This window comes from Pseudomonas sp. WS 5011 (assembly GCF_012985775.1).
Taxonomy (GTDB): Bacteria; Pseudomonadota; Gammaproteobacteria; order Pseudomonadales; family Pseudomonadaceae; genus Aquipseudomonas; species Aquipseudomonas peli.
In genome coordinates this window covers 55848-113518 of sequence record NZ_JAAQXA010000012.1, presented here as the reverse complement: position 1 = coordinate 113518, position 57671 = coordinate 55848, and the positions used below count along the sequence as shown (strand labels likewise).

Annotated in this window: 48 protein-coding genes, 1 tRNA gene, 1 other RNA gene and 1 pseudogene (2 of these 51 cut by a window edge); 23 read left to right on the top strand and 28 right to left on the bottom strand. The window is 60.1% G+C overall.

Translation table 11 applies throughout. The annotated features are described in order from the left end of the window. Both HBN63_RS14350 and HBN63_RS14345 read right to left on the bottom strand, forming a co-directional pair. Positions 1–577: the start of an HlyD family type I secretion periplasmic adaptor subunit gene (locus HBN63_RS14350; RefSeq protein WP_262498966.1), read on the bottom strand. The gene continues 752 nt to the left of window position 1, outside the view; only the first 577 of its 1329 coding nucleotides appear in the window; the start codon lies at positions 575–577; the stop codon falls past the left edge of the window. 17 nt (positions 578–594) lie between these two features. Continuing rightward, positions 595–2301: a type I secretion system permease/ATPase gene (locus HBN63_RS14345; RefSeq protein WP_170049898.1), complete on the bottom strand. Its 1707-nt coding sequence runs from the start codon at positions 2299–2301 to the stop codon at positions 595–597. Positions 2302–2342: 41 nt separating this feature from the next. Here HBN63_RS14345 and HBN63_RS14340 point away from each other — a divergent pair, with 41 nt between their 5' ends. Together HBN63_RS14340 and HBN63_RS14335 are read left to right on the top strand one after the other, a co-directional pair. After that, positions 2343–2909 carry a hypothetical protein gene (locus HBN63_RS14340; RefSeq protein WP_170049897.1) on the top strand — a complete coding sequence of 189 codons (567 nt, stop codon included), beginning with the start codon at positions 2343–2345 and terminating at the stop codon, positions 2907–2909. 73 nt (positions 2910–2982) lie between these two features. Beyond that, positions 2983–3129: pseudogene (locus HBN63_RS14335) on the top strand (Arc family DNA-binding protein); the annotation flags it as partial. Positions 3130–3396: 267 nt separating this feature from the next. Here HBN63_RS14335 and HBN63_RS14330 read toward each other — a convergent pair. The 5 genes from HBN63_RS14330 to HBN63_RS14310 form a co-directional block, all read right to left on the bottom strand. Beyond that, positions 3397–4191 carry a SapC family protein gene (locus tag HBN63_RS14330; protein ID WP_170049895.1) on the bottom strand — a complete coding sequence of 265 codons (795 nt, stop codon included), beginning with the start codon at positions 4189–4191 and terminating at the stop codon, positions 3397–3399. A gap of 173 nt (positions 4192–4364) precedes the next feature. Continuing rightward, entirely contained in the window at positions 4365–13139 is an 8775-nt protein-coding gene (locus HBN63_RS14325) for a VCBS domain-containing protein (protein WP_170049894.1), read from the bottom strand. A 94-nt stretch (positions 13140–13233) separates the two neighbouring features. Then, positions 13234–14208 (bottom strand): YadA-like family protein, encoded by a 975-nt coding sequence (locus tag HBN63_RS14320; RefSeq protein ID WP_170049893.1) that lies wholly within the window; start codon positions 14206–14208, stop codon positions 13234–13236. Positions 14209–14652: 444 nt separating this feature from the next. Beyond that, complete coding sequence (locus tag HBN63_RS14315) at positions 14653–14871, bottom strand: hypothetical protein (protein WP_170049892.1); 219 nt, start codon at positions 14869–14871, stop codon at positions 14653–14655. A 60-nt stretch (positions 14872–14931) separates the two neighbouring features. Further along, entirely contained in the window at positions 14932–16308 is a 1377-nt protein-coding gene (locus tag HBN63_RS14310; RefSeq protein ID WP_170049891.1) for a site-specific integrase, read from the bottom strand. Between the two features lie 188 nt (positions 16309–16496). Here HBN63_RS14310 and HBN63_RS14305 point away from each other — a divergent pair. The 5 genes from HBN63_RS14305 to rfbD all read left to right on the top strand — a co-directional run bounded on the left by HBN63_RS14305 (position 16497) and on the right by rfbD (position 20044). Beyond that, positions 16497–16570: transfer RNA gene (locus HBN63_RS14305), tRNA-Thr, on the top strand. Positions 16571–16702: 132 nt separating this feature from the next. Then, positions 16703–17755: a dTDP-glucose 4,6-dehydratase gene (gene rfbB / locus HBN63_RS14300; RefSeq protein WP_170049890.1), complete on the top strand. Its 1053-nt coding sequence runs from the start codon at positions 16703–16705 to the stop codon at positions 17753–17755. Positions 17756–17766: 11 nt separating this feature from the next. After that, positions 17767–18633 carry a glucose-1-phosphate thymidylyltransferase RfbA gene (rfbA, locus tag HBN63_RS14295; protein WP_170049889.1) on the top strand — a complete coding sequence of 289 codons (867 nt, stop codon included), beginning with the start codon at positions 17767–17769 and terminating at the stop codon, positions 18631–18633. A gap of 2 nt (positions 18634–18635) precedes the next feature. Next, the gene (gene rfbC / locus HBN63_RS14290; RefSeq protein WP_170049888.1) at positions 18636–19181 is read left to right on the top strand and encodes a dTDP-4-dehydrorhamnose 3,5-epimerase; all 546 of its coding nucleotides are present in this window, start codon (positions 18636–18638) and stop codon (positions 19179–19181) included. Continuing rightward, positions 19178–20044 carry a dTDP-4-dehydrorhamnose reductase gene (gene rfbD, locus HBN63_RS14285; protein WP_170049887.1) on the top strand — a complete coding sequence of 289 codons (867 nt, stop codon included), beginning with the start codon at positions 19178–19180 and terminating at the stop codon, positions 20042–20044. The genes rfbC and rfbD overlap by 4 nt, the downstream gene beginning before the upstream one ends. Here the strand turns inward: rfbD and HBN63_RS14280 are convergent. Then, entirely contained in the window at positions 20041–21666 is a 1626-nt protein-coding gene (locus HBN63_RS14280; RefSeq protein WP_167146417.1) for a methyl-accepting chemotaxis protein, read from the bottom strand. The two genes, rfbD and HBN63_RS14280, sit on opposite strands and share 4 nt — an antisense overlap. 167 nt (positions 21667–21833) lie before the next feature. On the opposite strand from HBN63_RS14280, the gene HBN63_RS14275 reads away from it, so the two are divergent. The 5 genes from HBN63_RS14275 to dctM all read left to right on the top strand — a co-directional run bounded on the left by HBN63_RS14275 (position 21834) and on the right by dctM (position 28361). Then, complete coding sequence (locus tag HBN63_RS14275; RefSeq protein WP_170049886.1) at positions 21834–23648, top strand: ATP-binding protein; 1815 nt, start codon at positions 21834–21836, stop codon at positions 23646–23648. Then, positions 23645–25039, top strand: a complete 1395-nt coding sequence (locus tag HBN63_RS14270; protein WP_170049885.1) for a sigma-54 dependent transcriptional regulator — start codon at positions 23645–23647, stop codon at positions 25037–25039. Before HBN63_RS14275 ends, HBN63_RS14270 begins: the two co-directional genes overlap by 4 nt. 293 nt (positions 25040–25332) lie before the next feature. Further along, positions 25333–26322, top strand: coding sequence for a C4-dicarboxylate TRAP substrate-binding protein DctP (gene dctP, locus HBN63_RS14265; RefSeq protein ID WP_170049884.1), 990 nt, complete (start codon positions 25333–25335; stop codon positions 26320–26322). 126 nt (positions 26323–26448) lie between these two features. After that, positions 26449–27081 (top strand): TRAP transporter small permease, encoded by a 633-nt coding sequence (locus HBN63_RS14260; RefSeq protein WP_090254709.1) that lies wholly within the window; start codon positions 26449–26451, stop codon positions 27079–27081. Further along, positions 27078–28361: a C4-dicarboxylate TRAP transporter large permease protein DctM gene (gene dctM, locus HBN63_RS14255; protein ID WP_170049883.1), complete on the top strand. Its 1284-nt coding sequence runs from the start codon at positions 27078–27080 to the stop codon at positions 28359–28361. The genes HBN63_RS14260 and dctM overlap by 4 nt, the downstream gene beginning before the upstream one ends. 167 nt (positions 28362–28528) lie before the next feature. On the opposite strand, the gene HBN63_RS14250 is transcribed toward dctM, so the two are convergent. The 5 genes from HBN63_RS14250 to HBN63_RS14230 are packed head-to-tail and all read right to left on the bottom strand — an operon-like array spanning position 28529 to position 33360. Then, entirely contained in the window at positions 28529–29746 is a 1218-nt protein-coding gene (locus tag HBN63_RS14250; protein WP_170049882.1) for a 2-octaprenyl-3-methyl-6-methoxy-1,4-benzoquinol hydroxylase, read from the bottom strand. Positions 29747–29760: 14 nt separating this feature from the next. Continuing rightward, the gene (locus HBN63_RS14245) at positions 29761–30243 is read right to left on the bottom strand and encodes a DUF4442 domain-containing protein (protein WP_160086742.1); all 483 of its coding nucleotides are present in this window, start codon (positions 30241–30243) and stop codon (positions 29761–29763) included. Positions 30244–30246: 3 nt separating this feature from the next. After that, a complete protein-coding gene (gene ubiH, locus HBN63_RS14240) occupies positions 30247–31434 on the bottom strand; it encodes a 2-octaprenyl-6-methoxyphenyl hydroxylase (protein WP_170049881.1) in 1188 nt (395 codons plus the stop codon). Positions 31435–31437: 3 nt separating this feature from the next. Next, positions 31438–32772, bottom strand: a complete 1335-nt coding sequence (gene pepP / locus HBN63_RS14235; protein WP_170049880.1) for a Xaa-Pro aminopeptidase — start codon at positions 32770–32772, stop codon at positions 31438–31440. A gap of 33 nt (positions 32773–32805) precedes the next feature. Next, positions 32806–33360 carry a YecA family protein gene (locus HBN63_RS14230; protein WP_170049879.1) on the bottom strand — a complete coding sequence of 185 codons (555 nt, stop codon included), beginning with the start codon at positions 33358–33360 and terminating at the stop codon, positions 32806–32808. A 280-nt stretch (positions 33361–33640) separates the two neighbouring features. On the opposite strand from HBN63_RS14230, the gene HBN63_RS14225 reads away from it, so the two are divergent. The 4 genes from HBN63_RS14225 to HBN63_RS14210 all read left to right on the top strand — a co-directional run bounded on the left by HBN63_RS14225 (position 33641) and on the right by HBN63_RS14210 (position 35019). Then, positions 33641–33847 (top strand): TIGR02449 family protein, encoded by a 207-nt coding sequence (locus tag HBN63_RS14225; RefSeq protein ID WP_090254694.1) that lies wholly within the window; start codon positions 33641–33643, stop codon positions 33845–33847. Beyond that, on the top strand, positions 33847–34161 hold the full coding sequence (locus HBN63_RS14220; protein ID WP_090254691.1) for a cell division protein ZapA: 315 nt from the start codon (positions 33847–33849) through the stop codon (positions 34159–34161). Before HBN63_RS14225 ends, HBN63_RS14220 begins: the two co-directional genes overlap by 1 nt. Before the next feature lie 33 nt (positions 34162–34194). After that, positions 34195–34373, top strand: a non-coding RNA gene (ssrS, locus tag HBN63_RS14215) — 6S RNA. 49 nt (positions 34374–34422) lie between these two features. Beyond that, entirely contained in the window at positions 34423–35019 is a 597-nt protein-coding gene (locus tag HBN63_RS14210) for a 5-formyltetrahydrofolate cyclo-ligase (protein ID WP_170049878.1), read from the top strand. Positions 35020–35061: 42 nt separating this feature from the next. Here the strand turns inward: HBN63_RS14210 and HBN63_RS21935 are convergent, their stop codons facing one another. Further along, a complete protein-coding gene (locus HBN63_RS21935) occupies positions 35062–35193 on the bottom strand; it encodes a hypothetical protein (protein ID WP_256665625.1) in 132 nt (43 codons plus the stop codon). A 171-nt stretch (positions 35194–35364) separates the two neighbouring features. Between HBN63_RS21935 and HBN63_RS14205 the strand changes: the two genes are divergently transcribed. Continuing rightward, a complete protein-coding gene (locus HBN63_RS14205) occupies positions 35365–35814 on the top strand; it encodes an EVE domain-containing protein (protein ID WP_170049877.1) in 450 nt (149 codons plus the stop codon). A 28-nt stretch (positions 35815–35842) separates the two neighbouring features. Here the strand turns inward: HBN63_RS14205 and HBN63_RS14200 are convergent, their stop codons facing one another. Continuing rightward, the gene (locus HBN63_RS14200; protein ID WP_170049876.1) at positions 35843–36259 is read right to left on the bottom strand and encodes a flagellar basal body-associated protein FliL; all 417 of its coding nucleotides are present in this window, start codon (positions 36257–36259) and stop codon (positions 35843–35845) included. A gap of 158 nt (positions 36260–36417) precedes the next feature. Between HBN63_RS14200 and HBN63_RS14195 the strand changes: the two genes are divergently transcribed. Continuing rightward, the gene (locus HBN63_RS14195) at positions 36418–37395 is read left to right on the top strand and encodes an NADPH:quinone oxidoreductase family protein (protein WP_170049875.1); all 978 of its coding nucleotides are present in this window, start codon (positions 36418–36420) and stop codon (positions 37393–37395) included. A 55-nt stretch (positions 37396–37450) separates the two neighbouring features. Here HBN63_RS14195 and HBN63_RS14190 read toward each other — a convergent pair whose 3' ends face one another. From HBN63_RS14190 to trxA, 4 genes are all read right to left on the bottom strand, one after another. Next, on the bottom strand, positions 37451–38419 hold the full coding sequence (locus HBN63_RS14190; protein ID WP_170049874.1) for a CDP-6-deoxy-delta-3,4-glucoseen reductase: 969 nt from the start codon (positions 38417–38419) through the stop codon (positions 37451–37453). Further along, positions 38419–39885 (bottom strand): 4-hydroxy-3-polyprenylbenzoate decarboxylase, encoded by a 1467-nt coding sequence (ubiD, locus tag HBN63_RS14185; RefSeq protein ID WP_170049873.1) that lies wholly within the window; start codon positions 39883–39885, stop codon positions 38419–38421. Before ubiD ends, HBN63_RS14190 begins: the two co-directional genes overlap by 1 nt. Positions 39886–40020: 135 nt before the next feature. Then, positions 40021–41280: a transcription termination factor Rho gene (gene rho, locus HBN63_RS14180; RefSeq protein ID WP_160014921.1), complete on the bottom strand. Its 1260-nt coding sequence runs from the start codon at positions 41278–41280 to the stop codon at positions 40021–40023. Positions 41281–41537: 257 nt separating this feature from the next. Next, positions 41538–41864, bottom strand: a complete 327-nt coding sequence (gene trxA, locus HBN63_RS14175; protein WP_090241426.1) for a thioredoxin TrxA — start codon at positions 41862–41864, stop codon at positions 41538–41540. Between the two features lie 279 nt (positions 41865–42143). Between trxA and ppx the strand changes: the two genes are divergently transcribed. Continuing rightward, positions 42144–43646, top strand: a complete 1503-nt coding sequence (gene ppx / locus HBN63_RS14170) for an exopolyphosphatase (RefSeq protein ID WP_170049872.1) — start codon at positions 42144–42146, stop codon at positions 43644–43646. Between the two features lie 58 nt (positions 43647–43704). Here the strand turns inward: ppx and ppk1 are convergent, their stop codons facing one another. The 3 genes from ppk1 to HBN63_RS14155 form a co-directional block, all read right to left on the bottom strand. Continuing rightward, on the bottom strand, positions 43705–45909 hold the full coding sequence (ppk1, locus tag HBN63_RS14165; RefSeq protein ID WP_170049871.1) for a polyphosphate kinase 1: 2205 nt from the start codon (positions 45907–45909) through the stop codon (positions 43705–43707). An 18-nt stretch (positions 45910–45927) separates the two neighbouring features. Further along, positions 45928–46941, bottom strand: a complete 1014-nt coding sequence (gene hemB / locus HBN63_RS14160) for a porphobilinogen synthase (protein ID WP_170049870.1) — start codon at positions 46939–46941, stop codon at positions 45928–45930. Between the two features lie 245 nt (positions 46942–47186). Then, positions 47187–48422 carry a sterol desaturase family protein gene (locus HBN63_RS14155; protein ID WP_170049869.1) on the bottom strand — a complete coding sequence of 412 codons (1236 nt, stop codon included), beginning with the start codon at positions 48420–48422 and terminating at the stop codon, positions 47187–47189. 190 nt (positions 48423–48612) lie between these two features. On the opposite strand from HBN63_RS14155, the gene elbB reads away from it, so the two are divergent. Both elbB and HBN63_RS14145 read left to right on the top strand, forming a co-directional pair. After that, a complete protein-coding gene (elbB, locus tag HBN63_RS14150) occupies positions 48613–49275 on the top strand; it encodes an isoprenoid biosynthesis glyoxalase ElbB (RefSeq protein WP_090254666.1) in 663 nt (220 codons plus the stop codon). Positions 49276–49411: 136 nt separating this feature from the next. Continuing rightward, positions 49412–49882 carry a thioesterase family protein gene (locus HBN63_RS14145; RefSeq protein ID WP_170049868.1) on the top strand — a complete coding sequence of 157 codons (471 nt, stop codon included), beginning with the start codon at positions 49412–49414 and terminating at the stop codon, positions 49880–49882. Between the two features lie 4 nt (positions 49883–49886). On the opposite strand, the gene HBN63_RS14140 is transcribed toward HBN63_RS14145, so the two are convergent. Continuing rightward, a complete protein-coding gene (locus tag HBN63_RS14140; protein WP_167146366.1) occupies positions 49887–50339 on the bottom strand; it encodes a YaiI/YqxD family protein in 453 nt (150 codons plus the stop codon). Positions 50340–50402: 63 nt separating this feature from the next. Then, entirely contained in the window at positions 50403–52295 is a 1893-nt protein-coding gene (locus HBN63_RS14135) for a cytochrome c/FTR1 family iron permease (RefSeq protein ID WP_170049867.1), read from the bottom strand. A 121-nt stretch (positions 52296–52416) separates the two neighbouring features. Here HBN63_RS14135 and HBN63_RS14130 point away from each other — a divergent pair, with 121 nt between their 5' ends. Next, the gene (locus HBN63_RS14130; RefSeq protein ID WP_170049866.1) at positions 52417–53190 is read left to right on the top strand and encodes an SDR family NAD(P)-dependent oxidoreductase; all 774 of its coding nucleotides are present in this window, start codon (positions 52417–52419) and stop codon (positions 53188–53190) included. Between the two features lie 15 nt (positions 53191–53205). Here HBN63_RS14130 and rhtB read toward each other — a convergent pair whose 3' ends face one another. From rhtB to HBN63_RS14110, 4 genes are all read right to left on the bottom strand, one after another. Further along, positions 53206–53835, bottom strand: coding sequence for a homoserine/homoserine lactone efflux protein (gene rhtB, locus HBN63_RS14125; RefSeq protein WP_170049865.1), 630 nt, complete (start codon positions 53833–53835; stop codon positions 53206–53208). Between the two features lie 84 nt (positions 53836–53919). After that, entirely contained in the window at positions 53920–54687 is a 768-nt protein-coding gene (locus HBN63_RS14120) for a TerC family protein (protein WP_090254653.1), read from the bottom strand. 5 nt (positions 54688–54692) lie between these two features. Next, positions 54693–55268, bottom strand: a complete 576-nt coding sequence (locus HBN63_RS14115; protein ID WP_160090094.1) for a mechanosensitive ion channel family protein — start codon at positions 55266–55268, stop codon at positions 54693–54695. Positions 55269–55276: 8 nt separating this feature from the next. Further along, complete coding sequence (locus HBN63_RS14110; protein WP_170049864.1) at positions 55277–57187, bottom strand: ATP-binding cassette domain-containing protein; 1911 nt, start codon at positions 57185–57187, stop codon at positions 55277–55279. Positions 57188–57237: 50 nt separating this feature from the next. Between HBN63_RS14110 and HBN63_RS14105 the strand changes: the two genes are divergently transcribed. After that, a protein-coding gene (locus HBN63_RS14105) for a TIGR02444 family protein (protein WP_170049863.1) crosses the window boundary here: on the top strand, positions 57238–57671 show its 5' portion. 31 nt of this gene lie beyond the right edge of the window; 434 of the gene's 465 nt are visible here — the first part of the coding sequence; the start codon lies at positions 57238–57240; its stop codon lies off the right edge, out of view.

Here is a 57671-nt window from a genome sequence, read left to right as displayed (position 1 = left end):
CCTTCTGCTTACCCGCGATCACTGCATTAATGCCGCGAATCTGCTCGTCGAGCTGCACCACACGCTTTTGCAGCACGCCGGTCTCACCCAACCGAGCGGAGCGACGGGCCTGAAACACCTGGGCCTCGTTCTGCTGCGCCTCAAGAACACGCTTATCGGTGCTGGCGGCATCCTGCTGGAAATCAACCGCATCCAGGCCATCGCGCTCCGCTACCAGCCGCGCGTCCAGCGCAACCGATGCAATCAGCTGGCTACGCACCATTTCCAGCTCAGCCAATGCCTGCGTGCCGTCCAGTTCGAGCAGTACATCGCCAGCGGCCACCTGGTCACCGTCGCGCACGTAAATAGCTTTAACAATGCCGCCTTCCAAGTGCTGCACCGTCTTGCGGTAGCTCTTGACCGTAACCACGCCAGACGCAAGAGCCGCGCTGTTCAACGGGGCAAAGGCTGCCCAGGAACCAAACAGGCCGAACGTCACAAACAACACCGCATAGCCGATACGCCGAATCGGTAGATCGTTTGTAGCTAACGGCAGCGATGGCGCAAGGCCCGCAGGGGAAGAATTACTCACGTCCATTTCCATCCTTTAAAGGGTTACGCACGCACTGCTGTTGCCGACTGCTGGGCCTTACTCAACTCGGCCAGCACCTTGTCGCGCGGACCGAACATCGCCAGCGCGCCATCACGCAGCACCATCAGCTTGTCCAGGGCATTGAGCACACTGGTGCGATGAGTAATCACAAACAGCGTACAGCCCGCCTGTTTGAGCTTGACGATGGCCTCGGAGAGTGCACGCTCACCCACATCATCCAGGTTTGAGTTGGGCTCATCCAAGACGATCAACTGCGGCCGCCGATACACCGCTCGCGCCAGGCCGATGCGCTGACGCTGGCCACCAGAAAGGCCACCGCCGGTTGCACCGATCACCGTGTCATAGCCCTGCGGCAATTTGAGAATCAGCTCATGCACACCGGCCAGGCGAGCGGCCTCAACCACGGCCACGGGGTCAACGTTGCCAAAGCGAGCAATGTTCTCGTTGATTGAGCCGTCAAACAACTCGACATCTTGCGGCAGGTAACCGACATGCTGACCAAGCTCTTCACGCTTCCAGGCAAACACATCGGCACCGTCCAGGCGCACGCTGCCCTGCGCTGCGGGCCAAATACCCAGCAGTGCACGGGCCAGGGTCGATTTACCCGACGCACTAGGACCGATAATGCCCACCGCGTCACCGGCTGCCACGTGAAAGTTCAGCCCGACCAGCACCGGCTTTTGCGCCCCAGGCGGCACCACTGCCAGGTTTTCTGCGCTTACCTCGCCACGCGGTGCAGGTAACGACATGCGCTCAGGCTCGGCGGCAACCTGCTCAAGCAGCTCATCGAGCCGCGCATACTGGCCACGCGCCGCAGAAAAGCCCTTCCAGGCACCAATCATTTGATCGATCGGCGCTAACGCCCGGCCCAGCAAAATCGAACCCGCAATCATCAAACCCGGCGTAATCTCCTGTTCGATCGCCAGGTAGGCACCCAAGCCCAGAATCAGCGACTGCACCAACAAACGAAAGGTCTTGGAAAACGCCGCAATACTGCCACCGCGATCACTTGCCGTGCCCTGCAGGGACAACACCTGATGGTTCATCGCCTGCCAGCGCTCACGCAACATACCCAGCATGCCCATGGACTCAACCACCTCGGCATTGCGCAGGTTCTTCTGGGTGAAGGCAGTGGCGGCCAAGTTTTGCTTGTTCGCCTCCAGCAGCGTCGCGTTGGTCAGCCGCTCGTTCAGGAAGGCAAGTGCCACCAACACCAACGCACAACCCACGGCAAACCAACCAAACCAAGGGTGGAACAAAAACATCACAGCCAGATAGATCGGCAGCCAGGGCGCATCGAAAAACGCAAAAAGCCCATTGCCGGTAATGAACTGACGCAAGCCTGTGAGGTCATTTAGTGGCTGGGCCGAGGCCTGCATACCACCTGAGGTGAGCGCCTGCTTGAAGCTGGCGTCATACAGGCGCGGCCCCAGAATCAGATCCAGCCGCGTACTGAGGCGCACCATAATGCGTGAACGTACCCACTCCAGCACGCCCATGGTAACCAGCAGCAGAGTGAGAATCAGGGTCAGCATCATCAACGTCGAATGGCTGCCTGTGGCGACCACCCGGTCATACACCTGCAACATGTAGAACGCGGGCACCAGCATCAGGAAGTTGACGAAAAGACTGAAAAAACCAACAGAGAAAAAGCCACCCTTGCACACAAGCAAGGCAGCTTTCAGGTCAGACAGGGATGGGGGCTTCATGCGCAGGACTCTAAAGACTCAGTAACAAAAAACAGCCCGGGATGATATCACGCAGGCGTCATTATGATGCCAACACCCCCGCCACCTCGCGTGCCTATGTCGTCACTTACAGCCGCCTTGGCAAAAAAATTTGGGGCCGGATTGCCTCTGGGATGCGCCGCAAAAACGCGATAGATACAGAGTTTTATATCGCCAATTTAACAGATACACCCCGTATACCACCCGGCATGACCACGCCGCGGCACACGTGGGCTACCGACGCTTTCGACAACAGCCCGAATAAACAGCGATCTTGGCAATTAGCTGACTTAACTCTATTTATCGCAGCAAATAGCCACAAAAAACCCCAACAAAGCGACACATACAAATTGCCAGCCCACCGCCAAAGCGGTCAACTCGCACCCTTTAAAGCAATGCGAGGTGTGAGCGTTTTCATTGCAACTAAACAACCGGCAGGCACCACCCGGCTGGCTTTATTAACGCGTGTAATCACAGCGATTTCCCTCGCCTGCGTTCGGGCTCTCCACGCCGGCAAGCACTATACTTTTTGTTTGCAGGCAGTAGAATCCGCCATTATTCCGACGTCAAATCTACCGAATGCCAAATAAGGAGCGAGTGCCAGCGCTGCAAAGGGATACCCGAAACGGTTACAAGCGCCCCTGAAAAATTGATGAGGCAAAAATGTTACATCCGCAGAGTTCCAGCCAACCGGCAGTGAAGTTAGTTATCCGCCTGCCAGCCCAGATGAGGGAACGCCTCGCTGAGGTGGCCCAAACCAACCACCGCAGCATGAACTCCGAAATTATCTCCATCCTTGAGCGCGCCCTTGGACCACAAACAAGCATTGCGTAACAAGACGGCGGGATAACGTCGCCATTAACCCACGCACTTTGCATTAAGCAGGGAGGCTTAAGCCGCGCTGCTTTCGGCACAAAGCTGCAGCCCATTGCTTTGGGTGGATCGGGCCGCGTAGGTTAGCCGCGCAGCTCCCTTGCCAACACCTTGATTGCCGCACGCAGCGCAACCTACGCACGGCCCTGCCTCGCAACGAGTGAATCGCAGGGCCGGTTTGTTGAATTGCCCGCACAACAATCCTCACAAACCGGCAAAGCTGATAGTTCCGCCTGTGCTGCCCAGGTTGTCGCCTAGCTCGGCGGCTACCGTTTGCAGGTGGGCGGAGACTTGCTCGTTACGCGACCAAGCCTGATGCATCCCGGCCAGACGCGGCAGGTGCAGCATGGACAAGAGCTGGCTGTAGGCCATCGGCAGTGCCTGGGCCTGGCGTAATCGCAGGAATGCCTGATCGTCCAACGCATTCAGGCGCGCCTCGTCAACCCGAAACAGACCGCGCATCTCGGGCATGCCCGTCGCATCATCTGCGGGGATAACCCAGGGCATGAGCAACCCATGCTGCTGCAGTGCCTTGCACGCCAACTCAGTCTGCTGCCGGGATTGTTCGCGGCGTTCCAGCAGCGGCAATAACTGGCTGACCGCTGCGGATGCCCCACCGTCGGCGCTGAACAATGGCAAGCCTTCGGTGTCTGGGCACAGGAAGCTGCTGTGTGCATCCACGCATATTATGTATTCGCCCGCCGCACTCGGCAGCAAGCTGAACGGGTGGCTACGCAATATGGCAGGCACATAGCCGCCCAGCCAACGGCCATCCGCGGCGACCAGCAGGCTGGCACCAGACCGTACACCGGCCAGCAACACCGGCACATAGGTATCACCGCTGGCGACAAATGCCGTGGGCATGTTTTGCGCCACCCGGGGCAACTCAGCCACCACCAGCGGCTGCAGGGCTTCGCCACGGGCGAAGCCATAATCGGTCGGTTTTTTCCAGTGCAAGCTGGCGTGTTTCACCCGTGAAATTGGCACGTAATTGGCCATCGCCTCTCTCCTTGTATCTGGTTGGCTGATTTGATCGGCCGCCTCCTGGCCGCCGTTTCTAACCACCACCCAAGCGCCAGGTCATACCTGTGCACCCGGTTTTGGCCAACCCGAAAATAGAAAAACCCGGCAGAGGGTATCTGCCGGGCTTGGTTGTTGCGTAACGCTAAGGGTTAGACAGGTTGCTGACCATTGAACAGAAAGTCACCTTCATCAACCAGACCCGCCATACCCACCAGCTTGATAGTGGCAAGCTCAGTACTCGCGTTCTGAGCTTGCACAACATCGGTGCTGTAGATTTTGACCACTGCGGTCGTGCCGACGCTAGTCGAGATAGCGACGTTAGCCCAGTCCGCGCCCGACCCGCGGAGGTCGATCTTGTCCTGGCCATTGGCGAAGCCGATGATCAGGTCAGTGCCCTGCAGCCCAGCCTCAAGGTCGTAAACGAACAGGTCAGCAGCGCCATCGCTTGCAGCGGTGTCACCCGCATAGAGGATGTCGTTACCGGCACCACCGAAGATGCTATCGCCACCTGTGCCGCCGTAGATGGTGTCGTTACCGCCACCGCCTTCCAGCTTGTCGTTACCGGCCATGCCGCGCAGCACGTCGCTGGAGTCACTGCCCTTGAGGTAGTCGCCCCCCTCAACCGCACTGCCGACCAGCGTCGCTTTGACGCTACTGGTTTTCAGCACCGAGCCATCGGCAAACAGGACCGAGTTGCCGTCGAGATCGCCGGTGAATCCCTCAAGAAGAAGGTGGGCGGTAATTGACTCATGTTGGATAGTGGTGCCCTCTACGTCAATGCTGTGCAGAACGCCGGAGGCCGAAACTCCCTCGATAGTGACGACTGTATCGGTGGTGTAGTTCGAGATTATCGTGATGTCCTCCACACCGAGATTGACGCTGGTATCGAGCGGCACCGGATCAAGCATGTCCTCATCCACAACCAAGAAATCAACGTACGCATCCTCCGTTGCACCGGCGCTATCGGTCACCTCGACAAACAAGGCAGCCCCCGCACCCAACTCGCTGTCCGGTGTGAACATCAGTGCTGCGATGGCCGCATTGATCTGGGCTACAGTACCGCTGAACTGCGAAGCGCCGCTCAGGCTGCCGTTGATGGCGGTCAGGTTGACAGTCAGCACGTCATTGGCATCAACGTCGTCGATGACAACCCTGCCTGCCAGGCTGAATGGCTCAACAGTGCCATCCGCTAGCGCTCCTAATACGATGCCACCAACGGAGATGGTTGGCGCATCGTTGGTGCCGGTCAGGGTGATGGTGACATCCTGAGTAACAGTACCACCGGTTTTGCTGTCATTGATGGTGACGCTGTACACCTGAGTCAGTGTTTCACCTGCGCCCAAGTCATCCAGAGCACTGGCTGCGACAGTGTAAGTCCAGGTCAGCGCATTAGTAACCTGGTCCACTGCGCCCAGGGTCAGAGTGCCGCGTGCAGGCACGGTAATCGCGGTGAAGCTGGCGCTGTGCACATCGCTCACATCAACGTCAGCAAAGGTGATCACGCCCGTATCGGTCAGGTTGCCGTCGTTCTCATCAATGGCACCGTCAGCCCTCTCGGTGACCGAACCCGCATCATCCGTTGAAACCCCAACAATGGTCGGTGCATCGTTTGTGCCGGTGATGGTGACGGTGATGTCCTGAGTCACAGTACCGAGGTTCGCATCGTCGATGGTCACGGTGTAAACCTGGGTCAGGGTCTCGCCTTGGGCCAGGTAGTCAATCGCACCTGCAGGCAGGGTGAAGGTCCAGTCAACGCTGTTGGTAGCCTGGTTAACAGCACCCAGGGTCAGCGCGCCTAAGCTACCAGGGGTTTTCGCCTCAACAGTTGCAGTATGGGTGTCGCTCAGGTCCACGTCTGCAAAGGTAATGGTGCCAGTATCGGTCAGATTGCCGTCGTTCTCACCGTTGATACCGTCCAGTCGTTCGGCTACCTCAGCGCTGGCGTCGGTGCTGCCCACCACAATGGTCGGCTGGTCATTAGTACCGATGACAGTAATGGTGATGGTCTGAACTGCGCTGGTGTTATTAGCGGCAGTCCCAGAATCATCAACCGCAGTGACGTTGAAGGTCAGTACCAGTTCTTCACTGGCAGCAAGGAACTGCACGGCCGAGTTGGCAATATCGATTTGCCATTTCAAGCCTTCGCCGTCGAAAGCCCCAGCACTGATAGCCGCATCAATGGCCGCGAGTGCGTCACCCGTTAGGGCAGCGCCTTCCACGGTAGCGCTTGCCAAGGCAAACTCAATGTCGTGGGTGTCAGTGAGGTCGACATCGGTAATGGCCAGGGCGCCAGTTGCACTCAGCAGCCCCACAATCGCAGTGTCTTCTGTGAACAACGCAGTATTGGAACCTACCACCAAGCTCGGCTTGTCATTGGTGCCGGTAATGGTGATGGTGACGGTTTCAGTGGCGTCATTGCTCAGCACCACATCGGAATCATCCGTTACGCTCAGCTCATAGGTCAGCGTCAGGGTCTCGCCAGCAGCGAGGAACTGCACAGCCGAGTTGGCGATAGCGAAGTTCCAGCCATCGGTATCGGCACTGACCGTGATAGCGCCTTTGATTGCAGCCAGAACATCGATATCCAGCGTACCAGCGCTGTAAGCGATGCCGTCAGCTTCGAGCTGTAGAGCAACGACGTGCTCATCGTTAACATCCAGGTCACTGAACACCACATCGCCCGTGGCAACCAGGTGGGTGGTTTCATTACCTACCGTGCCCAGATCATCCTCAGGCGCCAGTGCATCTTCAGTCAGGCTGGCGGTAAGAACGGTTTCCGCTTCGATGACCGGAGCATCGTTGGTGCCGGTGATGACGATGTTGACGAATTGCGTCTCGGCTTCACCATTGGTGCCGCCATCGATTGCGTCGACAGCGACGCGGATTGTGAGGGTTTCACCAGCGCCAAGGAACTGTAGGGCAGCATTGTTGATACTGAAGGTCCAGCCGCCTACGTCGCCGTCTACTGGCTGGGCAGTTCCTGAATTGACAGCCGTAAGGATCTGCAGAAAGAGCGGATGCTCATCATCAACCAAATCACCATTGAACAAGACGGTCGCGATCTCTACGTCAACCTCATGCGCGTCATTAACGTCGGCATCGCTAACTGCGACATTGAAGGTAGCGGTGAGCACTGTCGCTTCGCCAACCACATCATCCTCAAATACGGCTGCGGACGACGGCGTAACCGTCAGTAACGGCGTGTCGTTGGTGCCCGTCAGGGTGATGTTGACGGTTTTGGTAACCGTGCTGTTGTCCGCACCCGAATCGTCAGTCACTACGACGTTGTAGGTCAGGGTAAGCGTCTCGCCTTCGCCGAGGAACTGCACTGCCGAGTTGGCAAGGTCAAAGTTCCAGGTGCCGCTCTTGTTGACAGCGTTGAGCGAGGTAGTGAACGCAGCTTCCATCGCGTCGAGTTGAGGTTGGCTCAGCGTAGTGGATTCGCCACCCGCCCAGACTGCAGCTTGCAGGCTGCCTGCGATGCTGTGACTGTCTGCCACTGCTGGGGTTTCGCCATCAGTGATACCGAGGTCAACATCGGAGTAGCTCAGACTGCCGGAAGCAACCAACTTCAGCGGATCACCATTTGCGGAGGTATCTTCGGTGAGCGCAGCACTGTTGCTATTCAGGGTGACGACTGGCGCATCATTGGTGCCGACAATAGTGATGGTGACGGCTTGATTAACAAAGCCACCGTCCACATCGGCGATACGCACGATGTACTCTTGGGTAAGGGTTTCACCCGCCTTGAGTTTGTCGAGCTGGCCGGCGTTGACCGAGAAGACCCAGCTGACCGTGTTGGCATCTTGGTTAACGGCGTCGAAACCTTCGATACCATTGAGGATCAAGGTGCCCAGCACCTCGTCGCCTACTGGCGCAACGCTAATCTCAGCGCTGTGCAGGATGTCGGTCAGGTCGACGTCGTTGAAGCCAATGGTGCCGGTGACGGTGAGGTTGCCGCTGTTTTCATTGCCAGCGCCATCGGTCCGCTCAGTGACAGTGCCTGCAACAACACTGCTCTCGAGTACGACTGGGTTGTCGTTGGTGCCGGTGATGGTGATGCTGAAGTCCTTGGTGGTTTTGCCAGCGATGTCGCCATCGTCCACTTCAAGGGTGTAGTTGAGAGTAACGGTTTCGCCAGCAGCCAGGTAATCAAACACGCCCGATGCAGCCGAGAAGCCCAGCGACAGGTCGCCAGCGGTGCTGCCGCTTAGCTTGTTGACGTCGCCCACGCTGATCAGGGCGATCAAGGCGTCTTCGCTCAGGCTCGGATGAGTAACACCGGTAGCAGAGGCCGCTGTGATGCTGGCGTTATGGCCAATATCCGTAAGGTCTACATCGGTGAAGCTGACGTTGATGCTGGTGGTCAGAGCAACGGTGTTGCTCTGCTCATTCAAGGCAACCGGGGCGATTACACCGATGACCGGGGCATCGTTGGTGCCGGTGACAGTGACGGTGACGGTTTGGCTGTCAGTACCGCCAAGCCCATCGCTGACGATGACGGTGAAGGTGTCGGTGACTTCTTGCCCTTGCGCCAGCGCCTGCACATTTGCGCCGGCGTTATTCAGGGTGTAAGTCCAAGCGCCATTAACCTGAGTCAGTGAACCGTAGGTGCCGGTGGCGACACCTGATACTTCGCCCTGGATGCTCCAGGTCAGCTCGGCGTCGATGTCGACATCGGCGGCGTTCAGGGTGCCGGTTACGGTCAGCTCGGCATCGTCTTCACTGATGCTGCCTGCGGCGCCGCCCTCAGCGATAACCGGTGCGTCGTTGGTGCCGGTGATGGTGACGGTGACGGTTTGCTCGTCTTTAGCGCCAAATTCATCGGTAACGATGACGGTAAAGCTATCGTTGACTTGTTGACCTTGCTTCAACGCCTGCACGTTCTCGGCATTGTTGTTCAGGGTGTAGGTCCAAATGCCGCCAACCTGAGTCAGCGAGCCGTAGGTGCCGGTGGCGACACCTGATACTTCGCCCTGGATGCTCCAGGTCAGCTCGGCGTCGGTGTCGATATCGGTCGCGGTCAGGGTGCCGGTTACGGTATTGCCATCGTCATCTTCGAAAATGGCGCCTGCGTCTTCACCCTCGCCCACGGCGATAACCGGTGCATCGTTGGTGCCGGTTATGGTGACGATGACGGTTTGCTCGTCATCAGCGCCAAATTCATCGGTGACGATGACGGTGAAGCTGTCGGTGACAGTTTGACCCTGCTTGAGGGTTTGTACCGCGTTATCAGTACCGTTGGTGCCGTTGGCCAGAGTGTAGGTCCAGCTGCCGCTGTTACCATCGAGCGCCAACGAGCCGTAGGTGCCCTCTGCTGCTTCGATGCTCCAGGTCAGCTCTGCCGTGGTATCAGCATCGGTTGCAGTCAGCACGCCGCTGACGGTCTGGGTGGTGTCTTCTGTCACGGCACCGGCAGCGTTGCCAGCAACAAAGCTGATCACAGGAATATCATTGGTGCCGGTAATGATGACAGTGATGACTGTGGACGTACCGTCCAGCGAAAGAACAGTGAACTGCTCCTCACGCGTTTGCCCCTGGTTCAGGTACTGCACCAGGCTGTTGGATACGCTGTAGCTCCAGGCGCCTTGGTTGGTGATTGCCAGGTTACCAAGCACACCTTCAGCTGGGGTTACGGCTGTCTGGAAGAACGCCTCGCCCGCATCCGCGTCGGTAATGGATAGCAGGCCGGCGGTCGTTAGCAGTGTGCCGAAGGCTATGTTGGTGTCTTCAGCTACTGCGCCAGGAAGATTGTCAGCGATTACTGGCACATCATTAGTGCCGGTAATGGTGATGGTAATAACCTGAGTGAAGCCACCGCTAGCGGTAACGGTGAAGGTCTCAACCTTCTCCTGGCCTGCCTTGAGGTACTGCACCAAGTCGTTGTCAACGCTGTAGTTCCAGCCACCCACAGGGTCAATGATCAAGCTACCCAGCGCGCCCTGACTGGCGACAACAGCCTCGTCAAAGGCGTATTCGGCAACATCGTTATCGACATCGGTGATGGTCAGGTTGCCGCTGGCGGTCAGGCTGCCTTCAATGTCGGCGTCTTCGGTAACTGCGCCGGTAACGTCACCCGTGAGAACAGGTAAGTCGTCAGTGCCGGTGATGGTCACGGTGACAGTGGCCGGGGTGCCGTCGATGCTGGTGACGTTGAAGATTTCTTCAACCTCGTCGCCCACATTCAACTCATTGAAGGCGCTGCTGGCCACGAAGGTCCACTCGCCATTGGCGGCCAGGGTGAAGGTGCCGCTTTCACGCTCGACGGTAATTTCGGTGAAGCTGTTGTCTTCATTGTCGACGTCAGTGCTGGTCAGGGTGCCAGTGACCGTCAACGCTGCATTGGTTTCGGCTACCGACTGGCTCACGTCGCCTGCAATCACAGCCGCATCGTTGGTGCCGGTGATGGTCACGGTGACAGTGGCCGGGGTGCCGTCGATGCTGGTGACGTTGAAGATTTCTTCAACCTCGTCGCCCACATTCAACTCATTGAAGGCGCTGCTGGCCACGAAGGTCCACTCGCCATTGGCGGCCAGGGTGAAGGTGCCGCTTTCACGCTCGACGGTAATTTCGGTGAAGCTGTTGTCTTCATTGTCGACGTCAGTGCTGGTCAGGGTGCCAGTGACCGTCAACGCTGCATTGGTTTCGGCTACCGACTGGCTCACGTCGCCTGCAATCACAGCCGCATCGTTGGTGCCGGTGATGGTCACGGTAACAGTGGCCGGGGTGCCGTCGATGCTGGTGACGTTGAAGATTTCTTCAACCTCGTCGCCCACATTCAACTCATTGAAGGCGCTGCTGGCCACGAAGGTCCACTCGCCATTGGCGGCCAGGGTGAAGGTGCCGTTTTCACGCTCGATAGTGATTTCGGTGAAGCTGTTGTCTTCATTGTCGACGTCAGTGCTGGTCAGGGTGCCAGTGACCGTCAACGCTGCATTGGTTTCGGCTACCGACTTGCTCACGTCGCCGGCGATTACAGCGGCGTCGTTGGTGCCGGTGATGGTCACGGTGACAGTGGCCGGGGTACCGTCGATGCTGGTGACGTTAAAGGCCTCTTGAACCTGCTCGCCGACATTCAGCTCATTGAAGGCGCTGTTGGCAACGAAGGTCCACACGCCAGCTTCGGTGATGCTGAAGGTGCCGCGAGTGCCCACTACGTCCGTTTGCGCGACGAAACTATCGTCAGCATTGTCCAGATCAGCGCTGGTCAGCGTGCCGGTGATGGTCAGCGCTGCATTGGTTTCAGCGGCCGACTTGCTCACGTCGCCGGCGATTACAGCGGCGTCGTTGGTGCCGGTGATGGTCACGGTGACAGTGGCCGGGGTACCGTCGATGCTGGTGACGTTAAAGGCTTCTTGAACCTGCTCGCCGACATTCAGCTCATTGAAGGCGCTGTTGGCAACGAAGGTCCACACGCCAGCTTCGGTGATGCTGAAGGTGCCGCGAGTGCCCACTACGTCCGTTTGCGCGACGAAACTATCGTCAGCATTGTCCAGATCAGCGCTGGTCAGCGTGCCGGTGATGGTCAGCGCTGCATTGGTTTCAGCGGCCGACTTGCTCACGTCGCCGGCGATTACAGCGGCGTCGTTGGTGCCGGTGATGGTCACGGTGACAGTGGCCGGGGTACCGTCGATGCTGGTGACGTTAAAGGCTTCTTGAACCTGCTCGCCGACATTCAGCTCATTGAAGGCGCTGTTGGCAACGAAGGTCCACACGCCAGCTTCGGTGATGCTGAAGGTGCCGCGAGTGCCCACTACGTCCGTTTGCGCGACGAAACTATCGTCAGCATTGTCCAGATCAGCGCTGGTCAGCGTGCCGGTGATGGTCAGCGCTGCATTGGTTTCAGCGGCCGACTTGCTCACGTCGCCGGCGATTACAGCGGCGTCGTTGGTGCCGGTGATGGTCACGGTGACAGTGGCCGGGGTGCCGTCGATGCTGGTGACGTTAAAGGCTTCTTGAACCTGCTCGCCGACATTCAGCTCGTTGAAGGCGCTGTTGGCGACGAAGGTCCACTCGCCGTTTGCGGCCAAGGTGAAGATGCCGCGTTCACCCTCGATAGTGGCTGTGTTAAAGCTGTTATCGGCGTTGTCAGGGTCAGTACTGGTCAAAGTACCGGTGATGGTAAGCGCTGCATTGGTTTCGGCTGCGGACTTGCTCAGGTCGCCGGCGATTACAGCAGGGATGTTCTCACCGCCCTCTGACACAGGGGTGATATCCAGCGTGGCAGAGCCTTGAACGGTGACAGTGCCATCGCTGATTGTGTAGGTGAAAGATACGCCGGTATCGTCATCAGCTGCCGGGGTATAGCTCCAGGTGCCGTCAAGATTATTGACTAGCTGGCCACCGCCGGAGCTGATTTGCAGGTTACTTACAGTCAGTTCATCGCCATCTGCATCTTCAGCTGCAGCCAGCAGCTCAAGCGAAGTGATGAGGCGGGCACCACTGTCTTCTGCGATTTCTGCGAGCACCACAGGAGCAGTAGTCGGTGCATCATTAACACTCGCTACAGAAAGTGTTGTGGGTACTGGAACATCACTGACTTCGATACCACCCAGCGTACCGTCACCCCAAGTACGGCCGACCGTATTGACAGCACTAAGATTCAGGGCTGTAACGTTACCGCCTTGAAAGCCTTCATCATTGAGCCAGTACAACTTCGAATCGCTACCGCTGACTTTTACGTTATTGATGTAAAGGCCGTTAAGGCGCAGCACAACTTCAGGATTGCCCGTGAAATCAATGACAACACGCTCGTTGGCAGCATTGAAATAGGACAGGGAGCCTGATGTACCTGGCTCAACCAGAAATCCGTCTGTAGTGCTAGATTCGTTGCCGTTCATCAGCAAGCGGGCATAAGTAATTGCGTAATACTGGTCTTCGATGCCGCCAACCAGTGCTTTCATCGTGGTGAGAGTAACAGCCATGTTTTACTCCAATGCCCAAATCAAGTGGGCTATCGTTAATCTGAAAAATAAATAAAAGGGCGACGTAGAAAACGTCACCCTTAGCAATCAGCTGTTACCAGCTATAACCAACACCAAGATTGGCGGCTGTTTTCGAGGCGGTATTGCGGCTGACACCCGCAGTAACCGAGGTGGACTCGGTGATCGCTGCACGGAAACCAACGGCTACCGCACTTTCGCTGGCGTAATTACCCAGGCCTGCACCTACACTAAAGCGTTTGCCATGAGCCGGCGAAGGAATTGCCGCCAGAGCAGCAACGGATGCGACACCGGCGTTAGCAACTTCTTCGACTCTGTCGATGCGGCGGTCTACAGCGTTGAAGCGAGAGTCAACTTCATTCGCGTAGTTATTAAATGCGCCCTGCATCGAATTCAGTTGGCGTACGTTGACGCCATCGGTATCGGCTACGCCATCGCCCACATTGGAAACAACAGAGCCTGCAGCATCTAATGAACCGGTTATCGTACCGCCGGTAATGGTGGTTGCATTAATAGTGTCAGACGTGACAGAACCACTATTGACAATATTCGTACTATTCACAGTACCAACAGGCTGACCGACAGTACCTATGTCACCTTCCACAGTTAGATTGCCGTATATATTGCTGCCAGTACCATCAGCTGTAATCACAGACGTACCGCCACTGGTTGCGTCAGTCACAGCAATCCCATTACCTGGATTAACAATTACAGTATTACCATTTTGATCACTGATCAAAATTGAACCAGCTTCAATGGAAGTAGAATCCAAGCCATCCTCAATCAAGATCGAACTACCATCAGTGACAATCGGGGTGACTGAGTCATCGATGGTCACATCAGCCATCGCCTGATTACCCGCCAGCAGCGCCAGCAGCGCACAGGCCAGCAGCGATTTGCGGCCCGGTACCGCGTGTTGGTTGCATTCCAGATTGCTAGTGCCAGCGGACTTCAGCATGGTTTTTTCCTTAATTTTGTGATGGGTTAGTACTTTCAGTGGTCCGTAATATTCCAGCTCCGCGCCATTAAAGCAATGGCTTTGAGGCATCATGATGACATCCAAAAAGTATCACAAAGGGTCTTTTAGCCATCATAACGATAGCCAGGCGCCGTCATATCGGCGTCAAATCAATAGCTTATGGATATCACTGCATGTGGCACATTTGGATTGCCCATGCACCGACTATCTACTGGGCGCCTGCTTTAAAGGATGAACCAGACGAGGGTGCGCCTCAGCCCACAGCGACGCCATGGAGAGGGCTTACCTGGGCTTTAAGCGATGGAACAAGGGGGCAGCCACGCCAAATTTTGTCCCCGCGCAGGCAAACCCATAGCGCACTGCATTCGACGAGCGCGCTGTACTCAAGGGCCTGATGCCCAACATTCGGCAGTGATATCGAGAAAAAAGGGGGTGGGCCGGCGGCGCTCTACTCAGGAGTGCCGTGACAGCCCAGCAGAATGGGTGTCACACGCTTGCAAGTGACAGGAAGAATAATCAGCCGTCGATAAGGCTGCCATTTTTCACAATCAGGACGTGAGCACCGCGCTCCAACCGAACAGGCTCGCGCCCAGTGATGGACCAGCCCTCTTGCTCTATCAGCTGATCGATACGGGTACGCAGCGCATGGTATTTGCGCTGACAGTCGACTATTTCGACCTCCATCATTTGCTCAAGGTAAGCGTCCAGCTCTGCTGCCTTTCTTCCTGACGACATATAACCCCCAAGCCAGATTGACTCGAAATGCGCGACGCTTAAGTATGAAATAACGGCTATTTATGAACCCTGATCACTACCTGACGCAACCACTTCCATCCGACGCCCGTAGAACTCCACCCAATCCACATCACCAAACTCCTTCTGCAGCAGCCCCTTCAGAAAGGTATGCCAGCCCTGGAGTGCTACATCCTTTTCCTCAAAGTACGAGTACCGGTCATAGATCGCATCCACCGATAGATCTTTATGGTTGAGGATACGGCTGCGCACCTCCTTACCCAGACCCTGCCGGGACATGTGCGTGGTCGCCGTACGGCGCAAGTCATGCACGGTGGGTCGCGGGTAGCCATCCGCGATGCGCAGCAAGCCCTCTTGCTCAACGCGGTCGTTGTCTTTCACATAGGTGTCGTAGAAGCGGCGCATCGCGCGGTTAAGCGAGGGCTGCGTTTGCGGCTTGGCGGGCCAACGACCCGGAAACACATACTGCCCTGGACTGGGTCGCGTTTTGCTTCCAGCCCAACGCGCAGGGTCTGCCGCCATCACTTTCTGAATTTGCCGTTCGCGCAGGTAATTCAGAATGCTCAACGCATCATCCGAGAGCGGGATGGCAATCGGATTATTGTTTTTCTCGAACTTGCCACTGCGATCCCAGATCCGCTCTTCGAGGTCAAAGTCGACCCAGCGCATGGCCACGATGCGCCCGGAGCGCTGGGCCAGCATCAGACTCAGCAACAGGGAAAAGCGCGTGTTCTGGCTGAGCGAGGCGCCGGCCAATTGGTGAAGAAACCACACCAGCTCGTGGCGATTGAGGCTGCGCTCGCGCGGCGTTTCCTTGGCCACCTTCTTGATCTGCACCAGGGGTGTGGCATCGAGAATCTCGCGCTCTACGCAGAAATTGAACATTTTGCGGATCACCGCCAACAGGCGGTTGGCCTGCACCGGGGCGGTCTTGGCCTTTTCATCGAGCAACGCCATGACCTGTTTACGCCTGACATCACCGATCTTGGTACGCCCGAGATGAGGCACAAACTCAGTGCGCAGCATGCGCTCATCTTCACGCCAGGATTTCTTGTTCTTTTCGGCCCACTGTAGGTAGCTGACAACAGCCTCTTCGAACGTCGGGCTGGTGCGATATTCGACCAACTCGACAATTTTCTTCTGTCCGGGATCGACCCCCTGTTTGAGCAGCTCAACGGCCTGCGCCGCCTTGGCGCGTGCCTCGGCGAGTGACAGATCGGGGTAAGTGCCCAGGGTCAGGCGGCGCGGATGGTTATGAAAGCTGTAGAGCAAGATGAAACTTTTGCATGTTTTGTTGACCCGCACGCCGAATGTGCCGTGTCCGGGCATAGGGGGATCGAGGAGTTCGACACGGCCTTTTGCGGGGTCATATTTAAGCCGTTTGAGGGTGTGTTCGTTCATGGCCGTGCGCGTCGTCATACCGAAATCCTGACCGTTTCCGGGGTAGGTTTGGGGTAGGGATTATAGCGCTTGGGGTAGGGTTGGGGTAGGGGTTTGACTAAAGAGTGATCAACACCTATATTCAGCCATGAAAGCCAATAAACACGTTATAAACCTTGTTTTTCAGACATTTACAAAGCATAAATCTTGTCAATTTTCGTCATACGGCCTGTGGATAAAAGGCCTTTGTCATTGACTTGTAATCAGTAGGTCCCGGGTTCGATTCCTGGTGCCGGCACCATATAAAGAAAGCCTCGCAGTGATGCGGGGCTTTTTTTTGCCGAAAAAATACTGCAGCTTGCTCACCTAGACGCGGCTTGCAACACTACCCGCAATATTAACCGGCCACCTGAGCAACGGAAGGTATAAGCCTGTGCGTATCCTGATCACCGGCGGCGCCGGCTTTATTGGCTCGGCACTGATTCGTCATCTGCTGAATCACACCGAGCATCAGGTGCTTAACCTCGACAAGCTGACCTATGCCGGCAACCTCGAGTCGTTGGCCAGTGTTGCCAATCATCCCGGCTATCGCTTCATGCAGGCCGACATTGCCGACAGTGCAGCCGTCAGCCAGGCACTGGCTGAATTTCAGCCAGACGCGATCATGCACTTGGCGGCTGAATCGCACGTCGATCGCTCCATCGACGGCCCGGCAGCGTTTATCCAAACCAATATCGTCGGCACCTATACGCTGCTCGAAGCCACGCGTAGTTATTGGATGCAGCTGGAGCCGGCACGCAAAGCGGCGTTTCGCTTTCACCATATCTCGACCGATGAAGTGTATGGCGACCTGCACGGTGTAGATGATCTGTTCACCGAGGTCACGGCCTACGCACCCAGCTCGCCCTACTCGGCGAGTAAGGCCGCGTCGGATCATCTGGTCCGCGCCTGGCAACGCACCTATGGCTTGCCAGTACTGCTGACCAACTGCTCGAACAACTACGGCCCTTACCACTTTCCGGAAAAACTGATCCCGCTGATGATCCTCAATGCTCTGGATGGCAAGCCGCTACCGGTTTACGGCAACGGCCAGCAGGTGCGTGACTGGCTGTATGTGGAAGACCATGCCCGCGCGCTGTTAACGGTGGTGAGTGAAGGCAAGCTCGGCGAGACCTACAATATTGGCGGGCATAACGAGCAGAAGAACCTGCATGTGGTGGAGAGCATTTGCGCGTTATTGGACGAGCTTTCCCCACGCCAGAACGGCTCCTATAAAGAGCAGATCAGCTTCGTCACTGACCGTCCAGGTCATGACCTGCGCTATGCCATCGATGCCAGCAAGATCGAACGCGAACTCGGCTGGAAGCCCATCGAGACCTTCGCCAGCGGCCTGCGTAAGACGGTGCTCTGGTATCTGGACAACCTCGATTGGTGCCGCCGCGTGCAGGATGGCAGCTACCAGCGCGAACGCCTCGGCGCACTATAAGGAGCAGCACAATGAAAGGCATCATTCTCGCCGGTGGCTCCGGCAGTCGCCTGCACCCCATCACCCTAGGGGTGTCCAAACAGCTGCTGCCGATCTACGACAAACCGATGATCTACTACCCGATATCCGTGCTGATGCTCGCGGGTGTGCGCGAAATTCTGATTATCTCCACCCCGCAGGACTTGCCGAATTTCCGCAAGATGCTCGGTGATGGCAGCCAGTTTGGTGTGCGTTTCGAGTACATCGAACAACCCTCACCCGACGGTCTGGCCCAAGCCTTTATTCTGGGCGAAGAATTTATCGGCAAGGATTCGGTGTGCCTGATACTCGGCGACAACATTTTCCATGGCCAGCACTTCACCGAAAAACTTCTGCGCGCTGCCGCTGAGCCATCAGGGGCTACGGTTTTCGGCTACTGGGTCAAGGACCCGCAGCGCTTTGGCGTGGTTGAGTTCGACGCTCAGGGCAAAGCCATCTCCATCGAGGAGAAGCCCACAGTCCCGAAGTCCAGCTACGCGGTGACCGGCCTGTATTTCTACGACAACGACGTGATCGCAATCGCCAAGGCGGTCAAACCTTCAGCGCGCGGCGAGCTGGAAATCACTGACGTCAACAACGCTTACCTACAACGCGGCGATCTGCGTGTAGAGCGTTTCGGCCGTGGCTTTGCCTGGCTCGACACCGGCACCCACGACAGCCTGCTGGATGCATCGCAATACGTGCAGACCATCGAGCACCGCCAGGGCCTGAAAGTCGCCTGCCTGGAAGAAATCGCCTACCAGCAGGGCTGGATTGATCGTCAGCAACTACTGGCGCAGGCCACTATTTTCGGCAAGACCGGCTACGGCCAGTACCTGTTCAAACTGGCTGAGGAATGAGCATGCAGGCAATCAACACAGAGCTGCCCGGCGTGATCATCCTCGAACCCAGGGTGTTCGGCGATCAGCGCGGCTTTTTCTTCGAGAGTTTCAACGCCCGAGACTTTGCCGATGCCACCGGCCTGCAGTGCGCGTTCGTTCAGGACAACCATTCGCGCTCAGCCAAAGGCGTGCTACGCGGCTTGCATTATCAAGTGCAGCAAGCGCAGGGCAAATTGGTACGGGTCACCGCCGGCGAAGTTTATGACGTAGCCGTGGACCTACGCCGCAGCTCACCCACTTTCGGTAAATGGGTGGGCACCCTATTGTCCGCCGAAAACAATCGGCAGTTGTGGGTGCCGGAAGGGTTTGCCCATGGCTTTGTGGTACTCAGCGAGTTCGCCGAGTTTCTCTACAAAACCACCGACTACTATGCGCCGGAACATGAGCGCTGCATCCGCTGGGATGACCCAACACTGGCCATTGACTGGCCGCTGGATAGTGCACCGCAGCTATCCGCCAAGGATCAGGCCGGCGTCAGCTTCGTCGATGCACAGATCTTCCCATGAAAGTTCTCCTGCTCGGCCAACACGGCCAGGTCAGCCAGGAACTGCAGCGCGCCCTGCACGGTGCCGCCGAGTTGACGGTACTGGGCCGCGAGCAGCTGGACCTGGCTCAGCCGGAGCGGATTCGCCAGCAGGTTCAGCACCTAAGCCCCGAGCTGATCATCAATGCCGCCGCGCACACAGCGGTCGATCAGGCCGAGAGCGAGCCGGAGCTGGCCTTCGCGATCAACGCCACGGCACCGGGCATCCTCGCCGAAACAGCCGCCGAACTGAGTGTTCCGCTAATCCACTACTCCACCGACTATGTGTTCGATGGCAGCATGGCCGAGCCTTACCGCGAAAACGACGCCACCAACCCGCTGAGCGTATACGGGCGTAGCAAACTGGCGGGCGAGCAGGCGATTCAGGCCGTGGGCGGTATGCACCTGATTCTGCGCACCAGCTGGGTTTACTCGCAGCACGGCAAGAACTTTCTGCTGACCATGCAACGTCTGCTGCAGGAACGCGAAAGCTTATCCGTGGTGGACGACCAGATCGGCGCACCCACTTGGGCCGGCACGATTGCGCAAGCCACGGCGCAGCTGATCACGCACTGGCGTAGCGGCCATCCAGGCCCGTGGGGGGTCTATCACCTGACCGCACAAGGCGAAACCAGCTGGTTCGGTTTCGCCAGCGCGATTGCCGCGCACCTGCACAGCCAAGGCAAAACCGTGGCGACGCTGCACCCCATCCTCAGCAGCGCTTATCCAACCCCGGCGCAGCGCCCACTGAATTCACGTCTGGACTGCAGCAGCCTGCAGCAGGACTGGCAGGTTCAACTGCCAACCTGGCAGGCTGCGCTGGAGCAGTGCCTCGCTGATCGCTAAGCCCTGAAGCGCTGTATCTGCTGTTGCAAGCCTGTGGCCAGTTGCGCCAGATCGCGGCTGGCAATCGAGCTTTGCTCGGCGCCGTTGACCACATCACCGATGCTGTCATTAAGGCTGCTGATGTTCTCGCTGATCTCATTCGCCACTGCCGTTTGCTGTTCCGTGGCGGCGGAAATCTGCACATTGCCGTCGGCGATACCTTCAATCGCAAGGGCAATGTGATTGAGCACCTCACCCGCCTCACGGGCACGGCTGACACTGTTTTGCGCCTGCTCGCGCGACAGCTGCATCGCACTGACCGCACTGCGTGCGCCGCCTTGCAGGGCATCGATCATGCTGCGGATCGATTCGGTGGCTTTCTGCGTATTACTCGCCAGGCTGCGCACCTCATCAGCCACCACGGCAAAGCCGCGCCCGGCTTCACCAGCGCGCGCCGCCTCAATCGCGGCATTCAGCGCCAGCAGGTTGGTTTGCTCGGCAATGCTCTGGATGACCCCAAGCACCTTGCTGATTTCATCGCTCTGGCTGTGCAGGGTGTCGATCACCTCACCGGCTTTTTCCACCGAGGTCGACAGCCCCTGAATCGATGTGAGGTTGGACTGCACCAACTCGCTGCCCTGGCGCGCTTCCTTATTCGCGTCCGCGGCATTGCTGGCAGTGGCCTGCGCATTGCGCGCGACCTCCTGCACCGCCACGCTCATCTGGTGCACGGCGGTGGCCACCATGCTGGTTTGGTCGCCTTGGGCCGTGGCGGCCTGACTGACCTGAGCACTGATCGCACTCATTTCCTCGGACGCCGCCGCCAGCTGCGTGGCGGTGTCGGTCAAATGGCGGATCAACGCCTGCTGGTGCTCTAACATGGCATTGAAGGCCCGCGCGGTATCGGACACCTCATCACGGCCACGGGTGTCAGCACGTAGGGTCAAGTTGGACGATTCCTGCACTTCGCTGATCACGCTGCGCAAACCGGACAGTGGACGAATGATCGACAGGCTGATCATCACTGCGGCCACCAGCACCAGCACCAACGCAACAGCACCGATCAACAGGAAGGTATTACGGATGGCCAGGTACTGGGCCGTGGTCTCAACGTTGAGACGCTCGCCCTCGCTCAGCTGCAAACTGATCAACCCTTCCAACTCGCCCCCCAGCGGATCGAAGGTGTCATACAGGGTGCGGTTGAACGAGGCAGCTTCGGCCGCCAGTAACTGGCCATTTGCGAGTTGCCCCAGGTACTGGTCCGCCAGTTGCTGGACCTTCAACAGGAGTGGCTTGGTGCGCTCGACCCGGCTACTTTCATCACGGGTCAGTCGAGTGGCGATGTACTCGGCCCAGGCTTTGTCACCACGGCTGCGGGCATCGCTGAATGCCTTGCGCAATGCGGCTTCATCGAAAACCCCAGCGCGGTATTTATGCAACGCATCGACCATCGCCACCGCGTAGGCATCCGACACCACCTTGAGCTGACTGATCGGCTGCATGCGGTCGGTAAACAACTCGTCAAAACTGTCATTCAGCTTGCTGGCATTGGACAACGCCATGCTGATCACCACAATCAGCACCAGCAGCGGCACCACCGCCAACAGCAGCAACCTCGCCCGTACCGTCAATTGAGCCAGCATCAGGGTATCTCCAGGACTAAAGCGCAGCCGTCCATGCAGGGCGCAAGCGGGCGGCACCATTACTCCAGGGCGATGCCAAACGGCTTGAGTATTGACCCATATCGGCGAGCTTGCCCACTTATTGCATAACCGCCACTCTGAACTGATCACCCTGTACGAGTAAGCGCATGCCCACCGTTCATCCTCACCCGCGTCGTCCGCGTTGGCGCAGCCTGGCAGTCCTCGCCCTGCTGCTGACGCCCCTGCTGTGGCCGCTGCAGCAACTGGCCGAGCGCTACTACAGCGGCGTACTGGTCGAACAGAACCGTCAGACCCTCGACCTCTACGTCGCCAACCTGCTCGGTACGCTGCGCCGCTACGAGGTGCTACCGCCGATTCTCGGCGACTTACCCGCACTGCGTTTGGCCCTGCAACAGCCCGACCAGCAAAGCGCCCGCGACAGTGCCAACCGCCTGCTGGATCAAGTCAGCGCGCAGACTGGCGCCGACGTGATCTACCTGATGGACCCCAACGGCAAGACCCTGGCGGCCTCCAACTGGGAACAGGCCGACTCCTTCGTCGACCGTAACTTTGCCTTCCGCCCGTATTTTCGCGAAGCCATCGCCGGCCGCCCCGGACGTTTCTTCGGCCTCGGCACCACCTCGGGCAAGCGCGGCTACTACTTCGCCGCCGCCGTGCGCGACGGTGAGCGCAACCTCGGCGCGCTGGTGGTCAAAGTCGACCTCGACCACACCGAAACCCTCTGGGGCAACACCCCGGAACAACTGCTGGTGACCGATGCCAATGGCGTGGTGATCCTCACGTCCAACAGCCAGTGGCGCTTTACCGCCAGCCGCCCGCTGGACGCCGCCGAGCGCGCCGCAATCGCCGCCAACCTGCCCTATCCAACCCAGGCGCCACCGCCGATCAAGCTGGATGCGCAGAACTGGATTCGCCAGGACCGCGAGCTCAAGGAAACCGGCTGGACCGTGAGCATTCTCGCCCCGCGCAGCCTGCTCGACCGCCCCGTACGCACTGCCCTGGTGGCCGGCGGCGGCATGTTGCTGTTGCTGATGCTGCTGCTCGGCCTGCTGATGCAGCGCCGCCGCCACTACCTGGAGCGCATCGCCCTCGACAGCCAGGCCCGTCAACAGTTGGAGCAGCGTGTACTGGAGCGCACCCTCGATCTGGAACGCCTCAATAGCCGGCTGAAGCAGGAAGTGCTGGAACGCGAGCAAGCTCAACAGGAGCTGGTGCAAGCGCAGGATGAACTGGTGCAGGCCAGCAAGCTTTCGGCACTGGGCACCATGAGTGCGAGCATCAGCCATGAACTCAACCAGCCGCTGGCGGCCATCCGCAGCTACGCCGACAACGCCTGCGTGCTGCTCGACCACCAGCGTGGCGACGATGCCCGCGCGAACCTCAAGTTGATCAGCCAGCTGACCGAGCGCATGGCTTCGATCATCGCCCACCTGCGCGCCTTCGCCCGCCGTGATCGACACGCCCCGGAAAGCGTGGCCCTGCAGCCGGCCATCGACGATGCCCTGGCCCTGCTGGCCAAGCGCCGCCAGGCCATGCAGGCCGAGCTGATCCGCGACCTGCCTAACGCCACCCTGTGGGTGCAGGCCGGGGAAACCCGCCTGCGCCAGGTGCTCGGCAACCTGCTGGCCAACGCCCTCGACGCCTTGAGCGAAGTGCCACAGCCACGCCGCCTGTGGCTAAGTGCCGAACTTACCGCCGAGGGCGTCGACCTACACCTGCGGGACAATGGCCCAGGCTTTAGCCAGGAGGCGCTGCAACGCGCCCGCGAGCCATTCTTTACCACCAAAACCAGCGCTCAGGGCCTCGGCCTCGGCCTGGCCATTTGCGATACCCTGATGCGCGCCCTGGGCGGCGAACTGCTGTTCGCCAACCACCCCGACGGCGGCGCCCAGCTGATCCTGCGCCTGCGCGCCGCGGACCAGGGCATCAAAACCCAGTCGCCAGAGGACTTTGTTGTATGAGCATGATCGACTCCCGCACCCAGGTGCTGCTGATCGACGACGATCCCCACCTGCGTCAGGCGCTGAGCCAGACCCTCGACCTGGCAGGGCTCAAGGTCAGCAGCCTGGCCGACGCCCATGGCGTCGCCGCGCGCATCGAGCGCGACTGGCCGGGCGTGGTGGTCAGCGATATCCGCATGCCCGGCATCGACGGCCTGCAACTGCTGCAACAACTGCAGGAACAGGACCCGGAACTGCCGGTGCTGCTGATCACGGGGCACGGCGATGTGCCACTGGCCGTGCAGGCCATGCGCGCCGGGGCCTATGACTTCTTGGAAAAACCCTTCGCCAGCGACGACCTGCTCGACAGCGTGCGCCGCGCCCTGGCGCTACGCCGCCTGGTACTGGATAACCGCAGCCTGCGCATGGCCCTGGCCGACCGCCACACCCTGTCGGCGCGTTTGGTCGGCCAATCGCCCGCGATGCTGCGCCTGCGTGAACAGATTGGCGCCCTGGCCGGGATCAACAGCGATGTGCTGATCCTCGGCGAAACCGGCGCCGGTAAGGAAGTGGTGGCGCGTGCGCTGCACGACCTGTCCAGCCGTCGCGCCGGGCCGTTCGTGGCGATCAACGCCGGCGCCCTGGCTGAATCAGTGGTGGAAAGCGAGCTGTTCGGCCATGAGCAAGGCGCCTTTACCGGGGCGCAGAAGCGCCGTATTGGCAAGTTCGAATTCGCCAATGGCGGCACGCTGTTCCTCGATGAAATCGAAAGCATGAGCCTGGAAGTGCAGGTCAAGCTGCTGCGCCTGCTGCAGGAGCGCGTGGTCGAACGCCTCGGCGGCAACCAGCTGATTCCCCTGGACATTCGGGTGATTGCCGCGACCAAGGAAGACCTGCGCCAGGCCGCAGACCAGGGGCGCTTCCGCGCCGACCTGTATTACCGCCTGAATGTCGCGCCGCTGCGTATCCCGGCCCTGCGCGAGCGCGGTGAAGATGCGCTACTGCTGTTCCAGCACTTTGCCGAAGCCGCCAGTAGCCGCCACGGTCTGGCTGAACGTAGCCTGCAGCCGAGTCAACGCGCGGCGCTGTTGCGCCATCCGTGGCCGGGCAATGTGCGTGAGCTGCAGAACGCGGCAGAACGCTTCGCGCTCGGCTTGGAGTTGGATCTCGACCTGCAGGCCCAGGCGACTGCGCCGGTGTTCGATGAAGAGAGCAACAGCGGCGGTTTAAATGCCCAAGTAGAAGCCTTTGAACGCAGCCTGATCAGCGCCGAACTGAGCCGTTCGCACAGCTCGCTGCGCAGCCTCGCCGAAGCACTGGGCGTGCCGCGCAAAACCCTGCACGACAAGCTGCGCAAACATGGCCTGAGTTTCGCCGACGCTGGCGGAAGCTCGCCAGACAGCCTCGACTAGCTGGCGGATTTCCGCCAAAAGCTGCGTATAACGCCTACGCAGCCTCGCTCAAAATCTCCGGCAATAACCCGCCAAGCCTTGCCGCTGCTGCGTTTCATCACGCCCGCAGCGGCCATTTCAGCGCCTGGCATGGCGGTTGCTCTAGCCTCCTGCAGGCGACTCACCCAAGTACATCTCTAGGCAATCTGCCAGACGCCCGTCGTTTTTTGATAGGCCGCCTAGACTTGAGCCTGTTCGCCCGACTTGTAGCGCTACGGCGCATCACGCTATACAAAAACAAGAGGAAAGACTCCATGTTCAAACTGACTGCCAAGGCGCTCGCGTGCGCCCTGTCGCTGAGCATCGCCGGCCTGGCTCAAGCGGCCGATCCGATCGTGATCAAGTTCTCCCACGTGGTCGCCGACCACACCCCAAAAGGCCAGGGTGCCGCGCTGTTCAAGAAGCTCGCCGAAGAGCGTCTGGGCGACAAGGTCAAGGTCGAGGTTTACCCGAACTCCTCGCTGTTCGGTGATGGCAAGGAAATGGAAGCGCTGTTGCTCGGTGACGTGCAGCTGATCGCCCCATCGTTGGCCAAGTTCGAGCATTACACCAAGCAAATCCAGATTTTCGACCTGCCGTTCCTGTTCAACGACATGGCTGCTGTTGACCGCTTCCAGCTCAGCCCGGAAGGTCAGGCACTGCTGAAGTCCATGGAAGAGAAAAACATCACCGGCCTGGCCTACTGGCACAACGGCCTCAAGCAGCTGTCCGCCAACAAGGCGCTGCGTGAGCCGAAAGACGCCCGCGGCCTGAAATTCCGCGTACAGGCTTCTGCCGTACTGGAAGAGCAGTTCAAGGCTGTGCGCGCCAACCCGCGCAAAATGAGCTTCGCCGAGGTTTACCAAGGCCTGCAGACTGGCGTGGTCAACGGTGCCGAGAACCCCTACTCGAACATCTACAGCCAGAAAATGCATGAAGTACAGAAATTCATCACCGAATCCAACCACGGTGTTCTGGACTACATGCTGATCACCAACACCAAGTTCTGGAACGGCCTGCCTGCCGATGTTCGCAGCGAGCTGGACAAGATCATCGTGGAAGTGACCGCCGAAGTGAACAAGCAGGCTGACGCCCTCAACGAAGGCGACAAGCAGCGCATCCTCGAAGCCAAAACCACCGAGATCATTACCCTGACCCAAGAGCAGCGTAATGAATGGCGCGATGCCATGAAGCCGGTGTGGAGCAAGTTCGAAGCGGAAATCGGTGCCGACCTGATCAAGGCTGCCGACGCAGCCAACCAGTAAGGCGGAACAGGCTACGGCCTGCACCCAACCACAGCGCAGCCTCGCTGCTGCGCGATTGGCCGAATACCCAGGCACCCCTTGCCGGCTGCCTGGGTACGCTGCCCCTCACCACTGGAGACTCTATTGATGAACGCCTTGCGGCGCGTCTGGGACCACTTCGAGGAAGGCTTTATCGCGTTCCTGCTGGCCGCCATGACGCTGGTGACCTTCGTCTACGTGATCCTCAACAACCTCTACACGCTGTTCTACAACCTGGCGGATCGCTGGGAAGGCAGCAGCGAGTTTTTCTTCGCCATTGGCGACAGCATTCTCGGCATGGCCCAGTCGATGACCTGGAGCATTGCCCTGACCAAGGCGCTGTTCGCCTGGTTGATCTTCTTTGGCCTGGCCTACGGTGTGCGCACCGCCGGTCATATCGGCGTGGATGCGCTGGTGAAACTGGCCAGCAAACCGGTGCAGCGGGTTATCGGCCTGATCGCATGCACGGCCTGCCTGGGTTATGCCGGGCTGATCGCCGTAGCCAGCTTCGATTGGGTGAAAACCCTGTTCACCGCCGGCATCGGCGCCGAGGACCTCGGTCACTACGGCATCATGCAATGGCACATCACTGCCATCGTGCCGTTCGGCTACGCCATGGTGTTTATCCGCTTCTTTGAAATCTTCGTGCGCATCCTGCGCAACCAGCAGACCGGCCTCGGCCTGGCCGATGAAGCCGCCGACGCGCTGAAGATCAATGAGCATGAGGAGCACAAGCAATGACCATTCTGTTCCTCTTTGTCCTGCTGTTTCTGCTGATGTTTATCGGCGTGCCGATTGCCGCTTCGCTGGGCCTAGCCGGCTCGGTGACCATCATGCTGTTCAGCCCAGACTCGGTGCGTTCGCTGGCAATCAAGCTGTTCGAAACCTCTGAGCACTACACCCTGCTGGCGATTCCGTTCTTCCTGCTCTCCGGTGCATTTATGACCACCGGCGGTGTGGCCAAGCGCCTGATCGATTTCGCCAACGCCTGCGTCGGCCATATCCGTGGCGGCCTCGCTATCTCGGCGGTATTGGCGTGCATGCTGTTCGCCGCGCTGTCCGGCTCATCCCCAGCCACCGTGGCTGCAGTGGGTTCGATTGCCATTGCTGGCATGGTGCGCTCCGGTTATCCGCAGGCTTTTGGCGCCGGTATCGTGTGTAACGCCGGTACCCTGGGCATCCTGATTCCGCCGTCGATCGTCATGGTGGTGTACGCCGCCGCGACCGAGCAATCGGTGGGCAAGCTGTTTATGGCCGGTGTTGTACCGGGCCTGCTGTTGGGCGTGGCACTGATGGTGGCGATCTATATCGTCGCGCGGAAGATGAACCTGCCGGCCATGCCGCGCGCCAGCTTCCGTGAGTTCATCACGGCGGCACGCAAGGCCATCTGGGGTCTGCTGCTGATGGTGATCATCCTCGGCGGTATCTACACCGGTATGTTCACCCCGACCGAGGCAGCTGCTGTGGCAGCAGTCTACGCCGGCTTCGTGGCGCTGTTCGTGTACAAGGACATGACCATCCGCGAGTGCCCACGGGTGCTGCTGGAGTCCGGCAAGCTGACCATCATGCTGATGTTCATCATCGCCAACGCCATGCTCTTCGCCCACGTGCTGACCACCGAACAGATCCCACAGACCATCACCGCCTGGGTGGTGGAGATGGGCCTGCAGCCGTGGCAGTTCCTGCTGGTAGTGAACATCGTGCTGCTGGTGGCAGGCGCCTTTATGGAGCCGTCGGCGATCATCCTGATCCTCGCGCCAATCCTCTTCCCAATTGCCGTGCAGCTGGGCATCGACCCGATCCACCTGGGCATCATCATGGTGGTCAACATGGAAATCGGATTGATCACACCACCGGTGGGGCTGAACCTGTTCGTCACCTCGGCGGTGACCGGCATGCCGCTGACCGCAGTGGTCAAGGCCGCCTGGCCGTGGCTGATGCTGCTGCTTGGCTTCTTGATGGTGATCACCTACATCCCCGCCGTCTCCATGGCACTGCCAAACTGGCTGGGTATGACCTGACAGCAACTCCGTGTGTACTTCCCTGCACACTTTCAGCCCGGCCTCAGTGCCGGGCTTTTTTTGCTCGCAGTTTTTTGTCAGGCGGATTGGCGGCATGCGCCATGCCCAGGTTCACGCCGTCCGGCGCAACCCACCCTCGGCGGAACACACATCACTGGGCTAGAGAGTTAAACCCGCGCCAACTCTGGCAGATCGCCAGACAAACCCAGGGCCTGACGCACGAACAGCGCCTTTGCTTCTGGCAGGTCGTCGACCCAGTTGAGGCCGCTGTTGCGCAGCCAGCGCACGGGCAGCGGATCAGCCTGGAACAGCCGCTCGAAGCCTTCCATCGCCGCCATCATCGCCAAGTTGTGCGGCATGCGCCGACGCTCGTAGCGGCTCAGCACCTTTACATCACTCAGACGCTCGCCACGTTGCATGGCGTGCAGCAACACCTCAGCCAATACCGCGACATCAAGAAAGCCCAGGTTGACGCCCTGCCCGGCCAACGGGTGGATGCTGTGCGCAGCATCGCCAATCAGTGCCAGGCCATCCTCGACATAACGCTTGGCGTGCCGCTGACGCAACGGAATACACAGGCGCGGGTCAGCTTGCAGCACCTCTCCCAGACGATGCTCGAAGGCAAAGCCCAGAGCGCGGCGAAAGCCTGCATCATCCAGCGCCATCAGTCGTTCGGCTTCAGTTGGGGTCACCGACCAGACAATCGAGCACCAATGCTCACCTTCAGGACCCGCCAGCGGCAAAAAGGCCAACGGGCCGTCATCGGTAAAGCGCTGCCAGGCAGTGGCCTGGTGCGGCTTGGCGCAGCGCACACTGGTGACAATGGCGTGGTGCAAGTAATCCCATTCACGGGTGGCGCAACCCGCCAGGCGGCGTACCGCTGAGTTGGCCCCATCCGCAGCGATAACCAATGGCGCACGCAGCTCACGGCCATCATTGAGGCTCAATAACCAACCCTCGCCCGAGCGACGCAGCTGCTCCAGGCGCGCGCCGGGGAGCAGGCCAATCGAACTGTCATGCAGGCGCTCAAGCAGCGCGTCCTGCACCACGCGGTTCTCGACGATATGGCCGAGGGATTCGGCATGCACGCTGGCCGCGCTGAAGTGAATCTGCCCGGTACCGGAACCATCCCACACCTGCATCTCGCCATAGGGGCAGACACGCCGCGCGGCGATGCCTCCCCACACGCCCAGGCGTTCAAGAATGCGTTGGCTGGCAACCGACAGCGCGCTAACTCGGGGCTCGAAGGCGGCCTGCGGATCAAAGGGCTTGACGCTCAGCGGGCTGCCATCGACCAGCAGAATTTCCAGGCCCTGATCCTGCAGGGCCAGCGCCAGGGCGCTGCCCACCATGCCTGCGCCTACGATGATCAGATCCGCTTGCATCACATATTCCTTGTTCAGGCTGCCTGCCGAGCGCGCGGTTTCAGCCGCACGTAGAGAGTTTTGTGCACTCGCGCCACTAGGGTGCCGCTGCCATCGCGCACTTCTACATGCAGCTCGGGGTGGTACTTGTCACCGTCTGCGGTGTGTTGACGGATGTCGTCGAGCAGTTGTTCATCGATGCTGAAGTCGGCGTACACCGGACCTTTGCCAGGGGCGATAAAGTCGATGCGCGCGGCCTTGTCCCAGACGATAAAGTCACGCCCGAGGTTTTCCATGATCATCAGCATGAAGAACGGATCGGTCATCGAATACAGGCTGCCGCCGAACTGGGTGCCAACATAGTTACGGTTATACCAACCCAGGCCCATTTTGACCTGCACCTGACGGAAGTCCGCGCTGATCTGTCGCACCCGCACGCCAGCACCCAGATAGGGCGGATACAGGTTCATCGCCCAACGCAGCAGCCGCGCCTTGCGCGCCAATTTATTTGCCGACATGAATCAATGCTCCGAGCGGGTGCCGAGGCCCATGGCCTGGCGGGCAAACCAGCGTTTCGCCGGAGGAAGAAGATCGAGACCAAGCAAACCCAGGTTACGCCCGGCGGCCAACAGCGGCTGGCCAGTGCTGAACAGACGGGTGACCTGATCAGAGAAGCCGACGGTCAATTGCTGATCCATCTGCTGGCTATTCAGGTAGCCCTGTAGCGTGGCCAGATCGCCCAACGGCGCATCACTGGCCAACAACGTTTCCGCCAGCACCTGGGTGTCGCGCAGCGAGAGGTTGTAGCCCTGCCCAGCAATCGGGTGCAGGCTGTGCGCGGCATTGCCGAGCACCACCAGATGCTGGCGCACCTGTTCTTTAGCGGCCGTCAGTGCCAGCGGATAGAGGTGCCGCGCGCCGACCTGGCGCAGACTGCCCAAACGATAGCCGAAAGCGTGCTGCAGCTCAGCGAGAAACGCTGCATCGCCCAGTTCTGAAAGCCTTTCGGCTTCCAGCGTGGCACGGGTCCAGACCAGCGCGCAGCGGTTATCCGCCAGCGGCAACAGGGCCATTGGCCCTTCTTCGGTAAAGCGCTCAAAGGCCAGGCCGTTGTGCGCCTCCTGCGGGCTGACGTTAGCGATCAACGCGCTCTGCCCATACGGCGTAGCACTGACGGCGATCCCCAGCTGCTCACGCAAACCGGAGCGGCCGCCTTCGGCGAGAATCGCCAGGTTGCATTCAAGCTCGCTGCCATCATCCAGGGTCAGGCGGTAGCCATCGGCCAAAGCCTGCATGCGGGTGACTTGCGCCGGGCTGCGCCAGCTCACCACCTGCTGATCCAGCGCCTGCCACAGGCATTCGCCGAGCCAGGCGTTTTCCACAACATAGCCGAGCGCCGGCACGCCTTCTTCCTCGGCACTTAGGCGCGCGGCGGCGAAACGGCCACGGTCGGAGACATGAATCTGCTTGATCGGCTCGGCGCGCTGGCTGATATGCGACCACAGACCGAGGCGCTGATAAATCTGCTGCGAACCAAACGACAGCGCAGTGGAGCGCGCATCGTAGCTAGGCTGATAGCCAGTGCCCGGAGTGAACGGCTCAATCAGGCAAATGCGCCAGCCGCGCCGCTTGGCTTCGGCCTGCAGGGCCACGGCCAAACTCGCGCCGACCAGGCCTCCGCCAATAATCGCAATGTCGACGCGTGGCATGCTCTAGGCCGCCACGCTGCGTGCGGCGGCCATCAGCGCTTCGATCTCGGCGACGGTTTTCGGCACGCCACTGGTGAGGATTTCACAACCGGCCTTGGTCACCACCACGTCGTCTTCAATACGCACGCCGATGCCGCGCCATTTCTTCGCCACATCCTGATTTTCCACGGCGATATAGATGCCCGGCTCGACGGTCATGGCCATGCCGACTTCCAGCTCGCGCCATTCGCCGCCGACCTTGTACTCACCCACATCATGCACATCCATCCCCAGCCAGTGGCCGGCGCGGTGCATATAGAAGGGTTTGTAAGCCTCAGTGGCGATCAGCTCAGCGACATCGCCCTGCAGCAAGCCGAGTTCCACCAGACCGGCGGTAATCACCTGCACCGTGGCTTCATGAGCCTGATTCCAGTGCTTGCCGGGGCCGATTTCCTTGAATGCGGCTTCCTGTGAAGCCAGCACCAACTCGTAGATGGCTTTCTGCTCGGGGGAGAATGTGCCACTGACGGGGAAGGTGCGGGTGATGTCACTGGCGTAGCAGTCGATCTCGCAACCGGCGTCGATCAGCACCAGGTCACCGTCTTTCAGCGGCGCGTCGTTCTCACGGTAATGCAGGATGCAGGCGTTCTTGCCGGCCGCGACGATGGAGCCATAAGCCGGCATCTTCGCCCCGCCCTTGCGGAACTCGTAATCCAGCTCGGCTTCCAGGTGGTACTCGAACAAACCGGCGCGACTGGCCTGCATGGCGCGCACATGAGCGCGCGCGCTGATTTCCGCCGCCTCTTTCATCACTTTGACCTCGGCAGCCGACTTGTACAGGCGCAGGTCATGCAGCAAGTGTTCGAGGGTGATGAATTCATTGGGCGGCGTCGCGCCCTGCCGCGCTTTGGAGCGGATCACGTTGATCCACTCCATCAGCTGACGGTCGAACTCATGATTAGTACCCATGGAGGAGTAGACCCGATCACGGCCCTCGATCAACCCCGGCAGGATGTCGTCGATATCACCAATCGGGAACGCATCATCGGCGCCGTACTGGCTGATCGCACCATCCTGGCCGGCGCGCAAGCCGTCCCACATTTCCCGCAGCGGATCGCGCTCACGGCAGAACAATACGTACTCGCCATGCTCGCGCCCCGGAATCAGCGCAATCACCGCCTCCGGCTCGGGAAAGCCGGAGAGGTACTGGAAGTCGCTGTCCTGGCGGTAGATATGCTCAACATCGCGGTTGCGGATATACACCGGCGCAGCCGGCAGAATCGCGATGCTGTTGGGTTCCATCTGCGCCATCAGCGCCTTGCGCCGACGGGCGTATTCCGACTTGGGGATGCTGATCATGGGCAGATTGAGTCCACTTCTATTGCATGAAAATCAATGCAGCGACGGTTTCGCCGCGGCAACCACTGGCTTGGCGCACTCGCTGAACAGCAGCAGCGGCGCGACGCGCAGGTATTCCATCACTTCCATGTAATCGTTCTCGCCATCATCGGACTCATCCAGGGCGTTCTGCACCTGGGAAATCGCCGAGAGGTCCTGCAGCACTTCCATGGCTTCCGCGCTCAGGGCGCTGTCACGGGCAGTCAGACCGAAGCCACCGAGGAAGCCCTGGCACCATTGTCCCAGAGCCACGGCACGCTCGCTAAGCGGCGCATCGTCGCTGGGCAACAGCAACACCACGGTGACGTCGTTGCTGGTCAGCTCGTTCTTGACCATTTCCTGCAGGCCGATCAGCGCCTGGCGCACGGTATCTTCCGGCGCCGCGCCAAGCAGCTCGGCGGCATCCACCAGCCAGGAGTCGATTTCAAAGCCCGCACCAGCACAGCTGCGCCCGAGCAGCAGACCATGCAACTCGGCTGGGGAAATGGTGTGGCCGCTGCTGGCAAGCAGGGCGGCAAACGCGGAGTACGGAGAATTTGAAGTTGGCATAGATAACTAGGCGCAAAGCTGCGCGATCACTAGAATGGAGGCCTTGTATCCTAGCACCGGCAGGCGTGCCAAGACTATGCAAGCGGCTCGACGGAGCCCGCTCAGCCAGCGCAAAAATTGCCGCGCCATGATCCATGGGTGAAATGCATCAACCTCTAGCGAACTGAACTGCCCCACACTGGCAAACAACTGTGCCGCGCACCGCTTGGCACTGTCGAAGACGCCGCAAAGACGCTATTTTTCACCTGCCAGCCCACTCACCTAGTAAGAGTAGAGAACCATGGAAGACGTCGACCTGCAGGCTCTTACGACCAAGCTGGACTTACTGATCCAGCGTGTCGAACAGCTCAAGGCGCAAAACCGACAGCTTCTGACGAGCGAAAAGGCCTGGCGCGAAGAACGCGCCCATTTAATTGAAAAGAACGAAATGGCCCGGCACAAGGTCGAATCAATGATTTCGCGCCTCAAAGCCCTGGAGCAGGATTAATGACCCAGTCGAACACCTTGACCGTCCAGATTCTGGACAAAGAATATTGCATCGCCTGCCCAAGCGATGAACGCAGCAACCTGGAAAGCGCCGCGCGCTATCTGGATGGCAAGATGCGGGAGATCCGCTCGAGCGGCAAAGTCATCGGTGCTGACCGCGTTGCGGTTATGGCTGCCCTGAACATCACCCACGACCTGCTACACAAACAGCAACACCTTGATCAGCAGGCCGGGGCCAACCGCGATCAGGTGCGTAGCCTGCTCAATCGGGTCGACAGCGCTCTGGCTCGGGATGCCGATGAGCAAGGCAGCTGATTGCGCGCCGCCGCTTTCGGGTATACTGGCCACCGCTCCCTGGAGTGTGCGCCAGTTGGTGATGTCCCTGAGCCGATTCGCACAACCCCGGAGGTTGCACGTTGAGACCGGTGTGCATGTCCGCTTGACGGAAAGCCTTAACGTCTCCTGCAACCTCCACCTTGAACTTTCGGGTTCAAGGGCTAAGCCGACAGCGGCACGTCGGGGAGTCACTTCTTCCAGCCCATTGCCCTCCTGCGGCAATCGCTACAGCAACACCCCATGCTCGACACTTCCACACTAAGCCGTGCGCAATTGCGCCGCCACTTGCGTGGGCAACGTCGAGCACTCAGCCGCCACGCCCAACACCAAGCCGCGCAAGGCCTGTATAAACAGCTGGCGCAGCACCCGCTGTTTCGCCGCGCACGACATATTGCCTTATACCTACCGAATGACGGCGAGATCGACCCGCGCCCCCTATTGCGAGCCGCACAGCAACGAGGCAAAGCCACCTATTTACCGGTGCTCAGCCCTTGGCCGCGCAGCAAGATGGTGTTCCAACGCATCCGCGCCAAGCAGCGCCTGCAAAAGAATCGCTTTGGCATTGATGAACCCCGGCGCAATCGCAAACAGCAACGCAAGGTCTGGGCGCTGGATTTGGTGTTGCTGCCATTGGTCGGCTTCGACCGACACGGCGCGCGTCTGGGTATGGGCGGTGGGTTCTATGACCGCAGCCTGGCGTATCGCGTATTGCGCAAAAATTGGCACAAGCCGACATTACTGGGCTTGGCGCATGAATGTCAGCAGGTGGATCGACTGGCCATGGCCAGCTGGGATGTGCCGTTGCAAGGCACCGTCACGAATAAGGCGTGGTATTGATGGGATAAGGCCGTACCGCGTTCCCTGCGGTACATGAGCACCTCAGCCAGCCACTTTAGACTGCACGACCGGAGCAGGCTGGCGCTCCCACAGGCTCTGGGTATAACCGGTAGTGACCACACCCAGGCTGAACAGTATTACCAAAATCAACAACACATCGGGTTTACGCTTCATCGAATGCCTCCCCCTTAAAGGCATAACGCACGCTGTATACGCGGCGATTATTTTTATAGGTCCAACAGCGTCTGCCATCCACATTCGCCGGGTGCAAAACTGCAACACGCCGAATACCACCCGGCAAACAGCACCTGCCCGCTAACGGACCGAACCACAGGAGCAAAGTTCATGCCTTATTGGCTAATGAAGTCGGAACCCGACGAACTCTCAATTCACGATCTCCAGCGCCTGGAGCAAGCACGCTGGGATGGCGTACGCAATTACCAGGCGCGCAACTTTCTGCGCAGCATGCAGCCGGGTGATCTGTTCTTCTTTTATCACTCCAGCTGCCCGGAGCCGGGCATTGCCGGCATCGCTCGCATCGCTTCGGCGCACTACCCGGACCCGACTGCACTTGAGCCCCAGAGCCATTACTACGATGCCAAGGCCAGTGCCGCCAAGAACCCCTGGAGCGCAGTCGATGTGGTGTTTGTCGAGGCGTTCAAGCGGGTGATCCCGCTGGCGCAGCTGAAAGTGCAGAGTGCACTGCTGGCGTTGCCGCTGGTGCAGAAGGGCAGCCGCCTTTCTGTGATGCCCGTTAGCGCCGAGGAATGGGCAGCGGTGCTGGCGCTGCGCTGAAAAGGCGCTGCACCAGCCGAGCGTGGGCTTATTGAATAATCAGGTTGTTGAATAGCAAGTCCTCCACCAACGGCTTGCCTTCTTCCTGTATCAGCACTTCCTGCACCTGCTTAAGCGCCTCGGCACGCAAAGTCTCACGTGCGCCTGGGGCCGACATGGCCGCTTCTGTTTGCTGGGAGAACAACATGACCAATTGATTACGGATCAGCGGATCGTGGTGTTTAACCTTGGCCTCAATATCCGCCCCCGTCACGCGCAGGGAAATATCGGCCTTGAAGAATTTGAGCTTCGGCCCTTCACCAAAATTCCCCACCAACGCCGGGAACAGCGACACATAAGCCACCACAGGAGCAGCAGCCTCCCTCTCCTTGGCTTCTTTCTCCTCATTGGCCTGAGCCAGCAATGGCAGGAACAGCGCTAGCAGCAATGCGATCCAGACTTTCACAGGCAGTATTCCTCAACAGTTCAGGCCTTAGCATAGCCACAGTCAGGCGGCAGCCCAAGCCCTAAGCTTATGCATCGCTATCAGGCGCAGGCATGCTTGTTGACCGGATATCACCCGCACCTACACTGCATGGCCATCAACCGCAGAGGAAAAGCCCGATGAAAGCCGTGCTGTGCAAAGCCTTCGGCCCCGCCGAAACCCTAGTACTGGAAGAAATCGCCAGCCCCGAAGCGAAGAAGAATGAAGTGCTGCTGCAAGTGCATGCGGCGGGGGTCAACTTCCCCGACACCCTGATCATCGAAGGCAAGTACCAGTTCAAACCGCCCTTCCCGTTCTCTCCAGGTGGCGAGGCCGCTGGCGTAGTCACGGCCGTTGGTGAAAAAGTCAGCCACCTGAAAGTCGGCGACCGGGTGATGGCACTCACAGGCTGGGGCAGCTTTGCCGAAGAGGTCGCGGTGCCTGGCTACAACGTCATGCCGATTCCGCCGAGCATGGATTTCGCCAGCGCGGCCGCCTTTGGCATGACCTACGGCACCTCGATGCACGCCCTCAAGCAGCGCGCCAACCTGCAACCGGGGGAAACCCTGCTGGTACTCGGCGCCTCCGGTGGCGTTGGCCTGGCGGCAGTTGAAATTGGCAAGGCCATGGGCGCCAAGGTAATTGCCGCTGCCAGCAGCGCGGAAAAACTCGAAGTGGCCAAAGCCGCGGGCGCCGATGAGCTGATCAACTACAGCGAAAGCAACCTTAAGGATGAAGTAAAGCGCCTGACCGGCGGCCAGGGCGCAGACGTGATCTATGACCCGGTGGGTGGCGATCTATTCGATGCCGCCATTCGCTCCATCGCTTGGAACGGCCGCCTGTTGGTCGTGGGTTTTGCCAGCGGGCGCATCCCCGAACTGCCGGTTAACCTGACCCTGCTCAAGGGCGCAGCCGTGGTCGGGGTGTTCTGGGGCTCGTTTGCCCAGCGTCAGCCGCAGGACAATGCGGCCAACTTCCAGCAACTGTTCGCCTGGCACGCCGAAGGCAAACTCAAGCCACTGGTCTCGCAGACCTTCCCACTGGAGCAAGCGGCGGAGGCGATCAACACCCTCGGTCAGCGCAAGGCCGTGGGCAAAGTGGTAGTCACCGTGCGTTAAGCCTGCACAAGTAGCAAAAGGCCGCCCATCAGGTGGCCTTTTTTATGCGCGGGATTCAGCCGCGCGGCGCATAGGCGAATACATCCGCGCGCATCTGATGGGCATCCATACCGGCCTCCACCAGCGCATCCAGGGTGGCGTAGACCATCGCCGGCGAACCGCTGGCGTATACGTGCAACGCCTTAAGACTGGGGAAATCTTCACGTACTGCTTCGTGCAGCAGGCCGCAACGCCCCTGCCAGCCGCACTGGTCGCTGACCACCTGATGCAGAAATAGATTCGGCACCTGCTGCCACTGCGCCCAGTGCTCCAGTTCGTAGAAGTCGTCCGGACGGCGCGCCCCCCAGTACAAGTGCACCGGGTGAGCAAAGCCAGTGGCGCGGCAGTGCTCGACCAAACTGTGCATCTGCGACATACCAGTACCGGCGGCAATCAGCACCAGCGGCCCATCCGGTAACTCGGCCAGGTGGGTGTCGCCGAACGGCAGCTTCACCCGTACTAGGCCGCTATGGCGCAGCTGGGCGATCAGCGCAACCGTGGCCTCATCGCGAGCCAGCACATGCAATTCCAGCTCTCGCCCACGCTGCGGCGCCGAGGCCAGGGAGAACGCTGCGTAATCGTCACCATCACGCTGCAGCAGCAGGTATTGCCCGGCATGGTAGCGCGGCACCTTGCCGGCAGGCGCCTGCAGGTGCAGACGAAAGACATCACCGCCCACGTCATCACACGCGACCACCTGGCAGGCCAGTTCACGCACCTGCAGCTCGCCAGGGGCCAGCACACCATCCCAGTGCAGCACACAGTCTTCCAGCGGTTCGGCCAGGCAGGTGAACAGCTCACCCTGACTCAGCTCAACCCCGCCCTGCTGCACACGGCCTTCAACCAGCAGCGCCGCGCAGATATGGCAGTTGCCATTGCGGCAGCTCTGCGGGCAGTCATACCCAAGCCGCCGTGCCGCATCGAGGATGCGTTCGTGGGGCTGCACGTCAAGTACCGCGCCTGAAGGGTTCAGGGTGACTTTCATCAATCAATTCCCAACTCAGACCACAGCGCGTCGACGCGCTGCTTGATCGCATCATCCTGAACGATAGCCCGGCCCCACTCGCGAGTCGTCTCGCCCGGCCACTTGTGGGTGGCATCCAGGCCCATCTTCGAGCCCAAACCTGAGATCGGCGAGGCAAAGTCGAGGTAATCGATCGGTGTGTTATCGATCATCACGGTGTCGCGCTTGGGGTCCATGCGCGTGGTAATCGCCCAGATCACGTCATTCCAGTCCCGTGCGTTGATATCGTCATCGGTGACGATAACGAACTTGGTGTACATGAACTGTCGCAGGAACGACCACACACCGAGCATTACGCGCTTGGCGTGGCCAGGGTACTGCTTCTTGATGGTCACCACCGCCATACGATACGAGCAGCCTTCCGGCGGCAGGTAGAAGTCGATGATCTCGGGAAACTGCTTCTGCAGGATCGGCACGAACACCTCGTTCAGCGCCACACCGAGAATCGCCGGTTCATCCGGCGGACGACCGGTGTAGGTGCTGTGGTAGATCGGCTTTTGCCGACGGGTGATACGCTCGACGGTAAACACCGGGAAGGTGTCGACTTCGTTGTAATAGCCGGTGTGATCACCATAAGGGCCTTCCGGCGCGGTTTCGCCCGGATGAATCACCCCCTCGAGAACGATTTCAGCGCTAGCCGGCACCTGCAAATCGCTGCCGCGCGCCTTGATCAGCTCGGTGCGGTGGCCTCGCAACAAACCGGCAAACGCGTATTCAGATAGCGTATCGGGAACAGGTGTCACCGCACCCAGGATGGTGGCCGGATCAGCACCCAGCGCCACACACACAGGATAAGGACGATCCGGGTACTTCAGGCACCACTCGCGAAAGTCCAGCGCGCCGCCGCGGTGGCTGAGCCAGCGCATGATCAGCTTGTTGCGACCAATCACCTGCTGGCGATAAATACCGAGGTTTTGCCGCTCTTTGTTCGGCCCTTTGGTGATGGTCAGGCCCCAGGTGATCAGCGGCCCCACATCGCCCGGCCAGCAGGTCTGCACAGGTAGCTTGCCGAGGTCGACATCATCGCCCTCTTCAACGACTTCCTGACACGGTGCATCTTTCAGGACTTTGGGTGCCATGCTCAGCACTTTCTTGAAGATCGGCAGCTTGCTCCAGGCATCCTTGAGCCCCTTCGGCGGCTCAGGCTCCTTGAGAAACGCCAGCAGTTTGCCGATTTCACGCAGCTCGCTGACCTCTTCCGCGCCCATACCCAGCGCAACGCGCTTGGGCGTGCCGAACAGGTTGCCGAGTACCGGCACATCAAACCCTGTGGGGTTTTCGAACAGCAGCGCCGGCCCGCCTTTACGCAGGGTACGGTCGCAGATTTCGGTCATTTCCAGCACAGGGGAAACCGGCGTTTGGATGCGCTTAAGCTCACCACGCGCTTCCAGGCCGCGAATAAAGTCGCGCAGATCACGATACTGCATGCAAATGCCTCGTTTCGGGCCGAGCAATAGGGGCGCAAAGTTTAGCGCCGAACGGGGTCTTTCAGAAGGGAAAGCCAGCGTCCAGACACACAAAAGCCGGGCTTACCCGGCTTTTGTTATAAAGCGAAGAACGCCTTACTTACGCTTCATCGACTGGAAGAACTCTTCGTTCGTCTTGGTCGCTTTCAGCTTGTCGGTGAGGAACTCGATGGCAGCAATCTCGTCCATCGGGTGCAGCAGCTTGCGCAGAATCCACATGCGCTGCAGTTCGTCATCGGCGGTCAACAGTTCTTCGCGACGGGTGCCGGCACGATTGATGTTGATCGCAGGGAATACGCGCTTCTCAGCGATACGACGGTCCAGTGGCAGTTCCATGTTGCCGGTGCCTTTGAACTCTTCGTAGATCACTTCATCCATCTTCGAGCCGGTTTCCACCAGCGCGGTGGCGATGATGGTCAGCGAACCGCCTTCCTCGATGTTACGCGCGGCGCCGAAGAAGCGTTTCGGCTTCTCCAGGGCGTGGGCGTCGACACCACCAGTAAGCACCTTGCCGGAGCTTGGGATCACGGTGTTGTAGGCACGCGCCAGACGGGTGATGGAGTCGAGCAGAATGACCACGTCCTTCTTGTGCTCGACCAGGCGCTTGGCCTTCTCGATCACCATTTCGGCAACCTGCACGTGGCGGGTTGGCGGCTCATCGAAGGTTGAGGCAACCACTTCGCCGCGCACGGTGCGCTGCATTTCGGTCACTTCTTCCGGGCGCTCGTCGATCAGTAGAACGATCAGGTGGCACTCGGGGTTGTTGCGCGCGATGTTCGCCGCGATGTTCTGCAGCATGATGGTCTTACCGGCTTTCGGCGGTGCGACGATCAGGCCGCGCTGGCCTTTGCCAATCGGCGCGCAGAGGTCGATCACCCGGCCGGTGATGTCCTCGGTGGAGCCGTTACCGGCTTCCATCACCAGACGCTTGTTGGGGAACAACGGCGTCAGGTTTTCGAACAGAATCTTGTTCTTGGCGTTTTCCGGGCGGTCGTAGTTGATCGTGTCAACCTTGAGCAGCGCGAAGTAACGCTCGCCTTCTTTCGGCGGGCGAATCTTGCCGACGATGGTATCGCCAGTACGCAAGTTGAAGCGGCGGATCTGGCTCGGCGAGACGTAGATGTCATCGGGGCCAGCGAGGTACGAGGCATCCGCAGAGCGGAGAAAGCCGAAACCGTCCTGGAGAATCTCCAGCACGCCATCACCGGAGATTTCCTCACCGCTTTTAGCGTGTTTTTTCAACAGGGAGAAAATCACGTCCTGCTTGCGCGAACGGGCCATGTTTTCCAGGCCTTGTTGTTCAGCGAGTTCCAGCAGTTCGGTAATCGGCTTTTGCTTGAGTTCGGTCAGATTCATAGGAATGACGTAATCATGAAGGAGGGGAATAAGCTATTTAGCTTGGGAGGCCGCGCCGCTGGGAAGGCGACTTGATCGCCTGCTTGTATATCGAAAGATTCGAATAGGAATGCGTCGGCGACGGCTTGCAGGGGGCTACATAGGAAATGCAGCGAGGCCGAATGTAACACCGGTTTTATTCATACGTCTAGCGCCCAGACAGAAAAAAGCCCCGCAATGTGCAGGGCTTTCAGGGCTTGTTGCCGTCTCAGCGCAACTTAGATGTTGCTGTCGAGGAAGGCTGCCAGTTGCGACTTGGACAGTGCGCCCACTTTGGTGGCCTCAACATTGCCGTTCTTGAACAGCATCAGCGTCGGGATGCCACGCACACCGAACTTCGGCGGGGTGTCCTGGTTTTCATCGATGTTCAGCTTGCAGACTTTCAGTTTGCCCTGATAAGTCTGGGCGATCTCATCGAGCACCGGTGCGATCATTTTGCACGGGCCGCACCACTCAGCCCAGTAGTCGACCAGCACCGGACCCTCGGCCTGGAGAACATCCTGGTCGAAACTGGCATCGCTGACATTGGTGATGAATTCGCTCATGGAAAGTCTCCGAGTTCGTAAGCAAAAGATGGGCGACATCATAGCCCGGCTTTTCCCACACAGGAAGGCGGCGGCAATTGAGCTTCTCTATGGCCTGGTCACCAGCCAGCCGCGCAAAGGCCTGCGTCACAATTTATTCAGACGGCCGGCAAGCCCTGGCCGGCCGCCGCACGAGCCGGAGTGCAGCCGGCTTGGCCTGTACCTGCGACATCAGTATGCGTTGGCGGGGCCAGCCTATCGTGGCACGATGGCGCGGTTCCGCATTGAGATCGTTCTGCCATGCCGCATACCCCTGCCGAGTCTTTTCCTTTGATTGCAGCTATCGACCTGGGCTCCAACAGCTTCCATATGGTGCTGGCCAAAGCCGATCATGGCGAGATCCGCATCCTCGAACGCCTCGGCGACAAGGTCCAGTTGGCCGCCGGCATCGACGAGCAACGCCTGCTCAGCGAAGAAGCCATGCAGCGCGGGCTCGATTGCTTGCGCCGCTTCGCCCAACTGACCGCCAGCCTGCCGGAGGGCGCAGTGCGCGTGGTGGGCACCAATGCCCTGCGTGAGGCGCGCAACCGTGGCGAATTTATCCGCCGCGCCGAAGAAATTCTCGGCCACCCGGTTGAAGTCATCTCCGGGCGCGAAGAAGCGCGCCTGATCTACCTCGGTGTGTCGCACAGCATCGCAGACACCCCTGGCAAGCGTCTGGTTGCCGATATTGGCGGCGGCAGCACCGAGTTCATCATCGGCCAGCGCTTCGAGCCACTGCTGCGCGAAAGCCTGCAGATGGGCTGCGTCAGCTTTACCCAGCGTTTCTTCAAGGACGGCAAGATCACCCCGGCGCGTTACGCGCAGGCCTACACAGCGGCGCGACTGGAGATCATGGGCATTGAGCATGCTCTGCGCCGCCTGGGCTGGGAAGACGCGGTGGGCGCATCCGGCACCATCAAGGCCATCGGCCTGACCATTCAAGCGGCGGGCCTTGGCGCAGGCGAAGTGAACGCCCAGGGCCTGGCCTGGCTGAAACGCAAAGTATTCAAGGCCGGCGAGGTGGAAAAACTCGACCTCGACGGCATCAAACCGGATCGCCGCGGCATCTTCCCGGCGGGCCTGGCGATTCTCGAAGCGATCTTCGATGCCTGTGATATCCAGCGCATGAGCCATTCCGAAGGCGCGCTGCGTGAAGGCGTGCTGTACGACCTACTGGGCCGCCATCAGCATGAAGACGTGCGTGAACGCACGCTGAGCTCGCTGATGGAGCGCTACCACGTCGACCTGGAGCAGGCCGCGCGGGTCGAGAGCAAGGCACTCTCGGCACTGGAGAAGGTCGCAGGGGATTGGCAGCTGGAAGACGACTGGCACCGCGAGTTGCTCAGCTGGGCGGCCAAGGTGCATGAAGTCGGCCTGGATATTGCCCACTACCAGTACCACAAGCACGGTGCTTACCTGGTCGAGCACTCGGACCTGTCCGGTTTCTCGCGACAGGATCAGCAGATGCTCGCGCTCTTGGTGCGCGGCCATCGACGCAACATCCCCAAGGACAAGTTTGCCGAGTTCGGCGCCGAGGGCATGAAACTGATCCGCCTCTGCGTGCTGCTGCGCTTTGCCATCCTGTTCCACCACATCCGTGGTACTCAGGAAATGCCCAACGTGCAGCTAAAAGCGGCCGAACAGCGCCTGGATATTCAGTTCCCTGAAGGCTGGCTGGAGAACAACCCGCTGACCCAGGCAGATTTCACCCAGGAAGCGGAGTGGCTCAAGCGCATCGGGATTGAGCTGAGTGTGAGCTGATACTTACGTCCCTCCCCCAGAGTGGGAGAGGGCCTTCAGATAGATGTGGCAGCCTTGCTTAGCGGGCGCTGATCAGCGGCGCAGTCAGCTTCTCCAGCAGGCCAGCTTGAGCGCTGCGCGGATTCTGGTTGCCGCTGGGGCTGACACGCAGATAACGCCCGTCCGGCTGCAGCACCCAGGCCTGGGTGTTGTCGGTCAGGTAGCTTTCCAGCTCCTTCTTGACCCGCAGAATCAGCTTCTTGCCTTCCACCGGGAAGCAAGTCTCGACGCGCTTGTCGAGGTTGCGCTCCATCCAGTCGGCACTCGACAGGTAGATCTTCTCCTCGCCGCCATTGGAGAAGTAGAACACCCGCGTGTGCTCCAGGAAACGGCCGATGATCGAGCGCACCTGAATGTTGTGCGAGACCCCTACAATCCCTGGACGCAAGCAGCACATACCGCGCACCACCAGGTCGATCTTCACCCCAGTCTGGCTGGCCTTGTACAGCGCGCGGATGATCTTCGGATCAGTCAGCGAGTTGAACTTGGCGATGATATGCGCCGGCTTACCCTCGGCCGCCAGCGCGGTTTCGCGGGCGATCATGTCAAGCAGGGTCTTTTTCAGGGTAAACGGCGCGTGCAGCAGCTTCTTCATGCGCAAGGTCTTACCCATGCCAATCAGCTGACTGAACAGCTTGGAGACGTCCTCGCACAGCGCCATATCGGCGGTCAGCAGGCTGTAGTCGGTGTACAGTTTGGCGTTGCCAGCGTGGTAGTTGCCGGTGCCGAGGTGGGCGTAGCGGACGATATCGCCACTCTCGCGGCGCAGAATCAGCATCATCTTGGCGTGGGTTTTAAAGCCCACCACACCGTAGATCACCACCGCGCCAGCGGCCTGCAGGCGGCTGGCCAGCTGCAGGTTGGACTCTTCATCAAAGCGCGCGCGCAGCTCGATCACCGCCGTGACTTCCTTGCCGTTGCGCGCGGCTTCCACTAGCGCATCGACGATCTCCGAGTTGGCCCCGGAGCGGTACAGGGTCTGCTTGATGGCCAACACATGCGGGTCTTTCGCGGCCTGGCGCAACAGGTCGACCACCGGGGTGAAGGACTCGAACGGGTGCAGCAGGAGGATGTCCTGCTTGCTCACCACGCTGAAGATGTTCTCGGCGTTCTGCAGCGGTTTGGGGATCACCGGGGTAAACGGCGTGTACTGCAGCTCCGGGTGGCTTTCCAGACCGGTAATGCTGAACAGCCGGGTCAGGTTGACCGGCCCATTGACCCGATACAGCTCGCTTTCGCTCAGGTTGAACTGCTTGAGCAGGTAATCGAGCAGCGGCCGTGGGCAGGTGTCGACCACTTCCAGGCGCACTGCATCGCCATAACGGCGACTGAACAGCTCACCACGCAGGGCACGCGCCAGGTCTTCGACGTCCTCGGTGTCTACCGAGAGGTCGGCGTTCCGGGTCAGGCGAAACTGGTAGCAGCCCTTGACCTTCATGCCCTGGAATAGGTCATCGGCGTGAGCGTGAATCATCGAGGAGAGGAACACGAAGTTGTCGCCAGGACCGCCGACATCCTCCGGCACCTTGATGATCCGTGGCAGCAGACGCGGGGCCGGGATAATCGCCAGACCGGAATCGCGACCGAAGGCGTCGACACCTTCCAGTTCGACGATAAAGTTCAGGCTCTTGTTCACCAGCAGCGGGAACGGGTGCGTCGGATCGAGGCCGATAGGGGTGATGATCGGCGCAATCTCGTCACGGAAATAGCGGCGTACCCAGGCCTTGTGCTTGGCCGTCCAGAAGCGCCGACGGATAAAGTTGACGTTGTGCTTGGCCAGCGCCGGGAACAGGGTGTCGTTAAGAATGGCGTACTGACGATCCACCTGCTCGTGCACCAGCTCGGCAATCCGCGCCAGCGCCTGATGCGGCTGCAGGCCATCGGCGCCGGCTTGTTCACGGGCGAAGTTGATCTGCTTCTTCAGCCCAGCCACGCGGATCTCGAAGAATTCATCGAGGTTGCTGGAGAAGATCAGCAGGAACTTCAACCGCTCCAGCAACGGATAGGACTCATCCAGCGCCTGTTCCAGCACGCGGATATTGAATTGCAGCTGCGACAGCTCGCGGTGAATGTACAGGCTGCTGTCATCCAGGTTATGGATCACCACAGGCGCCGGGGCGACCGGCACTGGGGCTTCGATGACAGGCACTTCCACGGCTACAACCTCGTCGACGACCGGCTGGGCGTCTTGCAATTCAGGGGTACTGAGTCCTTCGGTGTTCATTACAAAGTCCTGGCGGGGCTATTGCCCCTGCTTCAGCAGTTCTGCCGCGCGCACGGCGAAATAAGTCAGGATGCCATCGGCACCCGCACGTTTGAAGGCGGTCAGTGATTCAAGAATCACCGCCTCGCCCAACCAACCATTCTGGATCGCCGCCATATGCATGGCGTACTCACCGCTGACCTGATAGACAAAGGTCGGCACCTTGAATTCCGCTTTGACCCGCCAGAGGATGTCCAGATAGGGCATGCCCGGCTTGACCATGACCATATCCGCGCCTTCGGCCAGATCCGCCGCTACTTCATGCAGTGCTTCGTCGCCATTGGCCGGGTCCATCTGGTAGCTGGCCTTGTTGGCCTTGCCCAGATTGGCCGCCGAGCCCACCGCATCGCGGAACGGGCCGTAGTAGGCGCTGGCGTACTTGGCCGAGTAGGCCATGATCCGCACATTGCTGTGGTCGGCCAGCTCCAGCGCCTCGCGGATCGCCTGCACACGGCCATCCATCATGTCCGAGGGTGCCACCACCTGAGCCCCGGCGTCGGCATGCGACAGCGCCTGTTTCACCAGGGCATCGACGGTAATGTCGTTCTGTACATAGCCGTCGGCATCGAGGATGCCGTCCTGACCGTGCGTGGTGAACGGGTCCAGCGCCACGTCGCTGATCACGCCCAGTTCGGGGAACTTGGCGCGCAGGGCGCGGATTGCGCGCTGGGCGATGCCGTCCGGGTTCCAGGCTTCTTCAGCCAGCAGGGATTTCTTCTCCAGCGGCGTCACCGGGAACAGCGCCAGCGCCGGAATGCCCAGTGCCACCCAGTGTTCGGCTTCCTTGAGCAGCAGGTCGATGGACAGGCGCTCGACGCCGGGCATCGAGGCAATCGCTTCGCGGCGGTTTTCGCCGTCGAGGACGAACACCGGCAGAATCAAGTCATCGACACTCAGGCGGTTTTCACGCACCAGACGCCGGGAAAAATCATCACGGCGGTTGCGACGCAGGCGAGTGGCGGGAAACAGGCGATTGGCGGGGGTAAAGCTCACGGCAGGCTCCGAAGCCCGTAGCGACGGGCGAGTGTGACAGTTATAAGCGGCCATTATGACCAAAGTATGACAACGCACGACAGCGCTGCGACCGCTTGCCGCAAGCCCAACAAGCATAGCGCCGCGACCGACGCGAGGATATGCCGGAAAAGCAGGGAGATAGTCTGAATAGCAAGGCTTAAACGCATAACGGTGGAGCAGGCCTGCGCCTCTCCACCGTTATCGGGACCAGCAGCAGTCTCTGCCTATACAGGCACGGGAGTATGTCCGCGCGGGGTCCAGAACAGCGCACCGACACTGAGCAGGCTGTAGCCCAGCAGTAGCGCCCAGAGCAGTGGCTGAGCGGTCAGCAGGCCAAGCTGCAGGGCCAGCCAGACTGCCGGCAGGTTGAGCAGCAGACGCAGCATTTCCCAGCGCCTGGCCGTCGGCCGGTTTTCTAGCCAGCTGCCGATGATCATCAGCCCCACAGCCATCCAGACGATGCCTAGCAGCGCCTGCATCAGGCTCAGTGTGTCGCCCATGCCCAGCAGCAAGGTGCCGGCCACTACATACAGACTGAACTGCACGCCGGCATAGAGTTTCTGCGCCAGGCTCAGCGGCACGTCGAATTTGACGAACTGGCTGAGGTCCGGCTTGCTCTGCGGGTACTTGGCCGCCACATCGGCCGGGCGCCAGCCGGTGCGCATAAACCAGATGCGCAGCTTATCCCACCAGGACTCGGCCCGTACCGCGTCCCGCCACAGCGCGACATAGAACTGCGCATTGGCCCACAGTGGGTTCCAACTGGCCAGCGGCGTGGTCACACCAAAGATCACCGGTTCTTCGTCCAGCTCCTCCTGAAAGGTGCCGAACAACCGATCCCAGAGAATGAACACTCCGCCGTAATTGCGATCCATATACACAGCATTCTGCGCATGATGCACACGGTGGTTGGACGGCGTGATGAAGAGCCACTCGAACCAGCCCAGTTTGGGAATGTGCCGGGTGTGCACCCAGAACTGATACAGCAGGTTCAACGCAGCCACGGTGAGGAATACCAGCGGCGGTACACCGATCAGCGCCATCGGCAGGTAGAAGACCCAGCCGAAGATGAAGCCGGTACTGGTCTGCCGCAACGCGGTGGAGAGGTTGTAGTCCTCACTCTGGTGATGCACCGAATGCGCGGCCCAGAGCACATTGCGCTCATGGCCCAGACGGTGGTTCCAGTAGTAACAGAAGTCGTAGAAGACGAAGGCAAACAGCCAGACCCACAGGCTGCTGGCCGACAACTCGAACACACCGAAGTGCTGCCAGGCCAGGGTGTAAGTGAGTAACCCGACGGCCTTGGTCAGCAGACCCACGGTAGTCGACAGCACCCCGGCGCTGAGGCTGTTGATGGCGTCGGAGAAGCGGTAGGTGCTGACCCCGCGCCAGCGGTCGAGCAGCAGCTCCAGGGCGATCAAGGCAAAGAAGAACGGTACGGCATAGAGGATGTAATTCATGGTTTCACCGGTTGCATAGAATCGCCATATCGCTGCACGAGGCTAACGGCTAGGATTGCTCAATAAATCCTAGCCCAGCGCCACATCCGCCTCGCGGCGCGCCATGCCAACCTGGGTGGCATATGGCGACATTAGGGTTCAGGCGACGACACGACTCAATTCGGTACAGCTGGTTATTCAGGAGAATTTGATGAACAAGAAAGTCGCGGTGATTCTTTCCGGCTGTGGCGTCTACGACGGCGCGGAAATCCATGAAAGCGTGATCACCCTGCTGCGTCTCGATCAGCGCGGCGCGCAGGTGCAGTGCTTTGCCCCCAACGTGCCGCAGCTGCACGTGGTCGATCACTACAGTGGCGACGAAATGGACGACACGCGCAACGTACTGGTTGAATCGGCGCGCATCGCCCGCGGCAAGATCAAGGACGTCAAGGAGCTGCATGTCGGCGACTTCGATGCGCTGATCCTGCCAGGCGGCTTCGGCGTGGCAAAAAACCTTTCCGACTTCGCCATCAGCGGCGCCAACTGCACCGTGCAGCCCGATGTACTGAGCGCCACCCAGGCCTTCGTCAAGGCCGGCAAGCCGGTGGGCTTGATGTGCATCGCCCCAGCGCTGGCGGCAAAAATCTTCGGCGCGGGCGTGATCTGCACCATCGGCAAGGACCATGAAACCGCCGCTGCCGTGGTGCAGATGGGTGCCGAGCACCATGAGTGCGAAGTCAGCGAGATTGTCGAAGACGCCGAACGCAAGCTGGTGACAACCCCGGCCTATATGTCCGCCCAGTCGATCAGTGAGGCCGCCTCGGGGATCAATAAGCTGGTCGATCGGGTGCTGGAGCTCAGCCAACCGGCTTAAGTCTGCGACCTGATCAGCCACCAATCAGGCCGATAGCAAGCCAATCACGCCAATGCGCGCGGTACTCCGGCCGCGCCACTGGTCACAGCGGCCTCAGTGCGGCAGGTTGAGTATCCCTTCGCCCAGGCACGCCACAATGAGCAACCCACCTTTCGAGCTCACCGCCGAGTTGCAGCAAGCGGTTAGCAGCTTCTTTCAACGTATCCCGTTTAATCAGATGCTCGGTATCGAGCTGGACGAGCTGAGCGCCCAGCGCGTGACCATGCACCTGCCGATGAAGCCCGAGCTGATCGGCAACTTCGTCCACGGCATTCTGCATGGCGGGGTGATTTCCTCGCTGCTGGATGTGGCCGGCGGGGCCATGGCGCTGATTGGCGCCTTCGACAAGCACCAGCACCTGTCCAGCGCCGAACGCATGGCGCGGCTGTCCAAGCTCGGCACCATCGACCTGCGCATCGACTACCTGCGCCCCGGCCGCGGCCAGCGCTTTACCGCTACCGCCGTGCTGCTGCGAACCGGCAACAAGGTAGCGGTGGTGCGCAGCGAACTGCACAGCGATGACGGCACCTTGGTCGCCGTCGGTACTGGCACTTATCTGTGCGGGTAAAAAGCTAACTGCGCTGCAAACGCGTAAGAATGCGATCCAATGAATTGGCAAACGCCTGCTTGTCGCGCTCACCATAAGGCGGCTGACCGCCACCCACCTGACCCAGCTCGCGCAACTCGGTGAAGAGGTTACGCACGGCCAGTTTGTCGCCCATGTTGCGCTCATCGAACTCGCGGCCACGCGGATCGAGGGCAGCCACGCCCTTCTTCACCAAGCGGTCGGCCAGCGGCACGTCGCTGCAGATCACCAGCTCACCCGGCAGCGCATGTTCCACCAGGTAGTCATCCGCTGCATCCGGGCCGCTGGGCACAACGATCAGCCGCACGCAGCTGTAGGCCGGTTTGACCTGCGCCTGTCCCGCCACCAACAGCACCTCGAAGCGCCGCTTCAAGGCGAACTTCACCACCTGATCCTTGGCTGCCTTGGGGCAGGCATCGGCATCAATCCAGACTCGCATCACCCTGCACTCTCCAGCGGCAGTAAAGCCGGCATGTTAAGCCATGCCGGCCACCACTGCGCTTTACGCCTGAGACAAACGGCGCCGCTCGCCCAGCCAGCTGCGCCCGTACAGCAGCGTAATAGCTGCCAGCGCCGCGGCCTGGGCCGCTAGGCTGTAGGCGTCGTCGTGAATACCCAGCCAGTCGAACTCAAAGAATGCCACCGGCCGCGTACCGAGCACTCCAGCTTCCTGCAGCGCCGCGACGCCATGGCCGGCGAATACCACCGAGAGCACACAGAGCAACACCGCATTGACACCGAAGAAGGTCGCCAGCGGCAGTTTGCGTGAGCCTCGCAGAATCACCCAGGCCAGCCCCAGCAGCAGAACCAAAGCCGCCGCCGCACCCGCCAGCACCATGCCGTGGCCTTGCGGACCGGCCTGCAGCCAGAGGGTTTCGTAGAAGAGGATGACTTCGAACAACTCGCGGTACACCGAGAAGAACGCCAGCACGGCAAAACCGAAACGCCCGCCACCGCCGACCAGGCTGCTCTTGATGTAATCCTGCCAGGCCGCCGCATGCCGGCGGTCATGCATCCACACGCCGAGCCAGAGCACCATCACGCTGGCAAACAGCGCAGTCACACCTTCGAGCAGTTCACGCTGCGCACCGCTGACATTGATCAAGTACGCCGCCAACGCCCAGGTGCCCGCGCCGGCCAGCAGCGCCAAGCCCCAGCCGATGTGCACGCTGCGCACCGCCTGTGGCTGCCCGGTGTTACGCAGGAAAGCCAGAATCGCCGCCAGCACCAGAATCGCCTCCAGTCCTTCACGTAGCAGGATCAGCAGGCTGGAGAAGAAACTCAGTGAGTCCGACAAGCAATCGCTGTCGAGCAACGCGGCAGACGTCGCCAGCTCGGCCTTGGCCTGCTCCAGCCGCTGCGCCGCCAGGGGCACCGACAAACCGTCCTGCAGCGCCTGGCGGTAAGCCATCAGCGCACGCTCGGTGGTCTTGCGCTGCACCGAGTCGAGGTTATCGAGGGCGCTTTCGACCAGCTCGAAGCCCTCCAGGTAAGCGCCAACGGACAGATCATAGGCCTGCTCGTGATCGCCCGCCCGGTAGGCTGCCAGGCTCTGCTCCAAGGTGGCGCGAGTGTGCTCGATCAACTGCAGCGGGCCGCGCTGTTGCACCGGAGGCTGAGCCCGCTGGATACGGAAGCGGGCAGCCGCCTCATCGCCCTGCTCGGCGGCCACTTCATCGGGGGTTGTGCCGGCCAATACCGCCATCGTGAACGGTGCGCCGGCGGCAAATGGCTCGGCACTGAAGCCGGCGATATAACTGGCCAGGTCCCAGCGCTGACGCTCATCCAACTGATCGGCAAAAGCCGCCATATCGGTGCCTTCGATGCCCAGACCGATGGTGTTGAACAGGTCATACAGGCTCAACCGGTTGAGCCGCGCCAGGTCGCGCAGGTTGGCTGGAGGCGGCTCTAGGCCGATACCGGCCGGCCCGTCACCTGCTCCGCTCTCGCCGTGGCACACGCTGCAGTGCTGGGCAAACAGCGGCGCGCCACGGCTAGGATCAGGGGTGATAGCTGGGGTCTGACTGACGCCATAAGCGCTGGCCAAGGTCGCGGCCAACTGCCGGGCCTGCAGGGCAACCTGGCCGCCGTCGACACGACCCTCAATGCCCTGGCGCAGACTGGCAACGCCCTGCTGCAACTCGGCTTGCTCGTTACGCGCTGGCAGCGCAACGATCAGCCCTTGCAGTACAGTAAGAAACTCAAGCTGCTCACGGTACTCACCGGAGTCGATCACCTGACCATTGGCCACGGTGGCCGGGTAGTCAGCGCCCAGGTAACCGAGCAGATGCAACGCTTGCGCCGCGCCGTCAATGGGCTCGGCCATAACAGCCAGGCTGCAGAATGCCAACACAGGCACCAGCAACCAGCTGCAGAAACGTAGTACGGAAGTCATATAGGAGTGGATCCCAAATGCGAATGGATGACATTCGATTGTTACCCTCCTAATGATTTTCCTCAACCTTTGATCGACCATGGCCTGCGACGGATCGTCGCAAGGATGCAGGAGTGATGCGATGACGTTTTGGCAACGCCTGGAAGAACCAGCGCATGTGGTGGTCTGCGGTGCCAGCCGGGGAATCGGCCTGGCCCTCACCGCGCAGCTGCTGGCGCGCGCTGATATTGCTGAAGTGTGGGCCATCGCCCGCCACGCCAACCAAGCCCCCGGCTTGCTTGAGCTGCAAGCGCAATACGGCCAACGCCTGCGCTGCCTGGATGTGGATGTGTGCGATGAACAGGCGCTGAGCGCGATGGCCATGCATTTACGTGCCGCCATGCCACGCCTGCACCTGTTGCTGTGTACCGTTGGTGTGCTGCAGGACGGCGCAGCGAAAGCCGAGAAGGGCCTGAACCAGATCACGCTTGAGGGGTTACTGGCGACCTTTCAGCGCAACAGCTTTGCGCCGATCCTGTTGCTCAAGCACCTGCTGCCGCTGCTGCGCGGTCAGCATGCCTGCACGGTGGCGGTGCTGTCGGCGCGGGTCGGCTCGATTGGCGACAATCGCCTCGGCGGCTGGTACAGCTACCGTGCCAGCAAGGCTGCGCTGAATCAGCTGCTGCACACCGCGAGCATCGAGCTGAGCCGCCTCAACCCCAACAGCTGTGTGCTCAGCCTGCATCCCGGCACCACCGACACCGAACTGTCGAAGCCCTTTCAGGCCAATGTGCCAGCCGACAAACTGTTTACCCCAAACTACTCAGCCGAATGCCTGCTTGCGCAGATCGAACAGCACGGTCCGGCGCAGACAGGCAGCTTCTGGGGCTGGGACGGCCAGCCGATTCCCTGGTAGCTATACCGGCGAAGATCAGACCGGCGCGCGCCGCACGCTGGCCAGCAGTGCCGCCGCGCCGACAAACAGCGCGCCGAATGTACGGTTCATCAGCTTCTGCTGACGTGGCGAACGCAGCGCGCCCAACACCCGGGCAGCCAGACCGGTGTAACCGGCCATAACAATCAGGTCGACGCAGATCATGGTCACCCCCATCACCAGGTACTGCATCAGCAGCGGTGCCTGCGGGTTAAGGAACTGCGGCAGCACCGCGAGCATAAAGACGATCGCCTTGGGGTTGCTGAAGTTGACCAGAAAGCCGCGCAGCACCAGGGTCAGCGGCCGGCCGATGGGGCGCTCGGTCTGCGCGGCCATATCACTGGGCAGCGCCTGCCACTGGCGATAGCCGAGGTACACCAGATAGACCACGCCAAACCATTTGATCAGGCTGAAAGCCAGCTCCGATGCCGCCAGAATCGCCCCAACACCGGCGGCTACGATGGCAATCTGCAAGGCCAGGCCCAGCTGCAGGCCCAGAGCATTCCAGTAACCACGCAAAAACCCGTATTGCAGCCCGGCCGACATCGAGGCAATCGCCCCGGCACCCGGCGACAGGCTAATGACCCAACAGGCCACAAAGAACGCAAGCCAGGTTTCCAGTGCCATGGCATTTCTCCATTAAACAAATGCGAAATAAAAAGGGGTAGGCCTTAGCCTACCCCTTGTCGATTGCCTCGCCCAGCCTGTGGCTTAGTTTGGCAAGTCCTTGCGCAACTGCACCGGCTCCGCCTCTTCTTCCTTGCGTGCACGAGCACGGGCGGTACGCATGCGGATATTGACGGCTTCCACCGCCAGCGAGAAGGCCATGGCGAAGTACACATAACCCTTCGGCACATGCACCTCGAAGGCTTCGGCGATCAACACGGTACCGACCACGATGAGGAACGAAAGGGCAAGAATCTTCAGGCTCGGGTGCTTGTCGATAAAGTCGCTGATAGTGCCAGCCGACAGCATCATCACGATCACCGAAATCACAATGGCTGCGACCATGACGGGCACGTTGTCGACCAAACCGACGGCGGTGATCACCGAGTCCAGGGAGAACACGATGTCGATGATCGCGATCTGCACGATGATCCCCATAAAGCCGTAGGTCTTGCCACCAACGGCTTGGGCTTCTTCTTCGCCTTCAAGGCTGTGGAAGATCTCCGCAGTACTCTTCCACAACAGGAACAGACCACCGAAGAACAGGATCAGATCACGCCCGGAGAAGCCCTGATCGAACACATGGAACAGATCGGCGGTCAGGCGCATCACCCAGCTGATCGACAGCAGCAGGAGAATCCGCGTGCCCATCGCCAGGGCCAGGCCGAAGAAGCGCGCCTTGGGTTGCTGATGCTTGGGCAGACGGCTGACCAGGATCGAGATAAAGATGATGTTGTCGATGCCCAGGACAATTTCCAGGGCGGTCAGGGTCAGAAACGCGACCCAGAGTTCAGGGCTGGCCAGCCATTCCATAGGAATCAGTTCTCGCTAGTACGTACAGGTGGGAGTTCGCCATTGCGCCAGCGGCGCACGGCTTTTTGAAAAAACAGGCTATTGGGAATCTGCACCCAGGCACCGGGGGCATCACCGCTGAGATCTTCCAGGGTGGTATAGAACAGGTTGATCGCCATCACCCTACCGCGCACTCCTGGCTTGTCGGCGCTTTCCAGCACTTCGACACAATCACCGATACGAAACGGCCCCATCGCGAAGATCAGCAACGCGCAGAACATGTTGGACAACACGCTCCAGATGGCGAAAAAGGCCACTGCAGCGACGGCGGCAAAGCCGGTCAGTGCGGTCCACAGCACCTGCGCGGAAACGCCCAGGCGCTCCAGCACCAACATAAAGGCGCTACCGAGAATCAGCCAGCGCAGCAGGCCGCGCAGCGGCATCAGCAACTCGGCCGGCAACTGCGGGTAGCGGTTACCGAGGCGGGTGATGCCACGGGTGAGAATGCGCTGAAACAACCAGGCCAGCAGCACAATCAGGATTACCTGACCGGTGCGCAGCAACGGCTCCTGCCAGGTCATCAACCATTCCAGCGTCGGCAGGGTGATGTTCAACTGGCGGCCTCAAGCTCGGCTTGCAGAGCTTCAAGGGTTTCCAGCGCGAGCATCCAGCGTTCTTCCAGATCGGCTTCGCGACTTTTCAGCTTGGCCTGTTCGGCCAGGGCGTCACGCAGCTCGTCCTTGCGCGCGGCCTCGTAGATGCCGCTGTCGCCCAGGCGCGCTTCGACGGCAGCGAGCTTCTCGTGCAACTGGCCCAGTTCTTTCTCCAGCTTTTCGGCTTCGCGCTTATGCGGCGCCAATTGCTGACGCAAAGCTGCTGCGGCCTGGCGCTGCACACGTTTGTCGGCTTTATCCGGGTTGCTTTCGCCACTGCTGGTCGGCGCCTGCCGCGTGCGGTAATCCACCAGCCAGCGGGCATAGTCTTCCAGGTCACCATCAAACGGCTGCACCTGACCATCGGCGACCAGCAGGAACTCGTCGGTGGTGCTTTTCAGCAGGTGGCGATCGTGGGACACCACCACCACTGCGCCGGAAAACTCCTGCAGCGCCATGGTCAGCGCCAGACGCATTTCCAGGTCGAGGTGGTTGGTCGGTTCATCGAGCAGCAGCAGGTTGGGCTTGCCCCAGGCAATCAGCGCCAAGGCCAGACGGGCTTTCTCACCGCCGGAGAAATTCAGCACCGGCTCGTCGCAACGCGGGCCGCGGAAGTCGAAACCACCGAGGAAGTCGCGCAGGGTCTGCTCACGCTCGGTCGGGGCCAGGCGCTGGAAGTGCAGCAATGGGCTGGCCTTGTCATCCAGGGCATCGAGCTGATGCTGGGCGAAGTAGCCGACCACCAGGTTCTCACCCCGTTGCAGATGGCCACTGATGGGCTGCAGTTCGTTCGACAGGTTTTTGATCAGGGTCGACTTACCCGCCCCGTTCGGTCCGAGCAGGCCCAAGCGCGCGCCGGGAGACAGGTTCAGTTTGACCTTCTCCAACACCACCTTGTCGCCGTAACCCAGACGGCCTTCGCTCAGACTGAGCAGCGGGCTGGAGATCTTGTCGGCCTCACGGAAGCTGAAGTCGAAGGGCGAATCGACGTGCGCCGCCGACAGCTCTTCCATGCGTTCCAGCGCTTTGATCCGGCTCTGCGCCTGGCGCGCCTTGGTGGCCTGGGCCTTGAAACGGGCGATGTACTTTTCCATGTGCGCGCGCTGCGCCTGCTGCTTCTCGTACGCCTGTTGCTGCTGCGCCAGACGCTCGGCACGGGTGCGCTCGAAAGCCGAATAGCCCCCGCGATACAGGGTCAGTTTTTGCTGATCGAGGTGGGCAACGTGGTCCACTACGGCATCCAGGAAATCGCGGTCATGGGATATCAGCAGCAAGGTACCGGGGTAACCTTTCAGCCAGCTTTCCAGCCAGAGAATCGCGTCGAGGTCGAGGTGGTTGGTCGGCTCATCGAGCAACAGCAAATCAGACGGGCACATCAACGCCTGCGCCAGGTTCAGGCGCATGCGCCAGCCACCGGAGAAGTCGCCGACGCGGCGATCCATCTGCGCACTGTCAAAGCCCAGACCGGCTAGCAGCTTGCGCGCACGGGCATCGGCGCTGTAGCCGTCGAGGGTGTCGAGTTCGGTGTGCAACCGCGCCACGGCGGCACCGTCATGCGCCGCTTCGGCCACAGCCAGTTCGGCCTGCACCTTGCGCAGTTGCAGGTCGCCATCGAGTACATAATCCACCGCCTGGCGCTCGACCGCGTCGATCTCCTGGCGCATATGCGCCACACGCCAATCGGCGGGGATCAGGCAATCGCCCGCGTCCGCACTCAGCTCGCCACGAAACAGGGCAAACAGGCTGGATTTGCCGGCGCCGTTGGCGCCGATCAGGCCGGCTTTGTGGCCGGGGTGCAGGGTCATCTCAGCGTCTTCTAGCAGACGCTGAGGGCCACGCTGTAAAGTCAGGTTCTGGAGTCGGATCATAATGGCGGCGGAGTCTACCAGAGTCCCTTTAGAGAAACCCGGAAAGCACCATGCCTACTGACCTGTGGCGATTCGCCGAAGCACTGTATCAACGCCCTGGCGTCGAGGCCGCGTGCCTGCTGTTGCAAACGCAAGGGGCGGACGTGTGCCTGCTGCTTTGCGCCGCCTGGCTGGAACGCCGGCAGATTATCTGCACCAACGAGCGCAGCGATGCGTTACGCAATATCGCGCAACCCTGGCAACAGCAGGTAGTAGTGCCGCTGCGCCAATTGCGCCAAAGCTGGCGCGAGCAAGCGCAGAGCGATCATGCCCTGGCGCAATTACGTGAACAGATCAAACAGCTGGAGCTGACCGCAGAGCGCGAGCAGTTGGAACGCTTGACAGCCTGTACTCAGAACTGGTCAAGCAACGCGGCGAACGCGCCGCTGAATTGGCTGGAAAAACTGGCTCCCCAGCAGTGCAACCGCGATGCGCTGCAAACGCT

Bases quoted from the DNA above. Each gene is read 5' to 3' on its own strand.
- HBN63_RS14325 (WP_170049894.1), bottom strand. From the start codon at position 13,139: ATGGCTGTTACTCTCACCACGATGAAAGCACTGGTTGGCGGCATCGAA.
- HBN63_RS14145 (WP_170049868.1), top strand. From the start codon at position 49,412: ATGAGCAACCCACCTTTCGAGCTCACCGCCGAGTTGCAGCAAGCGGTT.
- dctP (WP_170049884.1), top strand. From the start codon at position 25,333: ATGTTCAAACTGACTGCCAAGGCGCTCGCGTGCGCCCTGTCGCTGAGC.
- HBN63_RS14320 (WP_170049893.1), bottom strand. From the start codon at position 14,208: ATGATGCCTCAAAGCCATTGCTTTAATGGCGCGGAGCTGGAATATTAC.
- HBN63_RS14220 (WP_090254691.1), top strand. From the start codon at position 33,847: ATGACCCAGTCGAACACCTTGACCGTCCAGATTCTGGACAAAGAATAT.
- HBN63_RS14270 (WP_170049885.1), top strand. From the start codon at position 23,645: ATGAGCATGATCGACTCCCGCACCCAGGTGCTGCTGATCGACGACGAT.
- HBN63_RS21935 (WP_256665625.1), bottom strand. From the start codon at position 35,193: ATGAAGCGTAAACCCGATGTGTTGTTGATTTTGGTAATACTGTTCAGC.
- HBN63_RS14260 (WP_090254709.1), top strand. From the start codon at position 26,449: ATGAACGCCTTGCGGCGCGTCTGGGACCACTTCGAGGAAGGCTTTATC.
- HBN63_RS14330 (WP_170049895.1), bottom strand. From the start codon at position 4,191: ATGGCCAATTACGTGCCAATTTCACGGGTGAAACACGCCAGCTTGCAC.
- HBN63_RS14315 (WP_170049892.1), bottom strand. From the start codon at position 14,871: ATGTCGTCAGGAAGAAAGGCAGCAGAGCTGGACGCTTACCTTGAGCAA.
- rho (WP_160014921.1), bottom strand. From the start codon at position 41,280: ATGAATCTGACCGAACTCAAGCAAAAGCCGATTACCGAACTGCTGGAA.
- rfbD (WP_170049887.1), top strand. From the start codon at position 19,178: ATGAAAGTTCTCCTGCTCGGCCAACACGGCCAGGTCAGCCAGGAACTG.
- HBN63_RS14210 (WP_170049878.1), top strand. From the start codon at position 34,423: ATGCTCGACACTTCCACACTAAGCCGTGCGCAATTGCGCCGCCACTTG.
- rhtB (WP_170049865.1), bottom strand. From the start codon at position 53,835: ATGGCACTGGAAACCTGGCTTGCGTTCTTTGTGGCCTGTTGGGTCATT.
- trxA (WP_090241426.1), bottom strand. From the start codon at position 41,864: ATGAGCGAATTCATCACCAATGTCAGCGATGCCAGTTTCGACCAGGAT.
- ubiH (WP_170049881.1), bottom strand. From the start codon at position 31,434: ATGCCACGCGTCGACATTGCGATTATTGGCGGAGGCCTGGTCGGCGCG.
- HBN63_RS14130 (WP_170049866.1), top strand. From the start codon at position 52,417: ATGACGTTTTGGCAACGCCTGGAAGAACCAGCGCATGTGGTGGTCTGC.
- dctM (WP_170049883.1), top strand. From the start codon at position 27,078: ATGACCATTCTGTTCCTCTTTGTCCTGCTGTTTCTGCTGATGTTTATC.
- HBN63_RS14155 (WP_170049869.1), bottom strand. From the start codon at position 48,422: ATGAATTACATCCTCTATGCCGTACCGTTCTTCTTTGCCTTGATCGCC.
- HBN63_RS14205 (WP_170049877.1), top strand. From the start codon at position 35,365: ATGCCTTATTGGCTAATGAAGTCGGAACCCGACGAACTCTCAATTCAC.
- HBN63_RS14140 (WP_167146366.1), bottom strand. From the start codon at position 50,339: ATGCGAGTCTGGATTGATGCCGATGCCTGCCCCAAGGCAGCCAAGGAT.
- HBN63_RS14230 (WP_170049879.1), bottom strand. From the start codon at position 33,360: ATGCCAACTTCAAATTCTCCGTACTCCGCGTTTGCCGCCCTGCTTGCC.
- elbB (WP_090254666.1), top strand. From the start codon at position 48,613: ATGAACAAGAAAGTCGCGGTGATTCTTTCCGGCTGTGGCGTCTACGAC.
- HBN63_RS14190 (WP_170049874.1), bottom strand. From the start codon at position 38,419: ATGAAAGTCACCCTGAACCCTTCAGGCGCGGTACTTGACGTGCAGCCC.
- HBN63_RS14110 (WP_170049864.1), bottom strand. From the start codon at position 57,187: ATGATCCGACTCCAGAACCTGACTTTACAGCGTGGCCCTCAGCGTCTG.
- HBN63_RS14225 (WP_090254694.1), top strand. From the start codon at position 33,641: ATGGAAGACGTCGACCTGCAGGCTCTTACGACCAAGCTGGACTTACTG.
- ppk1 (WP_170049871.1), bottom strand. From the start codon at position 45,909: ATGAACACCGAAGGACTCAGTACCCCTGAATTGCAAGACGCCCAGCCG.
- HBN63_RS14310 (WP_170049891.1), bottom strand. From the start codon at position 16,308: ATGACGACGCGCACGGCCATGAACGAACACACCCTCAAACGGCTTAAA.
- HBN63_RS14120 (WP_090254653.1), bottom strand. From the start codon at position 54,687: ATGGAATGGCTGGCCAGCCCTGAACTCTGGGTCGCGTTTCTGACCCTG.
- ppx (WP_170049872.1), top strand. From the start codon at position 42,144: ATGCCGCATACCCCTGCCGAGTCTTTTCCTTTGATTGCAGCTATCGAC.
- HBN63_RS14195 (WP_170049875.1), top strand. From the start codon at position 36,418: ATGAAAGCCGTGCTGTGCAAAGCCTTCGGCCCCGCCGAAACCCTAGTA.
- HBN63_RS14340 (WP_170049897.1), top strand. From the start codon at position 2,343: ATGATATCACGCAGGCGTCATTATGATGCCAACACCCCCGCCACCTCG.
- rfbC (WP_170049888.1), top strand. From the start codon at position 18,636: ATGCAGGCAATCAACACAGAGCTGCCCGGCGTGATCATCCTCGAACCC.
- rfbA (WP_170049889.1), top strand. From the start codon at position 17,767: ATGAAAGGCATCATTCTCGCCGGTGGCTCCGGCAGTCGCCTGCACCCC.
- ubiD (WP_170049873.1), bottom strand. From the start codon at position 39,885: ATGCAGTATCGTGATCTGCGCGACTTTATTCGCGGCCTGGAAGCGCGT.
- HBN63_RS14135 (WP_170049867.1), bottom strand. From the start codon at position 52,295: ATGACTTCCGTACTACGTTTCTGCAGCTGGTTGCTGGTGCCTGTGTTG.
- HBN63_RS14250 (WP_170049882.1), bottom strand. From the start codon at position 29,746: ATGCAAGCGGATCTGATCATCGTAGGCGCAGGCATGGTGGGCAGCGCC.
- HBN63_RS14245 (WP_160086742.1), bottom strand. From the start codon at position 30,243: ATGTCGGCAAATAAATTGGCGCGCAAGGCGCGGCTGCTGCGTTGGGCG.
- HBN63_RS14280 (WP_167146417.1), bottom strand. From the start codon at position 21,666: ATGCTGGCTCAATTGACGGTACGGGCGAGGTTGCTGCTGTTGGCGGTG.
- pepP (WP_170049880.1), bottom strand. From the start codon at position 32,772: ATGATCAGCATCCCCAAGTCGGAATACGCCCGTCGGCGCAAGGCGCTG.
- HBN63_RS14275 (WP_170049886.1), top strand. From the start codon at position 21,834: ATGCCCACCGTTCATCCTCACCCGCGTCGTCCGCGTTGGCGCAGCCTG.
- HBN63_RS14345 (WP_170049898.1), bottom strand. From the start codon at position 2,301: ATGAAGCCCCCATCCCTGTCTGACCTGAAAGCTGCCTTGCTTGTGTGC.